Genomic DNA, 42,768 nt, shown 5'->3' with positions numbered 1-42,768 from the left:
AGCTGAAGCGGCTTGGGGCGGGCCAGGTGGCCGCCGCCTTCATCGAGACGCGGCTTGCCGGCCAATGGCGTGCCACCTACGGCATGCTTGACGCCAGGCACGACGCATTGGCCATCATCGAGATGCTTTATCCGGACGCGAGCTGAGCCTGCGGATCTACCCTCGCGTAGCTCTTCGCAGCGCCTGAAGCCGATCGAGGGCGCCCTGCAGGATGAAGGCCGCCGCAGCCGAATCGATACGGCCAGCGCGCTTGGCGCGCGACACATCCATCTCGATCAGCGCCCGCTCGGCCGCGACGGTGGAAAGCCGCTCGTCCCAGAAGACGAAGGGCAGGTCGACCTTCTGGGACAAGTTGCGCACGAAAGCGCGCGTCGACTGCGCGCGCGGGCCCTCGCTGCCGTCCATGTTGACGGGTAGGCCGACGACGACGCCGCGCACGGTCTCGCGCCTGAAGAGATCGAGCAGCGTTTCTGCATCCTGTGAGAATTTCTTGCGTGCGATCATCGCCCGCGGAGTGGCAAGGGATAGACCGAGATCGGAAACGGCAACACCGATCGTCTTCGTGCCGAGATCGAGGCCGGCGAGCGGCCTTCCCGCAGGCAGGATTTCGGCCAGCTGCTCGATCGAAACGATGCCCACGGGCGATCCTGCCTTTTACTCCAAGCGCCGCCGTTCTATCCTTGCGCGCTGCAACAATCGAGGAGCTTTTAGATGAAGATCACCTGGTACGGCCAGTCCGCCTTCAGGGTCGAGGCAGGAGGAGCAACAATCCTCTTCGATCCATTCCTGAGTGCCAATCCGGTGTGGAATGGCGGCTGGGAGGGCCCGGCCGAAGGCGTGACGCATGTGCTGCTCACGCATGGCCACGGGGATCACCTCGGTGATGCCGTGGAAATCCTGAAGAAAACCGGGGCGATGCTGGTCGCCAATTTCGAGATCTGCATGTATCTGGTGGCGCAGGGCGTGGACCAGAGCAAGATCAATCCCGGGAATTTCGGCGGCACCGTCGACTGCGGCGGCTTCACCACCACCTTCGTCCAGGCGCAGCATTCCTCGTCCTTTTTCAAGGACGGCATCAATTTCTATCTCGGCAATCCTTCCGGCCTGATCCTGCACTTCCCGTCGGAAAAGACGCTCTACCACATGGGCGACACGGATATTTTCGGCGACATGGCCCTCATCCAGGAGCTGCACGAGCCGCAGATCGGGCTGGTGCCCATCGGCGACCGCTTCACCATGGGCGGCGCCGTGGCGGCTCTCGCCTGCCGGCGCTATTTCCGCTTCGAGACGGTCATCCCCTGCCACTACAAGAGCTTCCCCATTGTGGATCAGACGCCCGACAAATTCATCCAGGGAATGGAGGGGAGCGGCACCAAAGTCCTGACGCCTGAATACGGCGAGCCGGTGGAACTCTAGGCTCACACCCGCCAGCGGTTGCGCACGGCGCAGGGCGCGATTATAGCCCTGTGCCGAACCTCCCTTGCAAGGAAGACAAGCATGTCCGTCGATATCGACACGGTGAAGCGCGTGGCGCGGCTGGCCAGGATCGCCGTCGACCAGGAGGATGCGGAGCGCATGACCGGCGAGCTCAACGCCATCCTCGGCTTCGTCGAGCAGCTGAACGAGGTGGATGTCAGCAATGTCGAGCCCATGACCTCCGTCATCCCGATCTCGATGAAGATGCGAGCCGACGAGGTGACCGATGGCGGCAAGGCGGCGGATGTCGTTGCCAACGCGCCGGTCAGCGGCGACCAGTTCTTCCTCGTGCCGAAGGTGGTGGAGTAGGCCATGCCGATCACCATCGCGGCGGAGACGCCGCTGCAGGACGACGTGCGCGAGCTCGTCGCCGAATTGAATGAGACGCTTCTTGCGCTGACCCCGCCGGAATTCTGCTTTCACATGACGGTGGAGCAGATGGCAGGTCCCGCGACGACGCTCTTCGTGGCGCGCGATGAAGGGCAGGCCGTCGCCTGCGGCGCGCTGCACCGCCACGCGGATCGCGTCGGCGAGGTGAAGCGGATGTATACCCGCCCCTCGCATCGCGGGAGGGGCATCGGCGGCATGATCGTGGAGCGCATCGAAGCGCTGGCGCGCGAGGAGGGCCTTACCATGCTGGTGCTGGAGACGGGTGACCGCCACCCGGCCGCCTGGGCCGTCTACGAGCGGGCGGGCTTCACCCGCTGCCGCCCCGTGCTCGATTATCCGGACTCAGACTGGTCCGTCTTTTACGAAAAGAAGCTTGCGGCGGCGACGGCGGCCGCGTGAACGGATATTTCATGACCGAACTCACGAAATTCACCATTTCCGAACTCCGCGCGAAGCTGGCAGCGAAGGAATTCACCGCGCTGGAGCTGACCGAGGCTTATCTCTCCGCGATCAATGCTGCGAACGGGCGCCTCAACGCCTATATCGCCGTCACGGCGGATCGGGCGCGCGAGATGGCCAAGGCGTCCGATATGCGCCTCATGCAGGGCGGCGCGCGGGCGCTCGAAGGCGTGCCGCTCGGCATAAAAGACCTTTTCGCGACCGAGGGCGTGCATACGCAGGCGGCCAGCCACATCCTCGACGGCTTCAAGCCGCGCTACGAATCCACCGTCACCGCTAATCTGTGGGCCGATGGCGCCGTGATGCTCGGCAAGCTCAACATGGACGAGTTCGCCATGGGCTCCTCCAACGAGACTTCTCACTACGGTCCGGTGGTCAATCCCTGGCGGGCGGAGGGCGGCAACAAGGATCTGGTGCCCGGCGGTTCCTCGGGCGGCTCGGCCGCGGCGGTCGCGGCCTGGCTCTGCGCCGGGGCGACCGCCACCGATACGGGCGGCTCCATTCGCCAGCCCGCCGCCTTCACGGCCACGGTCGGCATAAAGCCCACCTATGGCCGCTGCTCCCGCTGGGGTATCGTCGCCTTCGCCTCCTCGCTCGACCAGGCCGGGCCGATCGCCCGCGACGTGCGCGATGCGGCGATCCTCCTGAAATCCATGGCCTCCGTCGACCCGAAGGATACGACCTCCGTGGACCAGCCGGTGCCGGATTACGAGGCGGCTATCGGCCAGTCGGTGAGGGGCCTGAGGATTGGCATCCCGAAGGAATACCGCGTCGACGGGATGCCGGCCCAGATCGAGGCGCTCTGGCAGAAAGGCATCGACTGGATGCGCGATGCGGGCGCGGAGATCGTCGATATATCGCTGCCGCACACCAAATACGCGCTGCCGGCCTATTACATCGTCGCGCCTGCGGAAGCCTCGTCCAATCTGGCGCGCTACGACGGGGTGCGCTACGGCCTGCGCGTTCCCGGCCGCGACATCACCGAGATGTATGAGAAGACGCGCGCCGCAGGCTTCGGCCGTGAGGTGAAGCGGCGCGTCATGATCGGCACCTATGTGCTCTCTGCCGGCTATTACGACGCCTATTACCTGCGCGCGCAGAAGGTCCGCACGCTGATCAAGCGCGATTTCGAGCAGGTCTTCGAGGCTGGGATTGATGCCATCCTGACGCCAGCCACGCCCTCGGCGGCCTTTGGCGTGGCGGACCAGGATATGGCGGCCGATCCCGTGAAGATGTACCTCAACGACATCTTCACCGTGACCGTGAACATGGCAGGCCTGCCCGGCATCGCCGTGCCGGCTGGCCTTGACGCCAACGGTCTGCCCCTCGGCCTGCAGCTCATCGGCCGCGCCTTCGACGAGGAGACGCTCTTCCGTACCGCCCATGTGATCGAGCAGGCGGCCGGTAGATTCGAGCCGAAGAAGTGGTGGTGATCCCGCTGCCCCCGAGGCCAGCGCCTCTCCGTCCTTCGCGACGCGAACGACTGCGGGGCGCCAGCGGCTGCTGATTGCCCATCGCGGGGGAGATGGCTGGTAGGCCAGAGGGGGGTATTCTCTCGACCGGTTTGCGATTCGGATCGAGAGAATGTTCCATTTTGCCTCCGCCATCTTCTGGGCGCTGGTGCAGCCTTTCAATCTGGCCGTGCTGCTGGTCGCTGCCTCCGTTGTCGCGGCGCTGACACGCTGGCGCAGGCTGTCCATCACCACCGGCGCTTTCGCATTCCTCATCCTGGCTATATCTGGCTGGACGACGTTTGGCGCGCTCATGCTCCATCCGCTGGAGGACCGCTTCCGCAAGCCCGACCCGGCGCCGCAGCGCGTGGACGGCATCGTCGTCCTCGGCGGCGGGTTCGAGGCCGCGGTCAACCTCGCGCGAAGCGGCTATGAGCTCAATGCCAGCGGCGACCGTTTCGTGGAGGCGGCGATCCTCGCCCGCCGCTATCCCGAAGCACGGCTGATCGTCTCGGGAGGAACCGGCACCGTCTTTCTATCCGGCGAGGCCGATGCCGACACGGCGCCGCGCCTGCTGACGGCGCTCGGCGTCGAGCCCAAGCGGATCCTGCTCGAGAACAAGTCGCGCGATACGTTTGAAAATGCCAAGCTTTCCCTTGAAATGGGGAAGCCGCAACCGGAGGAAACCTGGCTGCTGGTGACCTCCGCTTTCCACATGCCGCGCGCCGTCGGAGCTTTCCGGCAGGCGGGCTTCCCCGTCGTGCCCTGGCCGGTGGACTACAAGACCTCCGGTCGGGAGCGCTTAGGCCCGGCGGAAGACAATGTGCTCGATTCCCTGCGCAACACCACCACGGCGATCCGGGAGTGGATCGGCCTTGTCGCCTACTATCTCGCGGACCGGAGCGACACGATTCTGCCTGCAGCGGGCGGAGAGGACTGAGCGTCTGACAGCGGCCAGTCCGCCACCTTTTCGCCTTGTTTGTTGAAAAACCTCTAACGGAATTTTCTGCGCAAATTATTGAAAGTTATATGTTCTCACCCCATATTGGTGCGCGAGGTGACCCCTCCTTGCCAAGCTCTTGCCGCTTTTCCTATTGCAACGCAGCACGCATCGGAGTAATCCCGGCCCCGCGATCGATCGGGGCTCAGCGGGTCATCGCGCGAAACAAAAACACAGGAATTCGATGGACGAAACCGTTCAGAAATCGTGCTGGGGCGTTGCCGTGAAGGCGGCGATCGGCCTGGCCGGCATCATCCTTCTGGCCTGGCTTTTTGCCGGGGGCGACGCGATCGCCGTGGTTGCAGCGAGCTAGTTCTCCAGCATAGGATTTGAAAGCGGGGCGGGGCCGTATGGTCCGCGCCCCGCTTTCGTTTTGCACCTTGTCATGTCGCATACCGACGCGCATATCCGGGACAAAGCGGGCCTGGATGACCTGAACGAAGGTCTGCCCGGCTGGAGTCGCCCATGTTCCTTTCCGTTTTCGATCTCTTCAAGATCGGCATCGGCCCGTCGAGCTCCCATACCATAGGGCCGATGGTGGCCGCCGAGCGCTTTCTGCGCGAGATCGCGGAAGGCGAATGGCCGCGCCCGGCCGGCGCCCGGGTCGCGCGGCTTTCCGTCAGCCTGCACGGCTCGCTGGCCTTCACCGGCATCGGCCATGCGACCGACCGCGCGGTGATCCTGGGGCTCGCGGGCCTTACGCCGGTGACCGTCGATCCGGATGCGGCGGAAGCTGTCCTGGAGCGGATCAGGAGCAGCAAGCGGCTGTCACCCCCCAGCCACCCGGAATACCGCTTCGATCCGGACACGGATCTCGTCTTCGACAAGAAAAGGCCGCTGCCCGGTCACGCCAACGGGATGGCCTTTAGCGCCTTCGATGCCGATGGCCGGCTGCTTCTGCGCCGCGTCTACTATTCCGTCGGCGGCGGCTTCGTGGTCTCCGAAGAGGAGCTGCAGGCGCTCAAGGCGGAAAAGAAGCCGGCCGTGGATCGGAACGTGCCCTATCCCTTCTCGAATGCGCGGGAAATGTTGGAGATGGCGCGGCAAAGCGGCCTTTCAGTCGCCGAGATGAAGCGCGCCAACGAACTCGTCTACAAGAGTGCGGAGGAACTGGATGCGGGGCTCGACCGCATCTGGCAGGCCATGCGTGGCTGTATCGAACGAGGCCTGACGCAGGACGGGGTCATGCCGGGCGGCCTGAAAGTGCGCCGCCGTGCCCGCGCTCTCAACGAGAAGCTAGAAGAGGAGTGGCGGCAGAACCGGCCGAATCCGCTCGCCGCCAATGACTGGCTCTCCGTCTATGCTATGGCCGTGAACGAGGAGAATGCGGCTGGCGGCCGCGTCGTGACAGCGCCCACGAACGGCGCTGCGGGCGTCGTGCCGGCGGTGCTGCGCTACTGGCTGCGCTTCCATCCGGATGCCGACGAGAAGGGTGTTCGCGATTTCCTGCTCACAGCCGCGGCGATCGGCGGGCTGATCAAGCACAACGCCTCGATCTCCGGAGCCGAGGTCGGCTGCCAGGGTGAGGTGGGCTCCGCCTCGGCGATGGCAGCGGCCGGCTTGGCTGCCGTACTGGGCGGTACGCCCGAGCAGGTGGAGAACGCCGCCGAGATCGCGCTCGAGCATCATCTGGGCATGACCTGCGATCCGGTCGCCGGTCTCGTGCAGGTTCCCTGCATCGAGCGCAATGCGCTGGGCGCGGTGAAGGCCGTCACGGCCGCCTCGCTAGCGTTGAAGGGCGATGGCAAACATTTCGTCTCCCTCGACGCGGCGGTGGAGACGATGCGCCAGACCGGCCTCGATATGAACGAGCGCTACAAGGAAACGAGCCTCGGCGGACTGGCCGTTAATGTGGTCGAATGCTGACCGGGGCTGTGGAAAGACAATGGGCGCGTTGACCCCGACCACGATCTTTCCCAAGGTGAGGCCATGGCGCTTCATCTTATAAAGCTGTGCGTAGGCTGCGAGAGCCCCGAGGACCTCGAGGAATGGATTGCCGAGCGGCTTGACGAAAAGCGGCGGCGCGGCGAGCCGCTGGAGCAGTTTCACACGACGCGCATGGTGCCAAAGCAGGTCGAGGACCTGTGCAATGGCGGATCGCTCTATTGGGTGATCAAGGGCTTGGTGCAATGCCGGCAGCGGCTGCTGGCGATCCGCCCCATCGTGGATGGCCAGGGCATTCCGCGCTGCCATCTCGTCTTGGAGCCCGTGGTGGTGCGGACCGAGTGGCAGCCGCGTCGGCCATTCCAGGGCTGGCGGTATCTGAAGCCGGAGGACGCGCCCGCCGATAGCCGCGCCGGAACGGGCATGGAGGAGATGCCGGTCCATTTGCGGCGCGAACTGACCGAGCTGGGGCTGCTGTAAAACGTAGGGCGGCTGGGGAGCGGCCTTGAGATTGGCGCTGGTTCGGTCTTGCCAGCAGCCGCCTGCAAGCACATGTTTTTTGCATGAACGACAAGAAGACGCCGGTCGAGGCCGGGAGGACTGAGGTTTCAAAGCCGCGCGCGGATGCGGCTGCCGTGGAAGCGTTCGTGCGTCAGGCGCGGGCGCTGGCGACGGTCGGCAAGAGCAGCGGGCGCATGATCCTCGCCCTCGACGCCACGATGAGCCGGCAGCCGACCTGGGATCTTGCCTGCGAGATACAGGCCGAGATGTTCGACGCCGTGGGCAAGGCCGGCGCGCTCAATGTTCAGCTTGTCTACTACCGCGGCTATGGGGAATGCGCCGCCTCGCGCTTCGTGGCCGACACCCAGGCGCTGAAAAAGCTAATGACGCGCATCGACTGCCGCGGCGGACGCACGCAGATCGGCAAGGTTCTCTCCCACGCGCTGAAGGAGAATGTGCGGGGCAAGGTCAACGCGCTGGTCTTCATCGGCGACGCCATGGAGGAGAATGTCGACGAGCTTGCCCAGCGCGCTGGCGAATTGGGCATCAAGGGCGTGCCCGTCTTCGTCTTCCAGGAGGGTTCCGACCCGGCCGCTACTACGGCCCTTCGCGAGATAGCGCGGCTCTCCAAGGGTGCCTGGTTCCGCTTCGACCGGAAATCCGGCGATACGCTCGCCAGGCTGCTGGGCTCGGTGGCCGTTTTCGCCGCCGGAGGCCTGCCGGCGCTCGAGGCGCGCGGCCGGCCGGAAGACCGGCAGATGATCGAGCATCTGAGCCGCCGGCCGTGACCTTCCTCATCATCCTGGGAGTGCTGCTGCTCGCGGCCTTCGCCGCATTCGCCTTCATGCGCGCCAGCCCGGCGGCGATCGCCTCGGCGCTTCGCTTTGCCGGCCCAGCCCTGCTCGGGATTGCCGGCCTGGTGCTGATGTTCGCGGGGAGGGCAGGGCTCGGCGGCATGCTGATCTCGCTCGCCGCCGCGTGGCTTGGCTCCTCGCAGGTGCGGCGGATGCAGAAGCCCACGCCGGGGCAGCGTTCCAGCGTGCGCACGGCGGCGCTGGAGATGGAGCTCGATCACGATACGGGAGGATTGGAAGGTGTGGTGCTCGCCGGCCGCTATGAGGGCCGGCAGCTCGGTCGGATGTCGCAAGAGGAGTTGTTGCGGCTGCGGCAAGAACTGGCCGGAGACGGCGAGAGCCTGCAGCTACTCGAAACGTATCTTGACAGCCGCTTCCCCGCCTGGCGCGAAAGCGCGGACGCGCACCAGGACCGGGGGCAGGGAGGCACGCCAGCTTCTGGCCGCATGTCCAAGGAGGAGGCCTACAAGGTCCTTGGTCTTCAGGCTGGGGCGTCCGCGGCGGAAATCCGCCAGGCTCATCGCCGCCTGATGCAGCGCCTGCATCCCGATATGGGCGGCTCCTCCTCTCTTGCCGCGCGCATCAACGAGGCGCGAGACGTTCTCCTCTCCGATCACCCCTAGACCCCTTCCACTCGATACATTTGAAGATTGGGAGGCTCGCGCCGGCTCCGGCGGCGCGAACGGTCAGTTCTGCACGGCGTAGCAATCGACCTGCTTCCGCTTCAGCGAAGCGCAGGCGTCCCATGCCGCCGTCTTGCTCTCGAAGCCGCCGAAGCGGGCGCGGTAGTAGGTCTGGCCCTTGAGCACGAAAGTCTCGGTGAAGGGCTTGGCTTCCGCCAGCAGGCCGGAGGCACGCTCCGCCGTCTGTTCGAGCACGCGCTGGGCATCCTGTTCGGTGGGCGTTGAGGCGACCTGGATAACCCAGCCGGAGACCGGCGTGGATGCCGTTGGCGTGGGATCGATCGCGGGATCGCTGGCAATCGCCTCGGCGAGCGCCACCTTGGCGCTGGGCACGGGCTCCTCGACATAGGCCGTCACCGGGAATTCCGGCCGCTCCGGCGGAAGGGGAGCTTCCGCCGGGAGCGCCGCAGCAGCTGCGATGACCGGCTGCGTGGCGGCGCTGATGACCGGCTTGACCGCCGGCCCGCGAGCGATCAGGTCACGATCGCGGCCAGTCGATGCTTTCGGAAGGTAGCGCTTGACGAGTTCGGCCATATGCGCATCGCGGCTGCGTGCGCTCGTCCCGCCCATGACCACGGCAACGATTTGGCGGCCGCCGGTCGATACGGAGGTGACGAGGTTGAAGCCGGAAGCGCGGATATAACCGGTCTTGATGCCGTCCACACCCTTCACGCGGCCGAGCAGGTTGTTGTGCGACCTGATCTTGCGGCCGGCGAAAGTGAAGGAGCGGGTGGAGAAATAGTCATAATACTGCGGGAAATGCTCACGTAGCGCGATGCCGAGCTTCGCCATGTCGCGCGCCGTGGTGCGCTGCCCGTCATTCGGCAGGCCATGCGCATTGCGGAAGGTGGTCGAGGTCATGCCGAGCTGGCGCGCTTTGGCAGTCATCGCCTTCGCGAAACCCGCCTCCGATCCGCCCAGGGATTCGGCGACCGCGGTGGCCACGTCATTCGCGGACCGGGTGACGAGCGCATGGATTGCCTGCTCGACCGTGATGCTCTTGCCGGCGGGAACCCCGAGTTTCGTCGGCGGCTCTCCCGCCGCATTGCGTGAAAAGACGATGCGGCTGTTCTTGGCGATGCGTCCCGAAGACATCGCTTCGAAGACCATATAGAGGGTCATCATCTTGGTGAGCGATGCGGGATAGCGCGGAGCGTCCGCACTATCCTCGTAGAGCACCCGGCCTGTTTTGGCGTCCACAACGATGCCGGCATATTTCGGATTTGCGGCGGCCGAGGCGGCCGAGCCTATGATGAACGCCCCGAGGGCGAAGGCCACCACCGCGAGATTGTGAAGACGACGAATTTTTCCTGCTAGCGCCTGACGCACAACCACACCCTTGAAGCAATTGTTTCCATGCGGACCGGAAGCCCGCTGACCCCGTTGGCCCGACCGTAGGGCGAGCTGTATTACCAATTCGTTATGGTGAGCGTTTACTTGATCCGTTTCTTCGCATTCGACCAGCATTTGAATAGCATTTGGCCGAAATGCCCACCGTTCCCGGCGGTCTCACCTGCCGGTAGGGCAAGATTGGGGCGGGCGCGGCGTGGCCGGAACTTTTTTGCGCCTGCGGTTTCCGGCCCGGCCGCTTGCGGCGCGGGAGCAGCCCTTTGAAATCACCGCGGCGAGTCCTAAGTAGAAGAAGACCCGCCGAGCCGGCGTCCTGCCGGCAAGGCGCGGGAGCCCAGCGGCATGGGACACGCTCGCGTGCCGCTCGCACACCTTGAGCTCTGGCATCGTTCGTCATGTCAAAAAATTGAGCGTTGCGGGAGCGCAATCCGTATTGTCACTGGGACAGAAGGGCTTAAAATCGTCGTCCGAAGACCTACATGTCGCTGCTCACAGGGAGTTGCGACAGGAAGAATGGGACCATCGGCGAGAAGAAAATGCCAGGCGACGCTTTGCGGATGAGCCGTGGGGACGACGAAGGCAACAGCACCGGACGCGGCACGGCGGTCATCACCCGCACCAAGAGCAAGACGAAGAAGCCGAGCCTTTATCGTGTGCTGCTTTTGAACGATGATTACACCCCCATGGAGTTCGTCGTTCACGTGTTGGAGCGTTTCTTCCAGAAGGACCACGAGGCTGCCACCAGGATCATGTGGCACGTACACAATCACGGCGTCGGCGAATGCGGCGTCTATACATTCGAAGTGGCCGAGACCAAAGTGGCTCAGGTCATGGATTTTGCCCGTCAGCATCAGCATCCGCTGCAATGCGTGATGGAGAAGAAATGAGGTTTTGAATGCCGGCTTTCTCGCAGGGCCTGGAACGCGCACTTCACCAGGCGCTGACCTATGCCAACGAACGCCACCACGAATACGCGACGCTGGAGCATCTGCTTCTGGCGCTGATTGACGATGCCGACGCGGCCGCCGTCATGCGCGCGTGCAATGTCGACCTCGACGAATTGAGGCGCACGGTCCTCGATTATATCGACGGCGAACTCGACAATCTTGTCACCGGCTATGATGAGGATTCCAAACCGACGGCCGGTTTCCAGCGCGTGATCCAGCGCGCCGTCATCCACGTGCAGTCGTCCGGCCGGGAGGAGGTGTCCGGCGCCAATGTGCTTGTCGCGATCTTCGCCGAGCGCGAGAGCCATGCCGCCTATTTCCTGCAGGAACAGCAGATGACCCGTTACGACGCGGTCAACTATATCAGCCACGGCATCGCCAAACGGCCCGGCGCTTCGGAGACGCGCGCCCCGCGTGGTGCCGACGAGGATCAGGCGAGCTCGACCGGGGCGGAGACGGAAGAAGGCACGAAGAAAAAGCAGCAACAGGACGCGCTTTCGGCCTATTGCGTCAACCTGAACGCTAAGGCGCGGGCGGGCCGGATTGACCCGCTGATCGGTCGCGCGAGCGAGATCAACCGCACCATCCAGGTGCTCTGCCGCCGCTCCAAGAACAACCCGCTCTATGTGGGCGATCCCGGCGTGGGCAAGACCGCCATCGCCGAGGGGCTGGCCAAGCGCATCGTCGAGGGCGACGTGCCGGACGTGCTCGCCGACGCCACCATCTTCGCGCTCGACATGGGCACGCTGCTCGCGGGCACGCGCTATCGCGGCGATTTCGAGGAGCGGCTGAAGCAGGTCGTGAAGGAGCTGGAGGACTATCCGGGCGCCATCCTCTTCATCGACGAGATCCATACGGTCATCGGCGCCGGCGCGACGTCCGGCGGCGCCATGGACGCGTCCAATCTCCTGAAGCCGGCGCTCTCCTCCGGCGCGATCCGCTGCATCGGCTCCACCACCTACAAGGAGTTCCGCCAGTTCTTCGAGAAGGACCGGGCGCTGGTACGGCGGTTCCAGAAGATTGACGTTAACGAGCCGACGGTGGACGACGCCATCGAGATCATGAAGGGGTTGAAGCCCTATTTCGAGGACTTCCACCGGGTCAAATATACCAACGAGGCGGTGAAGGCCGCGGTGGAGCTGTCGGCCCGCTATATTAGCGACCGCAAGCTGCCCGACAAGGCGATCGACGTGATCGACGAGACCGGCGCATCGCAGAAGCTGCTGCCTGAGGCCAAGCGGCGCAAGACCATCACGGTGAAGGAGATCGAGAACACCATCGCCACGATGGCTCGCATCCCGCCGAAGACGGTTTCGGCCGACGATGAAAAGGTGCTGGCCGGGCTGGAGACCGAGCTGAAGCGCGTGGTCTATGGCCAGGACAAGGCGATCGAGGCGCTGGCTTCGGCCATCAAGCTGGCGCGTGCCGGTTTGCGCGAGCCGGAAAAGCCGATCGGCTCCTATCTCTTCTCCGGTCCGACGGGCGTCGGCAAGACAGAGGTGGCGAAGCAGCTGGCGGCCTCGCTCGGCGTCGAGCTCCTGCGCTTCGACATGTCCGAATATATGGAGCGCCATACGGTCTCGCGGCTGATCGGCGCGCCTCCCGGCTATGTCGGCTTCGATCAGGGCGGTCTCCTGACCGACGGCGTCGACCAGCATCCGCACTGCGTGCTGCTTCTCGACGAGATCGAGAAGGCGCATCCGGACCTGTTCAACATCCTCCTGCAGGTCATGGATCACGGCAAGCTGACGGATCACAACGGAAAGCGCATCGATTTCCGCAACGTCATCCTGATCATGACGACGAATGCGGGCGCTGCGGATATGGCCAAGCCTGCCATTGGCTTCGGCTCGTCCAAGCGCGAAGGCGACGACATGGAGGCGATCAACCGGCTCTTCTCGCCGGAGTTCCGCAACCGTCTCGACGCCATCATTCCCTTCGGCGCACTGCCCGTCCCGGTCGTGCACCAGGTGGTGCAGAAATTCGTCATGCAGCTTGAGGCGCAGCTCGCCGAGCGGCGCGTCACCTTCGACCTGTCGGAGGAGGCAGTCGCTTGGCTGGCCGAGAGGGGCTATGATGAGCGCATGGGCGCCCGCCCGCTTGGCCGCGTGATCCAGGAGCACATCAAGAAGCCGCTGGCGGAAGAGGTGCTCTTCGGGAAGCTGAGGCGCGGCGGAACCGTGCGCGTTACGCTGGAGAAGAACGAGGCGGGCGAGACCGCGCTGAAGCTCGAGACGATTCCGGATGACGCGCCGGTGAAGCCGAAGCGCGAGGCGCCGCCCGCCCGAAAGTCCGGCCCGAAGCGGAGCGCGCCGAAAAAGGCAAAGCCGAAGGCGGTGAAGCAGCCTCCGGCACTGCAGGAGCCGCCGAAGCGCAGCCTGGTGCCGCAGCTGCCGCGCAAGAGCTGATCTCTTCCGGCTGAGAGAATAAGGGCGCGGGTCGAACGATCCGCGCCCTTATTTTTTGCCGCCAAACGCCGGCAGCCCAGCATCTCCGGCTGCCGGTACTGCCAAGAGAGCCGATGCGCCGGGTGGCCTTCCTCGCCAGAATCCGGGCCATGTCGTCGCCCATATCGCAGGGGATGCGGCTCTGTGCTATCCGGCCTTCATGAACGACCTCGAATCCGCCAGAACGGTCCCGACCGAGGCGCGCGGCCGCTGGTTTCTCCGCGGCGTGCGCGGCGCGCTGTCGGTTCCCGGATTTATTCTCGCCAGCGCCTTTGTCGGTTTTGCCGGGCTGGCGCGTGACGCGGGACTGACGCTCGCGCAGGTCGTCTTCATGACAGGCATGGTTTGGGCCCTGCCCGCCAAGGTGGTGCTCGTCGGCGCGATCCTGGCCGGCAGCAGCCTGCCTGCCGCCGCCTTCGCGGTCGCCCTGTCGTCGGTACGGCTCGCCCCGATGGTGGTCGCCCTGACGCCGGAGTTGCGCGATGCCAATACGCGGCCCTGGGTGCTCTATCTGCTCTCCCATTTCGTCGCCGTCACCTCCTGGGTGCTGGCGATGGAGCAGCTTCGGCACGTGCCCCGGTCCATGCGGACCGCCTACTATGCGGGGCTCGGGTCGACGCTCGTGGTCATGAACATGGCGGTCGTTGCGACGGTCTTCCTGATTGCGGGCCGGCTGCCGCCGCTCCTTTCCGCCGCCCTGTTCTTCCTGACCCCTCTTTATTTCGTCACCTCCCTGTGGGGCTCGGCCCGGGAAAGGGCAAGTCATCTCGCCATGATCTTCGGCCTGGCGCTGGGACCGGTGTTCCATGTGGTGACGCCGGGCTTCGACCTGCTTGCCGCCGGGCTGCTGGCCGGCTCGGGTGCCTTTGCCAGCCATCTCCTGTGGCGGCGGAGGCGGGGGGCATGACGTTTACCGCTCTCGACGCTTGGTGGTGGCCCTATCTGTTCATCCTGATCGGCGGCTGGCTGGCGACGGATTTCTGGCGTTTTCTGGGCGTTTATCTTGGCGGCAGGATTTCCGAGGACTCCGACCTGCTCGTCCTGGTGCGGTGCATTGCCACCGGCCTCGTCGCCGCCGTGATCGCAAATCTCATCGTCTTTCCGACGGGCGCGCTCGCCACAACGCCGCTGCTTCTGCGAATCTTTGCGGCGGGCGCTGGCTTTCTGGCCTATCTGGTCGGCGGCCAGCGCGTGACCGTCGGCATCGTAGTTGGGGAAGCCGTACTCGGTCTGGGCATGCTCGCCATGCCTGTGCTTTAGCACGCGGCGGAGCTTCAGGTGAGGATTGAAACTTCCTGTCATTTGGCGCAAACACCGGATCGGGAATGCGGGGGCAAGTCCCGAAGGAAGACAACGTGCTCCAACCTTTGTTTGCCGCGCGCAGGTCCGTACACGCATCAGATGCAGGGATGCGCGGACCTTCCAGCTTCGCGACCCGCCTCTGCATCGTTCCCGAACACCTTCGGCGCTGACCACGGAGCGTGAGCCTTTGCCTGGCGGCCAATACAAAAAGCTCGTCCCAACCGACACGATCAAGGAAATCGCCTGCTACACGGCGCTTCTCGTCTTCATTTCCGCTGTGTGGGTCGAGACGGACGTCTACAGATATGTCGCCCTCGCCACCATCTTGCCGGTCAGCGCGTACTATCTCTACAAGGACTTCCTGACCGAGGAGACAGTCCGGATAGGATATGTGGGCCTGCTCTGCATCGCCTGGGGACTTTATGTGCTCGTGAGGTGTTTATACAGCTATTACCTGCACCGGGATTTCGGTATGGGGTCCTCCGAGGGAATATATATGCTTCCGGCATTGTATCCGATCTCGGGCTATGCCGTTTTTCTATTCATCCGCCGCCCGTTCATCGTGGTCTGCTGTTTCCTTCTGATCAGCTTCCTGGTAGCGCTTTACTCCCTCGATGTGGCGGCCATACTCGGCGGTCACCGCGCCGAAACACCCCTCCACAGCAATCCCATCCATGCCGCCGTCGGGCAGGGCATGATCGTGCTGTGCATGCTGCCCTTTGCCAACTATCTTGTGCACGCGAGCGAAATCCGGCCCGCACTGCGCATCGGCCTTGCCGTCATGTCAATTGCCACCTTCTTTGTTGGGCTCGCCAATATCTACGCGCTCGAATCCAAGGGGGTGTGGCTTGCCTTGGCCGTCGCGTTGCCATTCCAGCTCTTTCTGCTCGCGACCATGCACAGGGCCCGGCAGACGGTTCTTGTCGCTGCCGTTGTTTTCTTCATCGCGGTGGCTGCCGCGGTCGTCGTCGCATGGGACGGTATCATGGCGGTGGCCGGCACAACCGCCGATGCGACGGCAAAGCTCCTGTCCGACATTTTGAGCGGCACGGGCGTGCTCGAGGCCATGGACCGCGCCATAGAAAACGACGCCAATCCTGCCAGCTTCCGCGAGCGCCTGATGCTGTGGGCAAGCGCCATCCTGATATGGGTAAAGGATCCGATCTTCGGCCAGGGCGTCACCTGGCTGCACGAATGGCAGGCGAGGGCCTATCCGGAGACCGACTTCAACCTGATCCACAACGGCTATCTGGAGATCGCCATCCGCTACGGCATTGCCGGACTGGCCTTCTATGCCGTGCTCTTTTCCTGGGCGATCAGGCAGGTCTGGCGCGCAAAGCGCGCGGGCATTATCGACCCTGCGGCTTTCCAAGCATATATGGCTGTCTTCCTGTTCTTCTGCATCACGATCTTCAGCAACTCGAACATCCGGCTGGCCCTTGGCGAATCCTACATGTGGTTTTCCGCCGCCTTCGCCTTCTATTGCTACTACTACCTGCAGAGGCGCGGTCTGGTGAAGGTCACGACCTGGATGTAGAGACGCCGCGCGAGCTCAGCCGAAAGCCGCGTAGGCTGCCCGCCGCAGATAGTCCTGGCCGCGGAAGAGCGCCGTCGGAACCCGCATGTAGAAAGGATATTTGGTTTTGCGGTACCCGGCCGGCGAGATGGTGGAGCCGGATTTGGCAGGGCGGAGCAGCGGCTCCTTCGTCGTCGCCACGGAAACCCGATGCGCCCATCCCCGCTCGAGGGCTATGTCATAGGGGAGAGAGGCGGGAAGCAGCGCGTCATGCAGTCTCTTCGCGGCCTGCCCCGACACCAGATAACCCATGGCGGAGCCGAGCGGGCCATGGATGCAGCGACCGACCTCGTCCCCAGCTTCCGTCCTGGTCTTCGCAATGAAGCCCTTGGTGCGGTGGTTGTAAAGCTTGATCACCCCAGGAGCGGGCTGAAGGCGCGTGAGGGCCTCGACGCGTTCCACGAAGTTTTCCCTGAAATCGGCATCGTCCTCGAGGATGACCGCGAAGGGCCAGCGCTCGGCGGCGATACGCTCGAGCGCTCGCAGATGGCTCATATAGCAGCCATATTCGGCGCCGAGGGGGCGGCGTCCATGCCAGAGCAGGAATTTGCGCAGGTCCAATTCCCTGCGCTCCGCGGGCTCAACCGCATTGCCGTCCACCGCGGGCACACGCTGGAGCACAATACCGATCTGGGAGGCCCGCGCCGTCAGCCGCTCCCAGCGATCCGGCGAACGGTCGAGATTGATCGCGAGGACAGGGATGTTCACGCCGCGCCCGATTCCAGCGCCTCTCGGATTCTTCGCGCGTTCTCGGCGAGCACTTCAGGCTTTTCCATCTCGCCGGTATGCGGCCGCAGGGCGACACCGTCGAAGCGGGGGAGGACATGGAAGTGCAGGTGGAAGACGACCTGCCCGCCCGCCGGCTCGTTGAATTGCTGGATCGTCAGCCCGTCCGCCTTGAACGCCTTCACGGCGGCGCGGCCGACCTTCTGGACCGTGCTTATGACCGCGGCCAGACTGGCGGCGTCTGCATCGATAAGGTTGCGGGCCGGACGCGTCGGGATGACGAGGCAGTGCCCGTCGCCGCGCGGCATGATGTCCATGAAGGCAAAGCTCTCCGCGTCCTCATACACTTTGTGCGCCGGCAATTCGCCGCGCAGGATCTTGGCGAACGGATTGTCGTTGTCATAGGCGGTCATGTGGTTCTTGCTCCCTCGACTGTCGCGGGCCGATGTTTGGAAGGCGTGGATGCCGGGGTCAAGTGGGCAGCCGCAGAGCTTTCCCTACGCTTTCCGGTAAGGCGAATGTTCAGCGAGGTAATCGCCGATAGCCTCAACCTCGCGGCGCTCGCGCGCCAGATAGTCTGCAACCGCGCGCCGCAGGCCGGGATGGGCTATGAAATGGGCCGAGTGCGTCGTTACCGGCATATAGCCGCGCGCCAGCTTGTGCTCGCCCTGGGCTCCCGCCTCGACGCGCTTGAGCCCCTTGGCAATCGCGAATTCGATGGCCTGGTGGTAGCAGACCTCAAAATGCAGGAAGGGATGCTGCTCGATGGCGCCCCAATTTCGGCCGTAGAGCGCGTCGGCGCCGATGAAGTTGATGGCCCCGGCAATATAGCGGCCGGCACGCTTGGCCATCACGAGCAATATATCGTCGGCCATGCGTTCGCCGATCAGCGAGAAAAACTGGCGGTTGAGATAGGGCCGGCCCCATTTGCGGCTGCCCGTATCCATGTAGAAGGTGAAGAAGTCGTCCCACACGGATTCCGTCAGATCGCGGCCGGTCAGCCATTCGATCTTGACGCCGGCTTCGAGCGCGGCGCGGCGCTCCTTCTTCAGCGTCTTGCGCTTGCGCGAGGCGAGGCTGGTGAGGAAATCCTCATAGGAGCCGTAGCCCTCGTTGAAGAAGTGGAACTGCTGGTCGGTGCGGGGCAGGAAGCCGGCATCGTCCAGGATATCGATCTCATCCTCCGGCGCGAAGGTGACATGGAGGGAGGAGACGCCGAGCCGCTCGGCAAGCGTCTTCAGTCCCTCGGCCAAGGCGGGGCGAACCGTGTCGAGGTCTGCCCCGCGGCAGACGAGAAGGCGCGGGCCGGTGACGGGCGTGAAGGGAACGGAGACTTGCAGCTTTGGATAGTATTGGCCGCCGGCCCGTTCCAGCGCATCCGCCCAGCCGTGGTCGAAGACATATTCACCCTGGCTGTGGGACTTCAGATAGCAGGGGACGGCGCCGAGAAGCCTTCCATCGGCGCTCTCGAGCCGCAGGTGCTGCCCAAGCCAGCCCGTGCGCCGCGTGGCGCAGCCGCTTTCCTCGAGCGCCTTCAGGAAGGCATGGGAGATGAAAGGATTGTAGCCTTCCGCGCCCCGCCTTGTTCCCGCAAGGCTTTCCCACTCGCCGGCCGTGAAGGCGTCCATCGTTGTTGCAACGGTCAGTTGCATCGGTGCCGCCCGCCGCCTTTATGTTTGTCTGCCGACATGGAGCGGAACATAGGTCCCGCTTCCGGCACTTTCATCACCTTCAAGGTGCAAAACCCTCGAAGGTGATCTGGTCGCCATAACGGAACGACTTTTCCGCGTCCGCCTGGTTGCGCACGGTCCATGTGATGATCGGCATTGCGAGCCGTTCGCGCAGGAAGGAGACGAATGGGTTGGGAAGATGCGCCACGGCGTAGGAGACGAAGGAGATCCGGTGCCCCAGCATGGAGAAATGCGCCTCCAGATCGCTCTCGGCCTGGCCCTCTGCTGTGAGCCCGATGGGGAAATCCTCTGCGCGGCGGGCAAGCTCGCGGATGATCCAATGGTCGAAGGACATCAGCGCCACCTGGCCTTTATAGCCGCGCAGGCATTTCAGCACGCTTTCGACAAGACCAGTATCATGGCCGGGGACTCCCTTGAGCTCGATGACCAGCGGAACCACTCCGCCGACCACCGCCAGCATCTCGGCAAGCGTAGGCACCCGCTCCGCGGTGCCGCCGACGGAAAGCGCGGTGAGTTCCGCCGAGCTGCGCTGCCAGACGCGCCCTTCCTGGCCCGTCAGCCGCTTGAGTTCATGGTCGTGAAAGACGACGGGAACGCCGTCGCCTGCCAGATGCACGTCGCATTCGATTGCATACCCCCGCTCCATGGCCGCGCGGAAGGCGGCGAGCGTGTTCTCCCATCGCTCCTTGTTCATGTCGTGAAAGCCGCGGTGGGCAATTGGCCGCTCCGTCAGCCATGACAGCTCCGTCATGATCAATCCCGCTCCACTTCGATGATGGCTTCGATCTCGACCGGCGCGTTGAGCGGCAGGGAGACCGTCCCGACCGCCGCGCGTGCATGCCGACCGCGCTCGCCGAGCGCCGCGGCGAGGAAATCGGACGCGCCGTTGGCGACGATGTGCTGTTCCGTGAAATCCGGCGTCGAGGCGACGAAAACGGTAATTTTCACGATCTTCTTGATGCGTTCGAGGTCGCCGAGCGCGGCGCGGGCCTGGGCGAGCACGTTCACGGCGCACCATTTGGCGGCGAGCTTGCCGGCCTCCGTACCCAGTTCTCGGCCAAGCAAACCCATGGCCATCAGCTTGCCGTCCTTGATCGGCAGCTGGCCCGATGTGAGGAGCAGGTCGCCGGTCCGCACGAAGGGCACGTAATTGGCGGCGGGCGCTGCAGGGGCGGGCAGTTCTACGCCCAATTCGAGCAGCTTTTTGTCGATCGCGTCTCCCATTTTCCTTTCCTCGCTGTTGGCTCTTGCCATATCGCCCATCTTTCGTCACGACGGAGGCTCACCGTGTCTGACAAGCGCGTTATCATAAAGCCGTTCGATGACGGAGATTCCACATGCGCCTTTCGCGCCACATCTTCTTCCTTCTTGCCATTTTCCCCGGCATGGGGGCCGGCGCGGCCTTCGGCCAGGGGCTTATGCCGCATCGGGCCGTGTACGATCTGGCGCTCCTCCAAACCAGCGACGAATCGGAGATCAGCGGGCTGACCGGCCGCTGGGTCTTCGAGTTTGCCGGATCGGCCTGCGAAGGCTACACCTTGAAGTCCCGCATTGTCATGCGCTTTGAGATGGGAGAAGGACCGAGCGTTGTCGACCAGCAGGTGACGAGCTTCGAGGAAGCCGACGGCAAGACGTTCCGCTTCATCACCAAGTCCTTCGTCGACCAGCAGGCTGAGAGCGAGGTGAGGGGGACCGCCCGGCTGGAAGGCGATCGGACCGTTGTGGACTACGAGCAGCCCGAGCAGGCCGAGCGGACTTTCGCGCCCACTTTGTTCCCGACCGCGCAGCTGAGCGAACTCCTGGACAAGGCCGCCGCCGGAGAGCGGTTCTATCAGAGCTCCATTTTCGACGGCACGGAATTCACCGATGAGGCGGTGCAGGTCTCCGTCGTGGTCGGCGAGCCGAAGCCCGTGAGCGATGGCGATCCCGAGAAGAAGGCGCTCGGCGCGCTCGCCAAGGACGAGTTCCGTCCGGTCACCGCCGCCTATTTCGACGGCGAGCAGAAGGACGGCGAGGAGACCAGCGACTATAATGTGAGTTTCAAGCTGCATGAGGGCGGCCTGCAGCGAGACATGGTGATCCGTTACGCGGAATATTCTATGACCGCCAAGCTGGTCGATCTTTCCGTTTTCGAGCCGGATCAGTCCTGCCGCGATTGAGCGCGCCGCGCCCGCCCTTGCATTCTCGGCGGTATGCCTCTATATCCGCGCCCATTCCACACGCGGATCATTGGTTTCTGTCCGGGAGAAATCCGGCGGACGCCTCCGGTGGCGGTCCTGGCCGCCTGCGATCCGCGGAGGCCAACCGGAAAGGAAAACGACAATGGCACTGCCTGATTTCAGCATGCGCCAGCTGCTTGAAGCTGGCGTTCACTTCGGACACCAGACCCATCGCTGGAACCCGAAGATGGCGCCCTACATCTTCGGCGCCCGCAACAATATTCACGTCATCGATCTGAGCCAGACGGTGCCGCTCCTGCACCAGGCGCTGAAGATGGTCTCCGACACGGTGGCCAAAGGCGGCCGCCTGCTCTTCGTCGGCACCAAGCGCCAGGCTTCCGACATCGTCGCGGATGCGGCCAAGCGCTCGGCCCAGTATTACGTGAATTCGCGCTGGCTGGGCGGCATGCTGACCAACTGGAAGACGATCTCCAACTCGATCCAGCGCTTGCGCCGGCTGGACGAGATGCTGGGCAGCGAGACGCTGGGCCTGACCAAGAAGGAACGGCTCAATCTCGAACGCGAGCGCGACAAGCTGGAGCGCGCGCTGGGCGGCATTCGCGATATGGGCTCGACGCCGGACATGATGTTCGTGATCGACACGAACAAGGAGGCGATCGCCGTACAGGAAGCCCGCCGCCTTGGCATCCCGGTGATCGCCATCATCGATTCCAACTGCGATCCGGATGTCGTCGATTATCCGATCCCGGGCAATGACGACGCCGCCCGCGCGATCGCGCTTTACTGCGACCTGATCGCCAGGGCCGCAATTGACGGGATTGAGCGGCAGCAGGGCTCGCTCGGCGTCGATGTCGGCGAGTCCGCCGAGGCGCCGGCCGAGCCGACGCTCGCCGAGGCTCCGGCGGAAGCTCCCGCCGAGGAAGCCAGCAACGCTTAAAGAGGGGCCTACAGGCCCTCCGCGGGTATCGGCCGTTCAGCCGGTATCCGCGGGCAATAGTTTGATAGAGAGGCGACGATGAGCATTTCAGCTGCACTGGTCAAGCAACTGCGCGAGATGACGGGCGCGGGCATGATGGACTGCAAGGCCGCCCTGGCCGAGACCGGCGGCGACCTCGAAGCCGCCGTGGACTGGCTGCGCAAGAAGGGCATCTCCAAGGCCGACAAGAAGGCTGGCCGCACGGCGGCCGAGGGCCTCATCGGCGTCGCCGCCAGGGGGACGAGCGCGGTCGTCGTCGAGGTGAATTCCGAGACCGATTTCGTCGCCCGCAACGACGCCTTCCAGAACCTGGTGCGCAACATCGCCGAAGTAGCCCTGGGCACCGACGGCGGCGTCGAGGCAGTGGCCGCGGCCGCCTATCCGGGCAGCGGCAAGTCCGTGGCCGAGAGCATCCGGGATGCCATCGCCACGATCGGCGAGAACATGGCGCTGCGCCGCTCGGCGAAGCTTTCCGTTGGCAAGGGCGCGGTGGCGACCTATGTGCACAATGCCGTCTCCGAGGGTCTCGGCAAGATCGGCGTGCTCGTCGCGGTCGAGACCGAGGGCAATGCCGACGCGGCGCGGAGCTTTGGCCGCCAGGTCGCCATGCATGTGGCGGCGACGAGCCCGCTCGCGCTCACCGAGGCCGAGGTGGACCCGGCGGCGGTCGCCCGCGAGAAGGAGATCTTCTCCGATCAGGCGCGCCAGTCGGGCAAGCCCGAGAACATCATCGAGAAGATGGTGGAAGGGCGTCTGCGCAAATATTACGAGGAGGTCGTCCTCCTCAAGCAGGCCTTCGTCCTCAACCCGGACCTGACGGTCGAGAAGGCGCTCAAGGAAGCGGAGAAGGAGATCGGCGCCCCGGCCACGATCACCGCGTTCGTCCGCTTCGCGCTGGGCGAGGGCATAGAGCGCGAGGCTTCCGACTTTGCGGCGGAAGTCGCGGCGGCCGTCAAGAAATAGCTCCGCTTTCCGGCATAAAGTCCAAGCATGCCGAAGGGCACCGCGTGACAACGCGGTGCCCTTCGTGTAGGCGACTTTAAAAAACGCGGTGGCGGGAGATGCCGCGCCGCCAGAGCCGGCACAGAACCGGCCGTCCAGCAAGAGGAGACGATCGCTTTGGCCCCAAAATATCGCCGCGTCGTGCTGAAGGCTTCCGGTGAGGCCTTGATGGGGAAGCAGGGTTTTGGGATCGATGTTTCGATTGTCGATCAGATCGCGGCCGATATCGCCGATGCGCGCTCCCTCGGTGTGGAAGTCGGCGTTGTCATCGGCGGCGGCAACATATTTCGCGGCGTGGCGGTTGCCTCCAAGGGGGGCGACCGGGTCACCGGCGACCACATGGGAATGCTGGCCACGGTAATAAACTCGCTGGCGCTGCGCACTTCGCTCGCCAAGATCGGCGTCGATGCGGTGGTCCTTTCCGCGATTGCCATGCCCGAGCTTTGCGAGAGCTTCTCGCAGCGCCAGGCCATGAGCTACATGAACGAAGGCAAAGTCGTGATTTTCGCCGGCGGCACGGGCAATCCCTTCTTCACCACGGATTCGGCGGCTGCCCTGCGCGCTGCCGAGATCGGCGCCGACGCTCTCTTCAAGGGCACCCAGGTGGACGGCGTCTATTCGGCCGACCCGCGCAAGGACAGGGATGCGGTGCGCTACGAGCGGATAAGCCACGCTCAGGTGCTGCGCCAGGGACTTGCCATCATGGACACCGCCGCAATTGCCCTTGCGCGCGAGAACCACATTCCGATAATCGTTTTCTCGATTCATGAGCCCGGCGGCTTCGGAGCCATTCTGCGCGGCGGAGGGCGCTGCACCATCGTCGAGGATGAACCAGCCGGCCAGGACGAAGTGCGAGCGTAAGGAGGCTTAACATGCCCGAGGGAGTTGATTTCAAGGATCTGCACCGGCGCATGGACGGAGCGGTCAGCGCCTTCAAGCAGGACATCGCGGCGCTGCGCACGGGCCGGGCCTCGGCCAACCTGCTCGACCCCGTGCATGTGGACGCCTATGGCGCGTCCATGCCGATCAACCAGGTAGCGACCGTCTCGGTCCCCGAGCCGCGCATGATTTCCGTTTCGGTCTGGGATCAGAGCCTGGTGCAGGCGGTCGACCGGGCCATCCGCGAGGCCAATCTCGGCTTCAATCCGATTATGGAAGGCGCCACGCTGCGCATTCCGCTGCCGGAGCTCAACGAGGAGCGGCGCAAGGAACTGGTGAAGCTCGCGCACCAATATGCGGAGAACGCGCGCGTCGCCGCCCGCCATGTGCGCCGCGACGGCATGGAGCACCTGAAAAAGGCCCAAAAAGACGGCCAGATCAGCGAGGACGAGCTGCGCGTCCAGTCCGAGCGCGTCCAGAAGATGACCGACGAGACGATCGCCACGATCGACAAGCTTCTGACCGGCAAGGAAGCCGAGATCATGCAGGTCTAGCACCCGCACCGCGCGGGAAACGGCCAGGGAAGGGTAGGAGCGTGAAGCCCGCGCATATCGCTATCATCATGGACGGTAACGGCCGTTGGGCGCGTGCCCGCGGCATGCCGCGCTCGGCCGGCCATCGCGCCGGTGTCGAAGCCCTGCGCCGCACCGTGCGGGCGGCGGGCGAGATGGGCATCGAATGGCTTACCGTCTACGCCTTCTCCTCGGAAAACTGGTCGCGTCCCAAATCCGAGGTCAGCGACCTGATGGGCCTCCTGAAACTCTTCATCAGGCGTGATCTCGCCGAGCTGCACCAGAACGGCGTGCGCGTGCGCATCGTCGGCACGCGCGAGGGCCTGCCGCCCGACATCGCGGCCCTCCTTGTCGAGGCGGAAAGCCTCACGGCCGACAACACCAACATGAACCTGGCTGTCGCGTTCAACTACGGCGGGCGCGACGAGATTTTGCGCGCCGCGCGCGCCCTGGCCGCCGATGCCAGAGCCGGGCTGCTGGATCCGGAAAAGCTCACCCCGGAAGACCTCGCGGCGCGTCTCGATACGGCCGGCATGCCCGATCCCGATCTCATCATCCGCACCAGCGGTGAGCAGCGCCTGTCCAATTTCCTTCTGTGGCAGTCGGCCTATGCCGAGTTCGTCTTCCTGCCCTGCCACTGGCCGGATTTCAGCCCCGACGATCTCGCCGCCGCCATCAACATGTTCGAAGAGCGCGATCGCCGCTTCGGCCGGGTGGCGCACGAAGCCGCCTCATGAGCTCGGGCGCGGCGGCGGGCAGCAGCCGCGGAAGCGGCCGGAGCAATCTCACGCTGCGCATCCTTTCCGCCCTCGTCGTGGGGGCCGTCGCGCTTGCGCTCACCTATCTCGGCGGCATGCCGTTCCGCTTCTTTGCCGCCGCGGTCGCGGGCCTCGTGCTCTATGAGTGGCTGGCCATGCGTCCGGCCGCCGGCCGCCTGCACAGGGCGGTCGTGTGGGCGGTCTTCGCCGCCTCCATGGCCGCGCTGGTTCTGGGCCTCTCGGCTCCCTTTCTGCTGGCGGCTCTTGGCGTGGCATTTGCGGTTGCGCTCGTCCATGCGGCAGCCACGGGGCAGGGTGCCTGGAGCGCCTTCGGCATAGCCTATGCGGGTCTGCCGGCGCTGGCGCTTGCGCAGCTGCGCGGCGCCGACGAAGCTGGCCTGGTCGCCATCCTGTTTCTCTATGCCGTCGTCTGGGCCACCGACATTGTCGCCTATTTCGTCGGCCGGTCGCTTGGCGGCCCAAAGCTTGCGCCAGCCATCTCGCCGGGCAAGACGTGGAGCGGCGCGATCGGTGGTGCCGTCGGGGGAACGGTGGCAGGCGTGGCGGTGAGCTCTCTTGCCGGCGCAGCGATCGGTCTTGGGGCGGCCTTCATTCTCGCGCTGCTTCTCTCTGTACTCTCGCAGGTTGGCGACCTTTTCGAATCGGCCCTCAAGCGGCGCTGTGGGGTGAAGGATTCCGGCGCCATCCTTCCCGGCCATGGCGGCATCATGGATCGGGTGGACGGGCTTGTCGCCGCCGCCATCCTCCTTTATCTGCTGGGCATCGTCTTTTCGGGATTGTCGGCGCCCGCCGCTCTGTTCTCCCGGTGAGGCCGACGGTACTGCCACGGATTTGCCGCCTTTCACCACACACTGACGCGGCAATCCAGCCACCTGAATCTTGGGGCGAGGATTGGTCTTGGGCGAATTGACGGGCTCCATCTTCGCGATCGGCGACTTCCTCCTGGGAACGATCCTGCCGTTTTTGTTCGTCCTGACGGTCGTCGTCTTTGTCCATGAGATGGGCCACTATCTCGTCGGCCGTTGGTGCGGCATCGGCGTGCGCGCCTTCTCCATCGGCTTCGGGCCGGAGCTTTTCGGCTTTACCGACCGCCGCGGCACGCGCTGGAAACTGTCCGCCATTCCGCTCGGCGGCTATGTGAAATTCGTGGGCGATGTCGGCGCGACCAGCCGGCCGGATGCGGAGGGCATGGAGGGCCTGTCGGAGCCGGAGCGGCGCACGGCGTTCCACCTGCAGCCGGTCTGGAAACGGGCGGCGACGGTCTTCGCCGGCCCCTTCTTCAATTTCCTCCTGACGGTCGTCGTCTTTTCAGTGATGATCGGCATGTTCGGGCGCTATGTGGCCGATCCCATGGTGGCCGAGGTGCGGCCCGACAGCCCGGCGGCGGAAGCGGGCATCCAGCCGGGCGACAGGTTTGTCTCCGTCGATGGCGTTCCCGTCGAGAGCTTCGGCGATGTGCAGCGCATCGTCTCCGGGCGCGCCGGCGATCCGCTCACCTTCGTTCTGGAGCGGGACGGGCAGCAGGTCACCGTAGTCGCCACGCCCGAGGTGAGCGAGCAGACGGACGCGCTCGGCAACACGGTCAGGATCGGCATCATCGGCGTCGTGAACAACGAGGCGCTCGGCCGGCCGCGCGTCGTCGAGTACGGACCGCTCGAGGCGGTCGGCGCCGGGGTCGAGGAAACGGTGGGCGCGATCGCTCGCACCGGGCAATTCCTGAAGCGGTTGGTGGCCGGGCGGGAAGACCGGTGCCAGCTCGGCGGGCCGGTGCGGATCGCCGACATGGCGGGAAAGGCGGCAAGCCTCGGCTTCGAATGGCTCATCCAGCTGGTGGCGCTTCTTTCGGTCGGCATCGGCATCCTTAACCTTCTTCCCATCCCGCCGCTTGATGGCGGACATCTCCTTTTCTATGCAATCGAAGCGGTGCTGCGCCGGCCTGTTCCCGAACAGGTGGCGGAGGTGGTCTACCGGGCCGGAATGCTGATGGTCCTGGTCTTTATGGGCTTCGTCTTCTGGAACGATCTGTTCGGCTGCTGACGAATCGGTCAAAGCCGGCGAGGGGGGCGGAGGGGGCATTCAGTCGCATTGTTGAGAGGGCGTTTACCAAGGGGAAGGAATGGCGTGACCGGAATGCCACGCCCCTCCGCTCGGTAAATGCAAATTAACCAGAAGCCTTGCGTGTAGGGAAATTCCAGCTATTAGGGTGAGGTCGATCTTGCCCATTTGTCTGGACTTCTCGCGGTGGGGACAACGAGAATAGAAGGTTTCGAGGCCCAATGAAGGCAGTTTCCAGAATGATGAGCGCCGTTTCGGCGGTGGCGCTTTCGGCCGGTTTCGCCGTGAGCGGGGCGGTGGTCGCCGAGATGGCGATGATCGTGTCGGCCGAGGCCGCGACCGTCAGCCGGATCGAGGTTCGCGGCAACCGGCGCGTGGACGCGGAAACGATTCGCAATCAGGTGGGCGTCCGTCCGGGACAGAATTTCACCAATGCCGATCTGGACGAGGCCGTGAAGCGCCTGTTCGGCACCGGCCTTTTCGCCGATGTCTCCATCACCCAGGCGGGCGGCGCGCTGGTCGTCACCGTCGATGAATATGCCATCGTCAATCAGGTCCTCTTCCAGGGCAACAGGAAGATCAAGGACCAGAACCTTTCCGAGGCCATCCAGCTGCAGCCGCGGACGGCCTTCTCCAATCAGCTGATGGAGAGCGACGCGGAGGCGATCCGCGAAGCCTATCGCCGCATCGGCCGCGACGAGGCGACGGTGACGGGCGAGGTCCAGGATCTCGGCGAGGGCCGGGTCAATGTGGTCTTCCACATCCAGGAAGGCGACCGCACAAAGATCGCGCAGATCAATATCGAGGGGAACACCGCGTTCAGCGATCGGCGCCTGCGCGATGTCATCTCGACCAAGCGCTCGAACGTCTTCTCCTTCCTGATGCGCAACGACGTCTATGACGAGCAGCGCCTGCAGGCCGACGAGGAGGCGCTGCGGCGCTTCTACTACAATCGCGGCTATGCGGATTTCCGCGTCCTCTCGTCGAACGCTCAGCTCGTCGACAACCAGTACATCGTCACGATCACCGTGGACGAGGGGCAGCGCTACACCTTCGGCGATGTCAGCATCGAATCGAGCATTCCCGGCGTCGACATCAATTCCCTCCAGCCGGCGCTCCAGACGCGCAAGGGCTCCGTCTACAGTGCCGAGGATGTCGAGCAGTCGATCATCGATCTCACTGAGCGGGTTGCCGGCTTCGGCTATGCCTTCGCGCAGGTGACGCCGCGCGGCAACCGCGACTTCCAGAACCGGACCATTTCCGTCGTCTATTCCATCGACGAGGGCCCGCGCGCCTATGTCGAGCGCATCGAGATCCGCGGGAACAACCGCACGCGCGACTATGTCATCCGTCGCGAATTCGACGTCAGTGAAGGCGACGCCTTCAACCAGGTTCTCATCCAGCGCGCCAAGCGCCGGCTGGAGAGGCTCAACTTCTTCCAGACCGTGAACATCACCTCCGTCCCGGGCTCGCAGCCCGACCAGGTGATCCTGGTGGTGGACGTGGTCGAGAAGTCGACCGGCGAGTTCTCCATCGGCGCGGGCTACACGACCAGCGCATCCTCCGGCAGCAGCGGCGGCTTCTCGCTTGAAGGATCGGTGACCGAGCGCAACTTCCTCGGGCGCGGACAGTTCGTCCGCCTTGCCGCCGCCGGCGGAGAGGATTCGCGCGATTACACCTTCTCCTTCACCGAGCCTTATTTCCTCGGCCGCCGCATTGCCGCGGGCTTCGACATCTTCCGCAACACGCGCACCTTCAAAGACTCCGACGACGACGACGTCTACGAGCGTGAGACTTTGGGCGGCACGGTGCGCTTCGGCCTGCCGATTACCGAGGCGCTCACCGCGCAGCTTGCCTACAACCTTACGCAGGAAGAGTATGATGGCGTCGTCGATCCAGCGACCCTGTCGACCGGCCTTCGAGAGGCGCTGGAACAGGGCAAGTGGTTGAAGTCGTCGGTCAGCGCATCGCTCATCTACAACACCATCGACAATATGCAGAACCCGCGCGAGGGGCTGCATGCGGTCCTCACCACCGAGGTCGCCGGCTTGGGCGGCGACGCCCAGTGGGTGAAGTTCACCGGACGCGCCAACTACTACCATACCCTGTCGGAAGAGCTGGACCTTGTGGGCCTGCTCACCGTCGGCGGTGGCCACATTGTCGGGTTTGGTGATGAGCCGCTGAGGATATTCGACCAGTTCAACAGCAACGACCGCATCATTCGCGGCTTCGAGTATAACGGCATTGGGCCATATGAACTCGATCCCGAAGGGGACCGCGACTATATCGGCGGTACGACCTATTTCCACGCCACGGCGGAAGCGCAGTTTCCGCTGCCGATCGTGCCCGAAAGCTTCGGACTGCGCGGCGCGGTCTTCGCCGACGCGGCAACGCTCTACGGCAGCGACTATACCAGCGCGAATGTGAGGGGCACGGATATGGAATGGCGCGCCTCGGTCGGCGCGAGCCTGATCTGGGCCTCCCCCTTCGGTCCGCTGCGCGTCGATTATGCCGAGCCGGTGGTCAAGGAAGAGACGGATCGTATCCGGCACTGGAATTTCGGCATCTCCACCCGGTTCTAGCGCTCGGGCAGATTGTCCGGGCGGCGCAAACGGCCCGGACGAGAAGGCATTCATGAAGGAACCGGCTTTTTTCGTGCCCGCGCGCCGCTTCGAGGTGGGCGAGATCGCTGCCTTGACCGGCGCCCGCCTGACGGATGCCTCTCGGGAAAAGACCGTCATCAGCCGCGTCGCGCCCGTATCGGAGGGCGGCGAGGATGCTCTTGTCTTCGTCGACGGCAAGAGGAATGCGGCGAAGCTGGATACCCTGCGGGCGGCGGCGCTGCTGTGTCCGGAGGATCTGGTCGAGAGCGCGCCTGCGGGCATCGCCGTTCTGGCTACGCCGAAGCCGCAGCACGCTTTTGCCATGGTGGTGCGCCTGCTCTTCCCGCAGGCCGCCCGTCCGCAGCCGGTCACAGGCGAAACGGGTGTTTCTCCGCAGGCGGTGATCGCGCCCGGCGCTTTGGTCGAAGAAGGAGCGGTGATCGAGGCCGGCGCGGTGATCGGCACCGGCGCCGCCATCGGCCGCGGCACGATCATAGCGCCGAACGCCGTGATCGGCGCCGGCTGCAGCATCGGCCGGGACAGCTATGTGGGTCCGGGCGTGACGCTGCAATATGCGATCGTCGGCGACCGCGTCATCATCCATCCCGGCGCCCAGATCGGGCAGGATGGTTTCGGCTTCCTTCTTGGACCGAAGGGGTTCGAGAAAAATCCGCAGATCGGCCGGGTGATCATCCAGGATGATGTGGAGATCGGTGCCAATACGGCGATCGATCGCGGTGCGCTGTCCGACACGGTGATCGGCGAGGGCACCAAGATCGATAATCTTGTGCAGATCGGCCACAACGTGCATACCGGCCGCCGTTGCGTGATAGCCGGCCATAGCGGCATTTCCGGTTCGGTCACGCTGGGCGACTACGTCATGCTGGGGGGACAGGTCGGCATCGCCGACCACGTAACGATCGGGGACCGCGCGCAGCTCGCCGCTTCCAGCGGCGTGATGGACGATGTCCCGCCGGGCGAACGTTGGGCGGGCTCGCCGGCGCGGCCCATGCGCCAGGCATTTCGCGAGATCGCCGCGCTGCGCAGCCTGGTTGATGGAATGCGGAAGGGGAGCAAAGGATAATGCCCGACGGTACGCCGCCGACATTGGAAAGCGTCGACATTCTGAAAGTGCTGCAGCTTCTGCCGCACCGCTATCCCTTTTTGATGGTGGACCGCATCGTCGAGATCGACGGCGACAATTCGGCCATAGGCATCAAGAATGTCACCGCGAACGAGCCCCATTTCATGGGCCATTTTCCGGAACGTCCGGTCATGCCCGGCGTCCTCATCGTCGAGGCCATGGCGCAGACGGCCGGTGCGATCTGCATTCTCAAGGCCGGCGAGGCGCGGCCTTCCGTGGTCTATTTCATGACCATCGAGAGCGCCAAGTTCCGCAAGCCGGTGGTGCCGGGCGACCGCATGGAGATCCACGTCAAGAAGCTGAAGCAGCGCGGCATGATCTGGAAGTTCGCCTGCGAGGCCATCGTCGACGGCGGCAAGGTGGCCGAGGCCGTGATCTCTGCCCTGCTTTCGACCGAACAGCCGGACTGACGCGGCGATGGCGGAGACTTTCATCCATCCCCTTGCCGTCGTGGAAAAGGGCGCCGAGCTCGGCGCCGGCGTCAGGATCGGACCATTCTGCCACGTCTCCGCCGAGGCCGTGCTGGGGGATGGTGTCGAGCTGATCAGCCACGCCACGATTCTCGGTGCCACCACGCTTGGCGCCCGCTGCCAGGTCCATCCGACCGCCGTGCTCGGCGGCGCGCCGCAGAACTACAAGCACAAGGGCGGGCCCACCGTGCTCACCATCGGGGAGGGCTGCATCATCCGCGAGGGTGTCACCGCCCATCGCGGCACGGATACGAGCCGCGGCCGGACCACGATCGGCGACAATTGCATGCTGATGGCCTACACCCATGTGGCGCATGACTGCGACGTGGGCAGCAACGTCACCATGGCGAATTATGCTTGCCTCAGCGGGCATGTGACCATCGGCGACCATGTCATCATCTCCGGCTATGCGGCTGTGCACCAGTTCGTACGCATCGGACATCACGCCTTCCTCGCCGGCTATGCCGCCGTTGTCGGTGACCTCATCCCTTACGGCATGGCCATGGGCGACCGGGCAAAGCTGCGCGGGCTGAACGTGATCGGCATGAAGCGGGCCGGAATGGCGCGCTCGGAACTGATGCAGGTGCGGCGCGCCTACCGGATGCTCTTCTCCGAAGACCGGCCGCTGGCGGAGAACATCGAGCTCGTGCGGCGGGAGTTCCCGGATTCGGCCGCGGTGAGGGACATCCTCGATTTCATGGCCGGGCGGGAGCGCAAGTATTTCGTGCTCCCGGCGCGCGGGCGGTCGTTGGATGAGGACGATGACCCCGGCGGCGATTGACGGCCGTGAAGCGATTGCGCTCGGCGAGGCGGATCGCATCGCGGTGCTCGCCGGAAGCGGGCTCCTGCCCAGGGAAGTGATCGACGGGCTCATCGGATCCGGACACCGGCCGCTGGTGGTCGCCATTGCCGGCGAGGCGGACATCGGGGAAGACCCGGAGCGCTATGACTTTCAGACCGTCACGCATGAGGAACTCGGCAAGGTCCTGTCGATGCTGAAGCGGCAGGGTGTGACCCATGTCGTCCTGGCGGGCGGGGTGGCCAGGCGCCCGCCATTGAGCACGCTCCGCTACAGCCCCCGGATATTGCTGCACCTGCCCCGCCTGGTCGCCGGTTATGCAAGCGGCGACGACGGCTTGCTGCGGGCGATCACCGCTGTCATCGGGTCTTATGGAATCCGCCTTGTCGGCGTTCACGACGTCGTGCCCGAGCTTCTTGCGCCGCAGGGGCTGCTGACCAGGGCCGCGCCGGCGCGCCGGGACGAGCGGGATATCGCCGCCGCGCTCGCCGCGGCCCGGGCCATCGGAAGGCTCGATATCGGGCAGGCGGCGGTCGCCGTCGGCGGCCGCGCGATCGCCCTCGAGGATATCGACGGCACCGACGGTCTCCTCCGTCGCGCCGAAACGCTGCGTTCGCACGGGCGGCTTGCCGGAAAGACCGGCGGCGTTCTCGTGAAATGCTCCAAGCCGGGGCAGGAATTGCGCGTCGATCTGCCTACGATAGGGCCGCAGACGGTTACCGCCGCCCATGCGGCCGGGCTCGCGGGCATTGCAGTGGAAGCGGAGCGGAGCCTCGTCCTGCAGAGCGGCGAGACCGTGCGGCGCGCCGATGCGCTAGGGCTGTTCATCCTCGGCTTTCCAGCGGGGCGGGAAGAATGACGGAGGAGCGGCCGCTGCGCATTGCCGTCATCGGCGGCGAGGAGTCGGGCGATCTTCTGGGCGCCGACCTGGTCGAGGCGCTCGCCCGGCAGACCGGCCGCAAGATGGAGCTTGTCGGCGTCGGCGGACGCAACCTTGAACAGCTCGGCCTGAACTCCCTGTTCAACGCCGATGATATCGCCCTCATGGGCATCTCGGCGGTGTTGCGCGACCTGCCTCGGCTCCTGCGGCGCATCGGCCAGGCGGCGGCCGCGATCACGGCCGCACGGCCCGATTGCCTGGTGACGATCGACAGCCCCGATTTCGGCCTGCGCGTGGCAAGGAAGGTGAGGGCGGCCGATCCCTCGATCCCTATCGTCCACTATGTCAGCCCGAGCATATGGGCGTGGCGCTCCGGTCGGGCTGCGGCCATGCGCCCCTATGTGGACCACGTGCTCTGCCTTCTGCCCTTCGAGCCGGAAGAGCTTCGCCGCCTGGGCGGGCCGCCCGGCACCTTTGTTGGCCACCGGCTTACGAGCGACCCCGACATGGCCGCGGCGGCGCAGGCGCAGTTAGCGAGGACACCGCAAGGGCAGGGGGCACGGAGGAAGCTCCTGCTTCTGCCGGGATCGCGCAAGGGAGAGGTGCGGCGCCTGATCGGCCCGTTCGGGGAAACCGTGGCGGAGCTGAAGAGCGCCGGGCACGAATTCGACGTGCTGCTGCCCACCGTTCCCCATGTCGCTCCGCTGGTGCAGGAGGCGGTGCGGGATTGGCCCGTGCGGCCCGAGATCATTCTCGACAGAGCGCGGAAATGGTCGGCCTTCGCCGAGGCGGATGTGGCGCTGGCCTGTTCGGGGACCGTGGCGTTGGAACTGGCGCTTGCCCGCGTGCCCTTTGTCAGCGTCTACAAGACGGATGCGCTGGGCACGGCGGTCGGCCGCCTGCTGATCACGGCCTGGTCGGCCTCGCTGCCCAACCTGATCGCCGGCTGGCCGGTGGTGCCGGAGCTGATCAATGAATTCGTCCGCCCCGTCTATCTCGCGCGGCTGTTGCCGCGCCTCTGGGCCGACACGCCGACGCGCCAGGCGCAGCGCGAGGGCTTTGCGGAGGTGGCGCAGGCCCTTGCCACGCCAAGACCCGCAGGCGAGATCGCGGCCGAGGTCGTGCTGCGCGAGATCGCCGGGAAGCGCGGACCAGGCTGAGGCGGCGGTCTACCCCACCCGCTCCATGAAGGCGCGCGCCGCGTGGGGTGCCCGGATCTTCCCCTCATGGATGAAATAGACGAAGACGTCGCGCGGCCTGGCTTCGATCTTCGCCGTCCCGTCGGCGAGCGGCAGGTCGCCGGGCATGCCGCCCTTGGTCCAGGCCTTCGCCCGCTCCGCCCAGGCATCGAGCTCGGCGGGCGGGTAAGCGGTCGGGACGGAATCCTCCCCGCGTTGCAGCCGCGCATAGACGAAATCGGCGGTCACGTCGGCGATTTCCGGATAGGTGAAGTGGTGGGCGTAGCAGATGGCAACGCCATATTTGCGCGCAAGGGCCGCGAATTCCGGCACGACGAAGGAGGGGTGCCGCACCTCCAGCACATGGCGCAGCCGCACGCTATCCTGCTTCTCAGGAAGCAGTTTCAGGAACGCCTCGAAATCCTGCGGATCGAATTTCTTGGTGGGCGCGAACTGCCAGACGATGGGGCCGAGCTTTTCGCCGAGCGCCGCAGGTCCGGACTCGAGGAAGCGGGAAATCGACTCGCCAGCTTCCCCCAAGACCCGGCGATTGGTGGCGAAGCGGATCGCCTTCAGCGAAAAGACGAAGCCGTCGGGCGTCTCGGCGGCCCATTTTGCATAGGTGTCCGGCTTGAAGGTCGAATAATAGGTGCCGTTGATCTCGATGGTCGGCATCTGGCGGCTCGCATATTCGAGCTGCCGCTTCTTCGGCAGGTCGTCCGGGTAGAAGGTCCCCTCCCAAGGCTCGAAGGTCCAGCCGCCGATGCCGGCGCGGATGGTGCCTGACTGCATCTCATCGCTCCTCGCGTTCACGCGCCGAAAATGCGTCCGCCTAGTTGCTTTGTCCACCCGGTAAGCGTCGGCTCCTGACAGCAGCGGTCGCCGCGTCTCCGAAGGCGGGAAACTGCATCCCGATCCCCTCTTGCAAAATCGAACACTTGGCTTTGCCAAGATGTTGATTCTGCTTTCTCCCCGCAAAGGGGGAGATAGGGGCCTCCACCGACCTCGCCGCCAATTGCCGACGTTCGGGTTGATGCCTGAACACCCATAGGCGCTCGCCAACAGCGGATGCTTACAATGTGCAAGGAGATCACTGCAGCGAAAGGCGGCCTAAAGGTGGACTAATGTTGTGAGCGATGCCTACTGAGCCGCATCCTCGGCTCTGTTGATCCTCGTACGTGCATTGCGCTCGGCGGCACCGAGGCGCTCCGAGAATGCTTTCACCCGGGCGTTCAGTTCCTTGTGGCGGGCCTGCAGCAAGGATAGAGCTTCGCCCATGTAGGGCACGGGTTCGCCACGGTTCGCACGGGCGGATAGATTGTCGCTCATCCGGTTGCTTTCGTCGCTGACGATATCGCTGATGCAGAGATTGGCGCGGCTGACGGCCTCCGCCGTACCAAGCGCATTGGAGCTAACAACACTGGCTGCCCTGACCGCATTACCGGCCCGCCGGTTGGCTTCTTGGACCGCTGCCATGGCTTGATCGAACGCGCGCTTGCTGTGCACGTCGACAAATGTGCCGCCCCCAGCCGTTGCGACGGACTGCAAGGCGGCGGCCTCCTTCGCCGGCAGTCCGAACCCGACAATGTTCACGATGGCGCGGGTTTGCCCCTGGTGAGCCTGTCGTGCCATTTCCACGGGATCACCACCGCAGGTCTCCTCCCCGTCTGAGACGACATAGATGACCTGCTCGCCAACGGTGGATGAATTCTGGAGTATCTGTCGCGCGTGCTCGATGGCCGCAGCCAGTGGAGTCCAACCCACGGCCTGGACTTTGTCCAGGGATGCGACCACCTCGGCCCGATCGCTAGTCATCGGGACCAGCGTATCGACGGCGGAGCAGGATTGTTCCTTGCCGGCTTGAGTATTGTCCCCCTGCTGACCGAAGACGACCAACGAAGCCTCGACGTCGGCCGGCAGGGAGTCGACAAAGTTTCGCGCGGCCTGGCGGGCGAGGTCGAGCTTGCTGCGACCATCAACTTGGCCGGCCATGGATCCGGACCCGTCGATCAAGACAATCGCGCGCCGCAGCAATGCAGAGCCGGAAACCTCTTGCTTGCCTTCAATGCGAGCGAGGCTCAAAGCGAGCTCGCTAAAGCAGGTCTCGACATCCTTCCTGATGAATTGATCCACGTAAGCCTGCGGCGAGGCAACGGTATCCCTCCGGGCTTCGGCACCATCGGCCCAAGCCCGGCAGCTTATGCCGAACAACGCCAGCACGACCGCCGTGGATGCAAGTATCCGCATTGGCTGCATGATGTACAGCCTACCAAGAGATGGAAGCATCACTCCGCCGCCTGCTTCCGCGCCGGCCTGCGCTCCAGAAGCTCCTTCAAAAACCTGCCCGTATAGCTGCGCGGCTCGGCCATGACGTCGTCGATGGAACCGGCGGCCACGAGTTCGCCGCCGCCGTCGCCGCCTTCCGGTCCGAGGTCGAGCACCCAGTCGGCGGTCTTGATCACCTCCAGATTGTGCTCGATGACCACCACCGTGTTGCCCTGGTCGACCAGCTCGTGCAGAACTTCAAGAAGTTTGGCCACGTCGTGGAAATGCAAGCCGGTTGTCGGCTCGTCCAGGATATAAAGCGTGCGGCCCGTCGCCTTCTTCGACAGCTCCTTGGCGAGCTTGATGCGCTGCGCCTCGCCCCCCGAAAGCGTGGTGGCCTGCTGGCCGATATGAATGTAGCCCAGACCCACGCGGGAGAGCGTGACGAGCTTGTCGCGCACGGCGGGAACGGCGGCGAAGAACTCCACGCCTTCGTCCACCGTCATCTCCAGGACGTCGGCGATCGACTTGCCCTTGAAGAGCACGTCCAGCGTCTCGCGATTGTAGCGCTTGCCCTTGCAGACGTCGCAGGTGACGTAGACATCCGGCAGGAAGTGCATCTCGATCTTGATCACGCCGTCGCCCTGGCAGGCCTCGCAGCGCCCGCCCTTGACATTGAAGGAGAAGCGGCCCGGCTGATAGCCGCGCGCCTTGGCTTCGGGAAGGCCCGCGAACCAGTCGCGGATGGGCGAGAAGGCGCCCGTATAGGTGGCCGGGTTGGAGCGCGGCGTGCGGCCGATGGGCGACTGGTCGATGTCGATGACCTTGTCCAGAAATTCCAGCCCCTCGATGCGGTCGTGCTCGGCCGGATGCTCTCTGCTGCCCATGATGCGGCGCGAGGCGGCCTTGTACAGCGTCTCGATCAGGAAGGTGGACTTGCCGCCGCCGGAGACGCCGGTGACGCAGGTGAAGGTGCCGAGCGGGATGTCGGCCGTAACGTTCTTGAGATTGTTGCCGCGCGCGCCCACCACCCGGATGCGCTTCTTCTTCGAGATCTCGCGGCGGCGCGCGGGCATGGAGATGGAGAGCTCGCCGGTGAGATATTTGCCGGTGATCGAGTTGGGGTTGGCCATGATCTCGCGCGGCGTGCCTTCGGCGATGACGCGGCCGCCATGGACGCCCGCCGCCGGGCCGATATCGACCACGTAGTCGGCCGTCAGGACGGCATCCTCGTCATGCTCGACGACGATCACCGTGTTGCCGAGGTCGCGCAGGTGGCGCAGCGTGGCGAGCAGGCGGTCATTGTCGCGCTGGTGCAGGCCGATGGACGGCTCGTCCAGCACATAGAGGACGCCCGTGAGGCCGGAGCCGATCTGCGAGGCAAGGCGGATGCGCTGGCTCTCGCCGCCCGAGAGCGAGCCGGAATTGCGCGAAAGGGTCAGGTAGTCGAGGCCGACATCGTTCAGGAAGCGCAGGCGCTCGCGGATCTCCTTGAGGATGCGCGCGGCGATCTCGTTCTGCTTCTGGTTCAGCCGCTCCGGCAACGCCTGGAACCAGGCGCCGGCCTTGCGGATCGACATCTCCGTGACTTCGCCGATATGCAGGCCGGCGATCTTGACCGCCAGCGCCTCGGGCTTCAGCCGGTGGCCGTTGCAGGCGGGGCAGGGATGGGCCGACATGAAGCGCTCGATCTCCTCGCGCATCCAGGCCGATTCCGTCTCCTTCCAGCGCCGCTGCAGATTGGCCACCACGCCCTCGAAGGGTTTTGTGGTGCGGTAGCTGCGCAGCCCGTCATTGTATTCGAAGGTGATCTTCTTCTCGCCGGTGCCGTGCAGGATGGCCTGCTGCGCCTCCTCCGAAAGGTCCTTCCAGCGGTTGCCCACCTTGAAGCCGAATTCCTGCCCGAGCGCCTCCAGCGTCTGCAGGTAATAGGGCGAAGTGGATTTCGCCCAGGGCGCGATGGCGCCCTCGCGCAGGATGGCGTTCTCGTCCGGCACGACGAGATCGGGATCGATGGCGCGCTCGCTGCCGAGCCCGTCGCAGGCGGGGCAGGCGCCGGCCGGATTGTTGAAGGAGAAGAGGCGCGGCTCGATTTCCGGAATGGTGAAGCCGGAGACCGGGCAGGCGAATTTTTCCGAAAAAATCAGCCGCTCATGGGTCTCGTTCTTGGACTTGTTGGCGCTGCCGCCCTCGGCCGTCTGGTTCTGCGGCAGCGGCCGATCCGCGTATTCTGCCACCGCCAGCCCATCCGCCAGCTTCAGGCAGGTCTCCAGCGAGTCGGCGAGGCGCGTGCCCAGATCCGGCCGCACGACGATGCGGTCGACGACCACATCGATGTCGTGCTTGTATTTCTTGTCGAGCGCCGGCACGTCGGCGATCTCGTAGAACTCGCCGTCCACCTTGACGCGCTGGAAACCCTTCTTCTGCAGCTCGGTCAGTTCCCTGCGGTACTCGCCCTTGCGCCCGCGCACGATGGGGGCGAGGATGTAGAGCCGCGTGCCTTCATCGAGCGCCAGCACCCGGTCCACCATCTGGCTCACCGTCTGGCTCTCGATGGGCAGGCCCGTCGCCGGCGAATAGGGCACGCCCACGCGCGCGAAGAGCAGGCGCATATAGTCGTAGATCTCGGTGACCGTGCCCACGGTGGAGCGCGGGTTCTTCGAGGTCGTCTTCTGCTCGATGGAGATGGCCGGCGAGAGCCCGTCGATCTGGTCGACATCGGGCTTCTGCATCATCTCCAGGAACTGCCGCGCATAGGCCGAAAGGCTCTCCACATAGCGCCGCTGCCCCTCGGCATAGATCGTGTCGAAGGCAAGCGAGGATTTTCCCGAGCCCGAGAGGCCGGTCATCACGATCAGCTTCTCGCGCGGCAGGTCGAGATCGACATTCTTCAGATTGTGCTCGCGCGCGCCGCGGATGGAGATGAATTTGTGGTCGGGCATGCCCCGTCGCTGCCTTCTGAAAATAGCTGGAATGGCCGGCGACATGGCTGACCACTCCCTGATATAGGAAATGCGAGCCGGATTATCGATGGCGCGCCCGCATCTCGCCGCCGGGCCGATCCCGGGACGGCCCTTTCCACCTTTTCCAGCTTTTCCGGACAAGAGCAAGCGGAACGAACATAGAGCGAACAGGCTCCTGACATCTGGTGCCCTGCCGAATGGCCCCCACGTGCGTGCCTCCGATCACATTTCATCTTTATGCGCCGGGAGCGCTTGACGCCGGAGACGCCGAGGAGCAGAATCCGACTGTCGTCCGGGCGCCTCCGAGAACGGGCCGTTCGAGGACTCGCCGGTTCGGCATTGGAGCGACAGATCAAGGGAGGGAGGCATGACTCCACCGGACTGTTCGAGCGGCTCCACCGCCGGTGTGGGGCCACAGCCGGCACTGGGCTGACGCGGCTTTCGCGCGCCGTCCTCCCGCCGGTCCTTAACGGAGCGGATGGCGGAGGGTTCGCGGTACCCTGGCGGACACGTGTCAGGACCGGCCGGCTGCAGAAGACAATTCGACCATCATTGCGGACGGTGAAGATCACACGTCCGATCGACTGACCGGGCGCTCGCCCGGAAGAAGCAAGGCCCTGCGCGTCCGGGAAACAGGTGACGGCAGGGCCACTCCGTGACTGAGCCTGCGGCCGCTTCTGCCGCACCTATGCGACGCCGCTCCCTTCCATGCGACGCTCCCTCCCGGTGCAATGCTTCCTTCAGGTGCGATGCTCCCTCCGGCCGAAAACGCCACTTCTTTCAGTTGCCGAGACGAGATCGAGTTTGTTGTGCCCGGCGAACAGCAGGACATGGCCAAGCAGATCCGCTGTTTCATCCGCCATGGCCCTCGCCGGTTCGCTTTCCGACCATCCCTCCCTTCGCCCCGCGTCCACGAAACCTGTTCCAGGCCTGCGTAAGTTCGCCGATTTCCTCATGCATCTTCAGCATGAACCAGCCGGCATCACGCTCCAGCCCATTGGCCGCCGCATACCGTGCAGAAGCCTCCTTGAACTGCGCCTTCAGATCGCCCAGGATGGGCATCACCACAGATGTTCCCTTTATGTTCTCGCAATCCCGGCCGGACTTGTCAATGGCCCATCCGCGTCGCAAAGAGATTTTCGGCGAGGGCTTGCGCGGAAGCGCATTCCGCTCTAGAACAAATAAAGAACAAATGAATTGTGGAAGGATTGGCGGCCTGTTCATTCATGGGCGCGCGGCGGATGCAGGTCGGATAAGATCGGGCTTCGGTCGGAGCTGCCGGTTCTCCCTTTGTATTCCCGGGGCGGCCTTCCGGAGCAGGTTTTGGACGAGTGGAGTGATGTCATGGCGGGCAGCGTGAACAAGGTGATCCTGATCGGCAACCTGGGCGCCGATCCGGAAATCAGGCGGCTCAATTCGGGGGATCCGGTGGTCAATCTCCGGATTGCCACGTCCGAGAGCTGGCGCGACCGCGCCACGGGCGAAAGGCGCGACCGGACCGAGTGGCACAATGTGGTGATCTTCAACGACAACCTCGCCAAGGTCGCCGAGCAGTATCTGAAGAAGGGCATGAAGGTCTATGTCGAGGGTCAGTTGCAGACCCGCAAATGGACCGACCAGTCCGGCCAGGACCGCTATACGACCGAAGTGGTGCTGCAGAAATTCCGCGGCGAGCTGCAGATGCTGGATGCGCGCGGGCAGGGCGGCGAGGGCCAGGTTGGCTATGGCAGCGGCGGAAGCCGCGGCTCCGATTTCGGCCAGTCGAGCCCGGCGGAGAATACCGGCGGTGGCAGCGGCTATTCGCGCGACCTCGACGACGAGATCCCGTTCTGATCCGCCGAGCGGCTGCGTTCTTGAACTGGGCCCCTGCCGCGGCCCGTAGGGCTATAGCGATGCGGGCACCGGCAGATCTCGCCGGCTGCCGGCGACCGATCGTGCGGCGCGGCGACACTCGTGCATATGGCAGTGGTGCGCAGCGTCGCCGGTGATGTCGTCTCGGCGTTGTCAGCGGTAGAGATAGTCGGGCTCGAGCCCCATCCGCACCGACGCCTGGGCGGGCGGGGCGGTCAGGAGCGGCAGCTTTTCCGATGCCTGTCCCATCGTCTCCACCAGCTTGCGCTGCATGGCTGAAAGGCCGTATTCCTCGAGCCCGAGCTTTCGCCGCAGTTCCGGCGGCGTCAGGTCCACCGCCGCCCGGATCAGGAGGCGCTGGATCGGCCGGAATGGCCTCGGCGCGATGGGCGCGCTCCCCATGATATCGAGAAACTCGAATATCGTGTCGGAGGGCTGGAGCGCTGGCTCCGTCTCGGCGAGCATCCGCTGCCATTCTTGTAGCGAAGCGGGCGCGCCCAGCGCCCCGTAGAGCCGGGCCGCGACGGCGCCCTCGGCAAAGGCGCGCGAGCGTTCATCCGCAGCGAGCGGCCGCACAAAACGGTGATAGGCTTCAATGAAGCCGTAGGGTGCCGTCCCCTGGACCCAGTCGAGCAGCCGCTGGTCGTTGGCGTGGTATGGCCTGCCTTCCGGCGTCGTCCCACGCACACGGTCGTGCATGCGCATCACGCGCTCGATCATCCTCTCCGCAGCGCTTCGTGGACCGTACACGGTCATCATCGCGGCAAATCCGGTGCGGCGCAGCCGTGTCACCGCGTCGCGACGAAAGGAACTGTGCTCCCAGACGCCGGACCTTACGGAGGGCTCGGCCAGTTCGAGGATCACGGCAGCCACACCGCCTACGAAAAGCGAAACGGGGTTCTTGAAGATCCGCCACGAGATCGAATTGGGCGGCACGAGGGCGGGCTCGCCGCGCGGCTGCGTGAAGTCGAAGTCCATCCCCTGCGGCGGCCGCATGAGTCCTCCGGCGGTTGCGGACACGAAACGTCTGATCGTCGGAGCGAGCATGTTGACTCCATTCAGCGGTGAAGGGCAGGGCGGCCGTCCGGGCGGGTCCATGCGCCTGCACAGCCCTGTCCTAATGCGCCTGCCGCGCGGCCGGTTGCATGCCTCACGCCTGCCGACCGGGGTGAGGTGGAGCGCGGGTCGGTTACTAAGTTCCTCTTGGCGATGATCTGCCTCAGCTCGCCGCATCAGGCGTGGATGAGATTCGTCGGCCCCAAAAAAGATTCCGCAGCAAGAACAAGGGCCCACTCACTTTTTTGGTCTTTTCTTCCGGTTTTTTATCCCCACCCCCGGCAGCCCTCTTACAATCCGTCCCATCGCTCTTGCGGGAACCGGATGCGCACCGGGTGTTCGGGAGAGCGGCGGCAACCTCCCCCTCCAGGGATCGGTA

41 protein-coding genes and 1 pseudogene are annotated in these 42,768 nt (G+C 64.8%); 30 read left to right on the top strand and 12 right to left on the bottom strand.

Annotation, left to right across the window (positions count from 1 at the left end; all coding sequences use genetic code 11):
• Positions 1-156: 156 nt before the first annotated feature.
• Positions 157-639 carry a Holliday junction resolvase RuvX gene (gene ruvX / locus RIN79_RS19135; RefSeq protein ID WP_309086290.1) on the bottom strand — a complete coding sequence of 161 codons (483 nt, stop codon included), beginning with the start codon at positions 637-639 and terminating at the stop codon, positions 157-159.
• A gap of 72 nt (positions 640-711) precedes the next feature.
• Here ruvX and RIN79_RS19130 point away from each other — a divergent pair, with 72 nt between their 5' ends.
• The 10 genes from RIN79_RS19130 to RIN79_RS19085 all read left to right on the top strand — a co-directional run bounded on the left by RIN79_RS19130 (position 712) and on the right by RIN79_RS19085 (position 8,638).
• Complete coding sequence (locus tag RIN79_RS19130) at positions 712-1,416, top strand: metal-dependent hydrolase (protein WP_309086289.1); 705 nt, start codon at positions 712-714, stop codon at positions 1,414-1,416.
• An 81-nt stretch (positions 1,417-1,497) separates the two neighbouring features.
• On the top strand, positions 1,498-1,785 hold the full coding sequence (gene gatC / locus RIN79_RS19125; protein ID WP_309086288.1) for an Asp-tRNA(Asn)/Glu-tRNA(Gln) amidotransferase subunit GatC: 288 nt from the start codon (positions 1,498-1,500) through the stop codon (positions 1,783-1,785).
• 3 nt (positions 1,786-1,788) lie between these two features.
• Entirely contained in the window at positions 1,789-2,265 is a 477-nt protein-coding gene (locus tag RIN79_RS19120; protein WP_309086287.1) for a GNAT family N-acetyltransferase, read from the top strand.
• Between the two features lie 11 nt (positions 2,266-2,276).
• Complete coding sequence (gene gatA / locus RIN79_RS19115; protein ID WP_309086286.1) at positions 2,277-3,758, top strand: Asp-tRNA(Asn)/Glu-tRNA(Gln) amidotransferase subunit GatA; 1,482 nt, start codon at positions 2,277-2,279, stop codon at positions 3,756-3,758.
• A gap of 151 nt (positions 3,759-3,909) precedes the next feature.
• The gene (locus tag RIN79_RS19110) at positions 3,910-4,716 is read left to right on the top strand and encodes a YdcF family protein (protein ID WP_309086285.1); all 807 of its coding nucleotides are present in this window, start codon (positions 3,910-3,912) and stop codon (positions 4,714-4,716) included.
• Between the two features lie 244 nt (positions 4,717-4,960).
• Positions 4,961-5,089: a hypothetical protein gene (locus RIN79_RS19105; RefSeq protein ID WP_309086294.1), complete on the top strand. Its 129-nt coding sequence runs from the start codon at positions 4,961-4,963 to the stop codon at positions 5,087-5,089.
• A gap of 152 nt (positions 5,090-5,241) precedes the next feature.
• Positions 5,242-6,642: an L-serine ammonia-lyase gene (locus RIN79_RS19100; protein WP_309086284.1), complete on the top strand. Its 1,401-nt coding sequence runs from the start codon at positions 5,242-5,244 to the stop codon at positions 6,640-6,642.
• Positions 6,643-6,705: 63 nt separating this feature from the next.
• Complete coding sequence (locus RIN79_RS19095; RefSeq protein WP_309086283.1) at positions 6,706-7,140, top strand: DUF1489 family protein; 435 nt, start codon at positions 6,706-6,708, stop codon at positions 7,138-7,140.
• An 83-nt stretch (positions 7,141-7,223) separates the two neighbouring features.
• Entirely contained in the window at positions 7,224-7,949 is a 726-nt protein-coding gene (locus tag RIN79_RS19090) for a VWA domain-containing protein (RefSeq protein ID WP_309086282.1), read from the top strand.
• Between the two features lie 56 nt (positions 7,950-8,005).
• The gene (locus tag RIN79_RS19085; RefSeq protein WP_309086293.1) at positions 8,006-8,638 is read left to right on the top strand and encodes a DnaJ domain-containing protein; all 633 of its coding nucleotides are present in this window, start codon (positions 8,006-8,008) and stop codon (positions 8,636-8,638) included.
• Positions 8,639-8,701: 63 nt separating this feature from the next.
• On the opposite strand, the gene RIN79_RS19080 is transcribed toward RIN79_RS19085, so the two are convergent.
• Positions 8,702-10,027 (bottom strand): D-alanyl-D-alanine carboxypeptidase family protein, encoded by a 1,326-nt coding sequence (locus tag RIN79_RS19080; RefSeq protein WP_309086281.1) that lies wholly within the window; start codon positions 10,025-10,027, stop codon positions 8,702-8,704.
• A 578-nt stretch (positions 10,028-10,605) separates the two neighbouring features.
• Here RIN79_RS19080 and clpS point away from each other — a divergent pair.
• From clpS to RIN79_RS19055, 5 genes are all read left to right on the top strand, one after another.
• The gene (gene clpS / locus RIN79_RS19075; RefSeq protein WP_309086292.1) at positions 10,606-10,935 is read left to right on the top strand and encodes an ATP-dependent Clp protease adapter ClpS; all 330 of its coding nucleotides are present in this window, start codon (positions 10,606-10,608) and stop codon (positions 10,933-10,935) included.
• 8 nt (positions 10,936-10,943) lie between these two features.
• A complete protein-coding gene (clpA, locus tag RIN79_RS19070; protein WP_309086279.1) occupies positions 10,944-13,403 on the top strand; it encodes an ATP-dependent Clp protease ATP-binding subunit ClpA in 2,460 nt (819 codons plus the stop codon).
• A 199-nt stretch (positions 13,404-13,602) separates the two neighbouring features.
• Positions 13,603-14,349, top strand: coding sequence for an AzlC family ABC transporter permease (locus RIN79_RS19065; RefSeq protein WP_309086278.1), 747 nt, complete (start codon positions 13,603-13,605; stop codon positions 14,347-14,349).
• Positions 14,346-14,702, top strand: a complete 357-nt coding sequence (locus RIN79_RS19060; protein WP_309086277.1) for an AzlD domain-containing protein — start codon at positions 14,346-14,348, stop codon at positions 14,700-14,702. The genes RIN79_RS19065 and RIN79_RS19060 overlap by 4 nt, the downstream gene beginning before the upstream one ends.
• A 229-nt stretch (positions 14,703-14,931) precedes the next feature.
• Positions 14,932-16,281: an O-antigen ligase family protein gene (locus RIN79_RS19055; protein WP_309086276.1), complete on the top strand. Its 1,350-nt coding sequence runs from the start codon at positions 14,932-14,934 to the stop codon at positions 16,279-16,281.
• Between the two features lie 15 nt (positions 16,282-16,296).
• Here the strand turns inward: RIN79_RS19055 and RIN79_RS19050 are convergent, their stop codons facing one another.
• The 5 genes from RIN79_RS19050 to RIN79_RS19030 all read right to left on the bottom strand — a co-directional run bounded on the left by RIN79_RS19050 (position 16,297) and on the right by RIN79_RS19030 (position 19,961).
• On the bottom strand, positions 16,297-17,028 hold the full coding sequence (locus RIN79_RS19050) for a glycosyltransferase family 25 protein (protein ID WP_309086275.1): 732 nt from the start codon (positions 17,026-17,028) through the stop codon (positions 16,297-16,299).
• The gene (locus RIN79_RS19045; RefSeq protein WP_309086274.1) at positions 17,025-17,459 is read right to left on the bottom strand and encodes an HIT family protein; all 435 of its coding nucleotides are present in this window, start codon (positions 17,457-17,459) and stop codon (positions 17,025-17,027) included. The genes RIN79_RS19050 and RIN79_RS19045 overlap by 4 nt, the downstream gene beginning before the upstream one ends.
• An 84-nt stretch (positions 17,460-17,543) precedes the next feature.
• Positions 17,544-18,698 (bottom strand): GNAT family N-acetyltransferase, encoded by a 1,155-nt coding sequence (locus RIN79_RS19040; protein WP_309086273.1) that lies wholly within the window; start codon positions 18,696-18,698, stop codon positions 17,544-17,546.
• 79 nt (positions 18,699-18,777) lie between these two features.
• Entirely contained in the window at positions 18,778-19,488 is a 711-nt protein-coding gene (locus RIN79_RS19035) for a glycerophosphodiester phosphodiesterase (RefSeq protein ID WP_309086272.1), read from the bottom strand.
• A gap of 2 nt (positions 19,489-19,490) precedes the next feature.
• On the bottom strand, positions 19,491-19,961 hold the full coding sequence (locus tag RIN79_RS19030) for a RidA family protein (RefSeq protein WP_309086271.1): 471 nt from the start codon (positions 19,959-19,961) through the stop codon (positions 19,491-19,493).
• Positions 19,962-20,074: 113 nt separating this feature from the next.
• On the opposite strand from RIN79_RS19030, the gene RIN79_RS19025 reads away from it, so the two are divergent.
• The 14 genes from RIN79_RS19025 (at position 20,075) to lpxB (ending at position 34,236) form a co-directional block, all read left to right on the top strand.
• Positions 20,075-20,896, top strand: coding sequence for a cell envelope integrity EipB family protein (locus tag RIN79_RS19025; protein WP_309086270.1), 822 nt, complete (start codon positions 20,075-20,077; stop codon positions 20,894-20,896).
• Between the two features lie 163 nt (positions 20,897-21,059).
• Entirely contained in the window at positions 21,060-21,854 is a 795-nt protein-coding gene (gene rpsB / locus RIN79_RS19020; protein ID WP_309086269.1) for a 30S ribosomal protein S2, read from the top strand.
• A gap of 78 nt (positions 21,855-21,932) precedes the next feature.
• On the top strand, positions 21,933-22,856 hold the full coding sequence (gene tsf / locus RIN79_RS19015) for a translation elongation factor Ts (RefSeq protein WP_309086267.1): 924 nt from the start codon (positions 21,933-21,935) through the stop codon (positions 22,854-22,856).
• Between the two features lie 156 nt (positions 22,857-23,012).
• A complete protein-coding gene (pyrH, locus tag RIN79_RS19010) occupies positions 23,013-23,756 on the top strand; it encodes a UMP kinase (RefSeq protein ID WP_375165980.1) in 744 nt (247 codons plus the stop codon).
• A gap of 11 nt (positions 23,757-23,767) precedes the next feature.
• On the top strand, positions 23,768-24,328 hold the full coding sequence (gene frr / locus RIN79_RS19005) for a ribosome recycling factor (protein ID WP_309086266.1): 561 nt from the start codon (positions 23,768-23,770) through the stop codon (positions 24,326-24,328).
• A gap of 41 nt (positions 24,329-24,369) precedes the next feature.
• On the top strand, positions 24,370-25,083 hold the full coding sequence (locus tag RIN79_RS19000; protein ID WP_309086265.1) for an isoprenyl transferase: 714 nt from the start codon (positions 24,370-24,372) through the stop codon (positions 25,081-25,083).
• Positions 25,080-25,934 (top strand): CDP-archaeol synthase, encoded by an 855-nt coding sequence (locus RIN79_RS18995; protein ID WP_309086264.1) that lies wholly within the window; start codon positions 25,080-25,082, stop codon positions 25,932-25,934. The genes RIN79_RS19000 and RIN79_RS18995 overlap by 4 nt, the downstream gene beginning before the upstream one ends.
• An 88-nt stretch (positions 25,935-26,022) precedes the next feature.
• Positions 26,023-27,162 (top strand): RIP metalloprotease RseP, encoded by a 1,140-nt coding sequence (gene rseP / locus RIN79_RS18990; RefSeq protein ID WP_309086263.1) that lies wholly within the window; start codon positions 26,023-26,025, stop codon positions 27,160-27,162.
• 239 nt (positions 27,163-27,401) lie between these two features.
• Positions 27,402-29,762, top strand: a complete 2,361-nt coding sequence (bamA, locus tag RIN79_RS18985) for an outer membrane protein assembly factor BamA (protein ID WP_309086262.1) — start codon at positions 27,402-27,404, stop codon at positions 29,760-29,762.
• A 52-nt stretch (positions 29,763-29,814) separates the two neighbouring features.
• Positions 29,815-30,867: a UDP-3-O-(3-hydroxymyristoyl)glucosamine N-acyltransferase gene (gene lpxD / locus RIN79_RS18980; protein WP_309086261.1), complete on the top strand. Its 1,053-nt coding sequence runs from the start codon at positions 29,815-29,817 to the stop codon at positions 30,865-30,867.
• The gene (gene fabZ, locus RIN79_RS18975) at positions 30,867-31,337 is read left to right on the top strand and encodes a 3-hydroxyacyl-ACP dehydratase FabZ (RefSeq protein WP_309086259.1); all 471 of its coding nucleotides are present in this window, start codon (positions 30,867-30,869) and stop codon (positions 31,335-31,337) included. Before lpxD ends, fabZ begins: the two co-directional genes overlap by 1 nt.
• 7 nt (positions 31,338-31,344) lie before the next feature.
• The gene (gene lpxA, locus RIN79_RS18970; protein WP_309086258.1) at positions 31,345-32,178 is read left to right on the top strand and encodes an acyl-ACP--UDP-N-acetylglucosamine O-acyltransferase; all 834 of its coding nucleotides are present in this window, start codon (positions 31,345-31,347) and stop codon (positions 32,176-32,178) included.
• A complete protein-coding gene (locus RIN79_RS18965; protein WP_309086257.1) occupies positions 32,150-33,055 on the top strand; it encodes a UDP-2,3-diacylglucosamine diphosphatase LpxI domain-containing protein in 906 nt (301 codons plus the stop codon). Before lpxA ends, RIN79_RS18965 begins: the two co-directional genes overlap by 29 nt.
• The gene (gene lpxB / locus RIN79_RS18960; protein WP_309086256.1) at positions 33,052-34,236 is read left to right on the top strand and encodes a lipid-A-disaccharide synthase; all 1,185 of its coding nucleotides are present in this window, start codon (positions 33,052-33,054) and stop codon (positions 34,234-34,236) included. Before RIN79_RS18965 ends, lpxB begins: the two co-directional genes overlap by 4 nt.
• Before the next feature lie 9 nt (positions 34,237-34,245).
• On the opposite strand, the gene RIN79_RS18955 is transcribed toward lpxB, so the two are convergent.
• The 4 genes and pseudogenes from RIN79_RS18955 to RIN79_RS18940 form a co-directional block, all read right to left on the bottom strand.
• On the bottom strand, positions 34,246-35,046 hold the full coding sequence (locus RIN79_RS18955) for a DUF72 domain-containing protein (protein WP_309086255.1): 801 nt from the start codon (positions 35,044-35,046) through the stop codon (positions 34,246-34,248).
• Positions 35,047-35,394: 348 nt separating this feature from the next.
• Complete coding sequence (locus tag RIN79_RS18950) at positions 35,395-36,540, bottom strand: VWA domain-containing protein (RefSeq protein ID WP_309086254.1); 1,146 nt, start codon at positions 36,538-36,540, stop codon at positions 35,395-35,397.
• Entirely contained in the window at positions 36,540-39,461 is a 2,922-nt protein-coding gene (gene uvrA, locus RIN79_RS18945) for an excinuclease ABC subunit UvrA (RefSeq protein WP_309086253.1), read from the bottom strand. The genes RIN79_RS18950 and uvrA overlap by 1 nt, the downstream gene beginning before the upstream one ends.
• A gap of 780 nt (positions 39,462-40,241) precedes the next feature.
• Positions 40,242-40,538, bottom strand: a pseudogene (locus RIN79_RS18940) (pyrophosphatase); the annotation flags it as partial.
• Positions 40,539-40,826: 288 nt separating this feature from the next.
• Between RIN79_RS18940 and ssb the strand changes: the two are divergent.
• Positions 40,827-41,315, top strand: a complete 489-nt coding sequence (gene ssb, locus RIN79_RS18935; RefSeq protein ID WP_309086252.1) for a single-stranded DNA-binding protein — start codon at positions 40,827-40,829, stop codon at positions 41,313-41,315.
• A 171-nt stretch (positions 41,316-41,486) separates the two neighbouring features.
• Here ssb and RIN79_RS18930 read toward each other — a convergent pair whose 3' ends face one another.
• Positions 41,487-42,329, bottom strand: a complete 843-nt coding sequence (locus RIN79_RS18930) for an oxygenase MpaB family protein (RefSeq protein ID WP_309086251.1) — start codon at positions 42,327-42,329, stop codon at positions 41,487-41,489.
• Between the last annotated feature and the right edge of the window lie 439 nt (positions 42,330-42,768).

Origin of the sequence: Chelativorans sp., assembly GCF_031180965.1 — a bacterium.
Classification (GTDB): domain Bacteria; phylum Pseudomonadota; class Alphaproteobacteria; order Rhizobiales; family Rhizobiaceae; genus Chelativorans.
Note: the sequence above shows the minus strand (reverse complement) of the source record. Positions and strands in the feature narration are given on the sequence as shown.

Bases quoted from the DNA above. Each gene is read 5' to 3' on its own strand.
- gatA (WP_309086286.1), top strand. From the start codon at position 2,277: ATGACCGAACTCACGAAATTCACCATTTCCGAACTCCGCGCGAAGCTG.
- RIN79_RS19065 (WP_309086278.1), top strand. From the start codon at position 13,603: ATGAACGACCTCGAATCCGCCAGAACGGTCCCGACCGAGGCGCGCGGC.
- uvrA (WP_309086253.1), bottom strand. From the start codon at position 39,461: ATGCCCGACCACAAATTCATCTCCATCCGCGGCGCGCGCGAGCACAAT.
- RIN79_RS18955 (WP_309086255.1), bottom strand. From the start codon at position 35,046: ATGCAGTCAGGCACCATCCGCGCCGGCATCGGCGGCTGGACCTTCGAG.
- RIN79_RS19030 (WP_309086271.1), bottom strand. From the start codon at position 19,961: ATGGGAGACGCGATCGACAAAAAGCTGCTCGAATTGGGCGTAGAACTG.
- RIN79_RS19035 (WP_309086272.1), bottom strand. From the start codon at position 19,488: ATGACGGAGCTGTCATGGCTGACGGAGCGGCCAATTGCCCACCGCGGC.
- gatC (WP_309086288.1), top strand. From the start codon at position 1,498: ATGTCCGTCGATATCGACACGGTGAAGCGCGTGGCGCGGCTGGCCAGG.
- RIN79_RS19095 (WP_309086283.1), top strand. From the start codon at position 6,706: ATGGCGCTTCATCTTATAAAGCTGTGCGTAGGCTGCGAGAGCCCCGAG.
- RIN79_RS19045 (WP_309086274.1), bottom strand. From the start codon at position 17,459: ATGACCGCCTATGACAACGACAATCCGTTCGCCAAGATCCTGCGCGGC.
- RIN79_RS19090 (WP_309086282.1), top strand. From the start codon at position 7,224: ATGAACGACAAGAAGACGCCGGTCGAGGCCGGGAGGACTGAGGTTTCA.
- RIN79_RS18930 (WP_309086251.1), bottom strand. From the start codon at position 42,329: ATGCGGCCGCCGCAGGGGATGGACTTCGACTTCACGCAGCCGCGCGGC.
- RIN79_RS18965 (WP_309086257.1), top strand. From the start codon at position 32,150: ATGAGGACGATGACCCCGGCGGCGATTGACGGCCGTGAAGCGATTGCG.
- RIN79_RS19130 (WP_309086289.1), top strand. From the start codon at position 712: ATGAAGATCACCTGGTACGGCCAGTCCGCCTTCAGGGTCGAGGCAGGA.
- ssb (WP_309086252.1), top strand. From the start codon at position 40,827: ATGGCGGGCAGCGTGAACAAGGTGATCCTGATCGGCAACCTGGGCGCC.
- fabZ (WP_309086259.1), top strand. From the start codon at position 30,867: ATGCCCGACGGTACGCCGCCGACATTGGAAAGCGTCGACATTCTGAAA.
- RIN79_RS18950 (WP_309086254.1), bottom strand. From the start codon at position 36,540: ATGCTTCCATCTCTTGGTAGGCTGTACATCATGCAGCCAATGCGGATA.
- rpsB (WP_309086269.1), top strand. From the start codon at position 21,060: ATGGCACTGCCTGATTTCAGCATGCGCCAGCTGCTTGAAGCTGGCGTT.
- clpA (WP_309086279.1), top strand. From the start codon at position 10,944: ATGCCGGCTTTCTCGCAGGGCCTGGAACGCGCACTTCACCAGGCGCTG.
- RIN79_RS19025 (WP_309086270.1), top strand. From the start codon at position 20,075: ATGCGCCTTTCGCGCCACATCTTCTTCCTTCTTGCCATTTTCCCCGGC.
- RIN79_RS19060 (WP_309086277.1), top strand. From the start codon at position 14,346: ATGACGTTTACCGCTCTCGACGCTTGGTGGTGGCCCTATCTGTTCATC.
- RIN79_RS19085 (WP_309086293.1), top strand. From the start codon at position 8,006: ATGCGCGCCAGCCCGGCGGCGATCGCCTCGGCGCTTCGCTTTGCCGGC.
- RIN79_RS18995 (WP_309086264.1), top strand. From the start codon at position 25,080: ATGAGCTCGGGCGCGGCGGCGGGCAGCAGCCGCGGAAGCGGCCGGAGC.
- frr (WP_309086266.1), top strand. From the start codon at position 23,768: ATGCCCGAGGGAGTTGATTTCAAGGATCTGCACCGGCGCATGGACGGA.
- RIN79_RS19110 (WP_309086285.1), top strand. From the start codon at position 3,910: ATGTTCCATTTTGCCTCCGCCATCTTCTGGGCGCTGGTGCAGCCTTTC.
- bamA (WP_309086262.1), top strand. From the start codon at position 27,402: ATGAAGGCAGTTTCCAGAATGATGAGCGCCGTTTCGGCGGTGGCGCTT.
- lpxD (WP_309086261.1), top strand. From the start codon at position 29,815: ATGAAGGAACCGGCTTTTTTCGTGCCCGCGCGCCGCTTCGAGGTGGGC.
- tsf (WP_309086267.1), top strand. From the start codon at position 21,933: ATGAGCATTTCAGCTGCACTGGTCAAGCAACTGCGCGAGATGACGGGC.
- lpxB (WP_309086256.1), top strand. From the start codon at position 33,052: ATGACGGAGGAGCGGCCGCTGCGCATTGCCGTCATCGGCGGCGAGGAG.
- RIN79_RS19100 (WP_309086284.1), top strand. From the start codon at position 5,242: ATGTTCCTTTCCGTTTTCGATCTCTTCAAGATCGGCATCGGCCCGTCG.
- RIN79_RS19120 (WP_309086287.1), top strand. From the start codon at position 1,789: ATGCCGATCACCATCGCGGCGGAGACGCCGCTGCAGGACGACGTGCGC.
- lpxA (WP_309086258.1), top strand. From the start codon at position 31,345: ATGGCGGAGACTTTCATCCATCCCCTTGCCGTCGTGGAAAAGGGCGCC.
- RIN79_RS19105 (WP_309086294.1), top strand. From the start codon at position 4,961: ATGGACGAAACCGTTCAGAAATCGTGCTGGGGCGTTGCCGTGAAGGCG.
- clpS (WP_309086292.1), top strand. From the start codon at position 10,606: ATGAGCCGTGGGGACGACGAAGGCAACAGCACCGGACGCGGCACGGCG.
- RIN79_RS19040 (WP_309086273.1), bottom strand. From the start codon at position 18,698: ATGCAACTGACCGTTGCAACAACGATGGACGCCTTCACGGCCGGCGAG.